The organism is Pseudomonas guariconensis (assembly GCF_900102675.1).
GTDB classification, from domain to species: domain Bacteria; phylum Pseudomonadota; class Gammaproteobacteria; order Pseudomonadales; family Pseudomonadaceae; genus Aquipseudomonas; species Aquipseudomonas guariconensis.
In genome coordinates, this window is record NZ_FMYX01000016.1 from 55,293 (window position 1) to 108,152 (window position 52,860).

Below are 52,860 nucleotides of genomic sequence, written 5' to 3' on the forward strand. Positions count from 1 at the left end.
GGCAGCGTGAACAGCGGCGAGTCGGCCAGCGGCTCTTTCTCGTACACGTCCAGCCCGGCACCGCGAATCGTGCCGCTCTGCAGCGCCTCGACCAGCGCCGCCTCGTCCACCACCGGCCCGCGGGAGACGTTGACCAAAAAGGCGCTGGGCTTCATCAGTTTGAGCTCGCGGGCACCGATCAACTTGCGCGTGGCCTCCGACAACGGCACCACCAGGCACACGAAGTCGGCTTCGGCCAGCAGTTGCTCCAGGCTGCGGTATTGGGCTCCAAGCTCCTGTTCCAGCGCGGGCTTGCGGTTGTTGCCGCTGTACAGCACCTGCATGTTGAAACCGAAGCGGCCGCGCCGGGCGATGGCGGCGCCGATGTTGCCCAGACCGACGATGCCAAGGGTCTTGCCATGCACGTCGCTGCCGAAATGAGCTGGGCCGACGGTGGCTTGCCAGTGGCCGGCCTTGGTCCAGGCGTCGAGCTCGGCGACCCGGCGCGCACAGCCCATGACCAGGGCGAAGGCCAGGTCGGCGGTGCTTTCGGTGAGCACGTCGGGGGTGTTGGTCAGGGCGATGCCGCGCTCGTTGAAATAGTCCAGGTCGTAGTTGTCGTAGCCGACCGAGACGCTGGACACCACCTCCAGCTTGCCTGCGCCCTCGAGCTGCGCCCGACCGAGCTTGCGACCGACGCCGATCAGGCCATGGGCCTGGGGCAGGGCTTCGTTGAACTGGGCGGCGATGTCACCGTGCTTGGGGTTGGGCACGATCACGTTGAAGTCTTGCTGCAGGCGTTCGGCCATGGCCGGGGTGATGCGGCTGAAGGCCAGGACGGTCTTTTTCATCGGGCTACTTCTCATGGCAAAAAATTGAAAGCTACAAGCTTCACGCTTCGAGCGGCAAGAAAAGCCGGGCGGCGTGGGCCTGGTTTTTCTTGCGGCTTGAAACTTGCGGTTAGCGACCGCTCTCGTGGATCTTCAGGTCCGCCTCGTGGGCGGCGAGGATTTCCGGCAGCGAGTTGCGCAGGTATTCGACCCAGGTCTTGATCTTGGCATCCAGGTACTGGCGCGAGGGGTAGATTGCGTAGAGGTTCAGCTCCTGCAGACGGTAGTCGGGCATGATCCGCACGATGCTGCCGTCGCGCAGGCCGTCGATGGCCGAATAGATCGGCAGCACGCCCACGCCCATGCCGCTGCGGATCGCCGTCTTCATGGCGTCGGCCGAATTGACCTGGAACGGCGAGCTGGTGATGTTGACCACCTCCTGGCCTTCCGGACCGTCGAACAGCCACTTCTCCAGCGGGATCACCGGGCTGACCATGCGCAGGCACGAATGCTTGAGCAGGTCGGATGGCTTGTGCGCGGTGCCGTGCTTGGCCACATACTCGGGCGAGGCGCAGACGATGCTGTAGGTGATGCCCAGACGCTGGGAGACGAAGCCGGAATCCGGCAGCTCGCTGGCCAGCACGATGGACACGTCATAGCCCTCGTCGAGCAGGTCCGGTACGCGGTTGGCCATGGTCAGGTCGAAGGTCACGTCCGGGTGCGACTCACGGTAGCGGGCGATGGCATCGACCACGAAGTGCTGGCCGACGCCGGTCATCGAATGCACCTTCAACTGCCCGGCCGGGCGGGCGTGGGCATCGCTGGCTTCGGCCTCGGCTTCTTCGACGAAGGTGAGAATCTGTTCGCAGCGCATCAGGTAACGCTTGCCCGCCTCGGTCAGAGCGATGCGTCGGGTGGTGCGGTTGAGCAGCCGAGTTTGCAGATGGGCTTCCAGGTTGGAGACCGCCCGCGAGACGTTCGCGGTGGTCGTATCCAGTTGCGCCGCGGCGGCAGTGAAGCTACCGAGTTGGGCTACGCAACTGAAAGCACGCATGTTTTGCAGGGTGTCCATGGGTCACTCTCAAGGTAGAGGACAAAATTGTGACATGAAGTAACCGAAACGGTCTTCAGACTAAAGCCGGATTATCACTGTTTTGGTAACAAAGATTCGCAGGAATATGCGCTTATCGCCAGTGCGACCGCCCCCTAGAATTGCCCGGCCTCTTCACCTCATCCTCGGGAAATCGCAGCTGTGCCGCGTCGCATCATCAGAGCGCTGAATGCGCTCAGTGCCTGTGCCCTTAGCCTCACCTTGAGCGGCTGTATCGGAACCTGGGGCATCGCCCCGCAAAGCAAGACGCTGCAAGCCAACACCCTGACCACCGACGACGCGATCCGCGAAGCTGCCACCGACGCCCATTGGCCGGCGCAACAGTGGTGGCGTGCCTATGGCGACCCGCAGTTGGACCGCTGGGTCGAGCTGGCCCAGAGCGGCAGCCCGACCCTGGCCATGGCCGCGGCGCGGGTGCGCCAGGCCAAGTCCATGGCCGGTGTGATCGAGTCGGCGGAAAAGCTCCAGGCCAACGGCCAGGCCACCCTCAAGCGCCACAACTGGCCGGAAGATCAGTTCTATGGCCCTGGCGCGCTGTCCGGGGCCAACACCTGGGACAACAACGCCGCCATCGGTTTGAGCTACGCCCTGGATCTCTGGGGCCGTGAGCGCAATGCCAGCGAGCAGGCCGTGGACCAGGCGCACATGAGCGTTGCCGAAGCCCGCCAGGCCCAACTGGAGCTACAGAACAACGTGGTGCGCGCCTACATCCAGCTGAGTCTGCACTTCGCCCAGCGCGATATCGTCCAGGCCGAGCTGGAGCAGCAGGAGCAGATCCTCGCCCTGGCCAAGCGGCGTCTGGACAGCGGCCTAGGCACGCACTTCGAGGTCAGCCAGGCCGAGGCCCCGTTGCCTGAAACCCATCGTCAGCTCGACAGCCTCAACGAAGAGATCGCCCTGACCCGCAACCAGTTGGCCGCCTTGGCTGGCAAGGGGCCGGGGGAGGGCGCGCAGATCCAACGCCCCACCCTGAGCCTTGGCGCACCGCTGAAGCTGCCGTCGAACCTGCCCGCCGAACTGGTCGGCCAGCGCCCCGATGTGGTCGCCAGCCGCTGGCAGGTGGCGGCCCAGGCTCGTGGCATCGATGTGGCTCACGCGGGCTTCTTCCCCAACGTCGACCTGGTCGGCAGTCTGGGCTTCATGGCCACCGGCGGTGGCCCTCTGGAGTTTCTCACCGGGCGCAAGTTCAACTACAACGTGGGCCCGGCCATCAGCCTGCCGATCTTCGACGGCGGTCGCCTGCGCTCGCAACTGGGCGTGGCATCGGCGGGCTATGACATGGCGGTGGCGCGCTACAACGAAACCGTGGTCGGTGCGCTGAAGAACATCTCCGACCAGCTGATCCGCCGCGAGTCGATGAAAGAGCAGTCGCACTTCGCCGCACAGAGCGTGGCTGCCGCGCAGAAGACCTATGACATCGCCATGGTCGCCTTCCAGCGCGGGCTGACCGATTACCTGAATGTGCTCAACGCCCAGACCCTGCTGTTCCGTCAGCAGCAGATCCAACAGCAGGTCCAGGCCGCGCGCCTGAGCGCCCATGCCGAGCTGGTCACCGCCCTCGGTGGTGGGCTACAGGCCGGCCAGGACGTACCAGACGAGCAACGCCAGGTGGCGCCGAAAACGCCTGCGACCCTGGCCATTTTCGACACGCCGAGCCACGCCGAATGAGCACATCGAGCCTGCCCCTGCGCTGGCTGCAGAGCCTGGAATGGCGCCGGGGCTTCTTTGCCTGGGCGCGCACCGACGGGGTGACCTGGGTCTACATCTTCAAGGTCCTGGCAGCCGCCTTCATCACCTTGTGGCTGGCCATGCGTCTGGAGCTGCCGCAACCGCGCACGGCGATGATCACCGTGTTCATCGTCATGCAGCCACAGAGCGGGCATGTGTTCGCCAAAAGCTTCTACCGGGTGCTCGGCACCCTGGCGGGCTCGGCGATGATGGTCGCGCTGGTCGCGCTCTTTCCGCAGAACACCGAGCTGTTCCTGCCCAGCCTTGCGTTGTGGGTCGGCCTGTGTTCGGCCGGCGCCATGCGCTACCGCACCTTCCAGGCCTATGGTTTCGTGCTGGCCGGGTATACCGCGGCGATGATCGGCCTGCCGGTGTTGCAGCACCCCGACCAAGCGTTCATGGCGGCGGTGTGGCGGGTGCTGGAAATCTCCCTGGGGATCCTGGTGTCGACCTTGGTCAGCGCGGCGATCCTGCCCCAGTCGGCCAGCGCCGCCATGCGCAACGCCCTGTACCAACGCTTTGGCGTGTTCGCCGGGGTGGTGGTCGAGGCCCTGCGTGGCGACAGCCAGCCGGACCGCTACGAAAGCAGCAACGTGCGTTTCATCGCCGAGGCCGTGGGCCTGGAGAGTCTGCGCAACGTCACCGCCTTCGAAGACCCGCACATGCGCAGGCGCTCGGGCCGGCTGGTGCGCATGAACAGCGAGTTCATGGCCATCACCACCCGCTTCAACGCCCTGCACAGTCTGCTGGAGCGCCTGCGCGCCCGTGGGCCGTTGCAGATCGTCGGGGCCATCGAGCCGGGCCTGGCGACCCTTGCCGAATTGCTCGACCCCTATGTGGGCCGCGCCCTGACCGACGCCGATGCGCTGCGCCTGACCCTGGAGCTGGCGGCCTACAAGGAAGGGCTGCAAGCCCAGGTGCGCGGCCTGCGCGCCGACTACCTCGAGACCGAGCCCAGCGAGTCGGACCTGCTCGACTTCCACACCGCCTTCGAGCTGCTTTACCGCTTCGTCGACGAGATGTACAGCTACGCCCAGACCCACGCCTCGCTCGCTGCCCACAGGCACGAGCGCGAACAGTGGGACGAGCCCTACGTGGCCCAGACCAACTGGCTGGTGTCGCTGGCTGCCGGCGTGCGTGCCTCGGCGGTGCTGTTGCTGCTGGGCAGCTACTGGCTACTCAGCGACTGGCCAAGCGGCGCCATGATGACGCTGATCGCGACAGTCACCGTGGGGCTGTCGGCTGCCTCGCCGAACCCCAAACGCATGTCGTTCCAGATGGCGTGCGGCACGATGATCGGCGCCTTCGTCGGCTTCTTCGAGACCTTCTTCGTCTTCCCCTGGATCGATGGTTTCCCATTGCTGTGCATGGTGCTGGCGCCGGTGTTCGTGCTCGGGGCGTTTCTGTCCTCGCGCCCGGCCTATGCTGGCTACGGGATCGGCCTGCTGGTGTTCTTCGCCATCGGCTCGGTGCCGAACAACCTGACGGTGTACGACCCCTACGTGTTCATCAACGATTACATCGGCATGGTCATCGGCATGCTGGTCTGCGCCGCCGCCGGGGCGATCATCCTGCCGCCCAACAGCCGTTGGCTGTGGAGCCGCCTGGAGCAGGACCTGCGTGAGCAAGTGCTATTTGCCATCACCGGTCGCCTGCGCGGACTGGGCTCGGCGTTCGAGAGCCGTACCCGCGACCTGCTCCACCAGGCCTACGGTTTGGCTGCCGGCCGGCCGCAGGTGCAGAGCGAGCTGATGCGCTGGATGTTCACTGTCCTGGAAATCGGCCACGCGATCATCGAGCTGCGCAAGGAACAGGTGCGCGCCCCGATCCACCCGGCCTATGCCGAAAGCCAGCCCTGGCGCCAGGCCATCCGCGTGATGGGCCGGGCCTTGGCGCGGCTGTTCCTGCAGCCCAACGCCAGCAACCACGAACGCGCCCTGGTGGCGGTTGACCATGCCATCAGCCGCGTGCAGGCCACCGACGAACCCTTCGCCCGGCACTTCGACACCTCGGTGTTGCGTCGGGTGCAGAGCTACCTGCATTTCATTCGTACGTCCCTGCTCGACCCCAAGTCGCCCCTGGCTCCGGCCAAAGGATTGCACCATGCCTCGTGAAATCGCCTTCCATGGCGTGTACATGCCCACCATGACCTTGATGTTCCTGTTCGCCGCAGGTCTGGCCTGGGGCCTGGACCGCTTCATCGCAAGCCATGACGGCTACCGCTTCTTCTGGCACCCGGCGCTGCTGCGCCTGTGCCTGTTCATCTGCCTCTTCGGCGCCATGGCGCTGTCTGTCTACTGGTGAGAATCCTTCGATGAAAAAATTCTTCAGCCTGATCGCCACCCTGCTGGTGCTGGCGGGCGCCGTGGTGATCGGTCGCCAGTTGTGGCTGCACTACATGACCACCCCCTGGACCCGTGACGGCCGGGTGCGCGCCGACATCATCAACGTCGCTGCTGACGTGCCGGGCTACGTGGTGGACGTGCCAGTCAAGGACAACCAACGCGTGAAGAAGGGAGACCTGCTGATCCAGATCGACCCCGAGCACTACCAGCTGGCGGTGGACCAAGCCAAGGCCCTGGTCGCCTCGCGCAAGGCCACGTGGGAGATGCGCAAGGTCAACGCCAAGCGCCGCGCCGACCTGGACAACCTGGTGATCTCCAAGGAAAACCGCGACGACGCCAGCAACATCGCAAGCGCCGCGCTGGCCGACTACCAGCAGGCCCAGGCCCAACTGGCGGCCGCCGAACTCAACCTCAAGCGCACGCGGATCATTGCCACGGTCGATGGCTACGTCACCAACCTCAACATCCACAAGGGCGACTACGCCCGCACCGGCGAGGCGGTGATGGCGGTGGTGGATGAGAACTCGTTCTGGGTGTATGGCTTCTTCGAGGAGACCAAGCTGCCCCACGTGAAGGTGGGCGACCAGGCCGAACTGCAGATGATGAGCGGCGAGCGCATCAAGGGGCATGTGGAGAGTATCGCCCGCGGCATCTACGACCGCGACAACCCGCAGAGCCGCGAGCTGATCGCCGACGTGAACCCGACCTTCAACTGGGTGCGTCTGGCCCAGCGGGTGCCGGTGCGCATTCATATCGATCAAGTGCCGGAAGGCTTTTTGCTGGCGGCGGGGACCACCTGCACGGTGGTGGTCAAGCCGAGCGAGGGCTGATCCGAATTCGGCATTGAGGCTCCTGACGCATTCGCGGGTTCACCCGCGAATGCGTCGGTGGCAGCACCGAGCCTGTTGGCTTATCCCGCCGCCCCGACCAACACCGGAACCTGCACCCGGTCGATCACCTTCGCGCTTATCGATGGATCCAGCAGCCGCCCGAGCCGCGACAGATGGCGGTGGCCCATGATGATCAGTTCGCATTCCAGCGCCCTGGCCTTGCCGACGATGGCCTCGACGGGCTCTGCGGCGACCATGCAGCCATGGCTGCTGAAACCTGCCTTGCGCAACGCACGTACCGCCGTGGCCACGGCCTGGTCTGCCAGGTGCTGTTCTTCGCAGGCGGCCGGATACTCCTGCTGTTCCTCTTCGGTGTAGGCCATCGGGTGATCGTGCACGGCGAAGGTCGTGTCGATGGCCAGCAGCACGTGCAGTTCGTGCTCGCCGGGCCGGCAGTGACGCTGGGCGAGGTCGAGCAGGGCGCTGGTGGCAGGGGAGGCGTCGATGGCGATCAGGACCGGGCGGGGCATGGAGGTTCCTTCGGTTCGGTGGTGGCCTTGTTGCGGGTTCACCCGCGAAGCTGTGCGCACCATTCTTGATCGTCCATCGCGTTGGATAAATGGCCCACCACGCACGGGGACATTGCGCCAGACGCAACCATCCGGCCTGATAAGATGTCCTTTCCCACAGCTGTCACGGAAAACGGCCCATGCAATTGCCCGACATGAACCTGCTCGTCGCCCTCGATGCCCTGCTCGATGAGGGCAGTGTGGTCGGCGCGGCGCAGCGCATGAACCTCAGCCCCGCCGCGATGAGCCGCACCCTGGGGCGGATCCGCGATGCCCTGGGCGACCCGATCCTGGTGCGCGCTGGCCGTGGCCTGGTGCCCACGCCCCGAGCCCTGGCCCTGCGCGAGCAGGTCTCGGCCTTGGTCGAGCAGGCCGGGCAGGTGTTTCGCAGTGGCGATGAGGTGGATCTGCCGAACCTGGAGCGGGCCTTCAACATCCGCACCAACGACCTGTTCATCGCCCTGTACGGCGCCCAGTTGTTGCGCATGATGCACGAGCAGGCGCCGCGCACGGTGCTCAGGTTCGTGCCCGAGAGCCCGGGTGGCGATGACGACAGCGTGCTGCGCGACGGGCGCACCGATTTGATCATCAGCTCGACCGTGGAGTTGGGTCCGGAGATCAAGGTGCAGAGCCTGTTTCACACCGAATACATTGGCCTGGCGCGCCGCGACCACCCGATCTTCGACGCCCAGATCACCCCGCAGCGCTTTGCCGCCTACCCGCAGATCAGCGTGTCGCGACGCGGCCGGGCTAACGGGCCGATCGATGTGGAACTGGCCAACTTCAAGGCTCAGCGGCGCGTGGCGCTGATCACCCCGAGCTTTCATTCGGCGATGTTCTCGCTACCGGATTCCGACCTGATCCTGCCGATGCCGGCCAACATCCTCAACAGCGTGAACAAGCTGGGCCTGCCGCTGCGCTCGTTCCAGATCCCGCTGCCGCTGGAGCAGGTGACCGTCATGCAGGCCTGGCACCCGCGCTTTCAGAACGACCCGGCCCATCGTTGGTTGCGTCAGACGCTCAAGGCCTGCTGCAGCGTCGATCCCTGACGGGGCCATTCGCGGATCAATCGGAGCGACGATCACCGCAGATTCATTAGGCGCGGGTTCAGCCGTGACCACGGGCGCAGCCCGTGCCATGCGCCGCGTCGTCTGATTTCGCGGGTAAGCCCGCTCACACAGGGGATATGTGGGCGCGGCGACTCCCCCCTAACAATTGTGTCGATTGCGTCTGGTGCAACATAAAACTGCCAATAAGTCAGTTTTCGTCAGCATTCGACCTTCTTAGACTTCCCTCCTGCCTTGAATTTGTTGCTGGAGATGTCTGTCCATGAGTTCCCTGTCCGCGCCTTCCGCCGTGCCTGTCGCCGCTCCGGCGCCTGCAGCACCGGTGCAGACGGCGTTCGGCCTGCGGGTGGTGGTCGGGCTGTTCGGCGTGTTGTTGGCGGTGCTCTGCGCCGGACTCAATGAGGCGGTGACGAAAATTTCCCTGGCCGACATCCGCGGCGCCATGGGCATCGGCGCCGATGAAGGCGCCTGGCTGCTGGCGGTGTATTCGGCCGCCTCGGTCTCGGCCATGGCCTTCGCGCCTTGGATGGCCGGCACCTTTTCCCTGCGCCGCTTCACGTTATGCGCGACCGGTCTGTTCGCCGTGCTAGGCCTGGTCCAGCCCTTCGCGCCCAATCTGCACAGCCTGATGCTACTGCGCATCGTCCAGGGCCTGGCATCGGGGGCCTTACCGCCGATGCTGATGACCGTGGCGCTGCGCTTTCTGCCCCCGGGTATCAAGATCTATGGCCTGGCCTGCTATGCCCTGACCGCGACCTTCGGCCCCAACCTGGGCACGCCATTGGCGGGCTTGTGGACGGAATATGTCGGTTGGCAGTGGGCGTTCTGGCAGATCATCCTGCCGTCGGGTCTGGCCATGTTCTGCGTGGGCTGGGGCTTGCCCCAGGACCCGCTGCGTCTGGAGCGTTTCAAGCAATTCGACTGGCGGGGCGTGGTGCTCGGCCTGCCGGCCATCAGCTGCATCGTCCTGGGCTTGTCCCTGGGCGATCGTTGGGGCTGGTTCGATTCGCCGCTGATTTGTTGGCTGCTCGGTGGTGGCGTGCTGCTGCTGGTGCTGTTCATGTACAACGAATGGTCCGAGCCACTGCCGTTCTTCCAGCTGCGCCTGCTGACGCGGCGCAACCTGAGCTTTGCCCTGGTGACACTGGCCGGCGTGCTGATCGTGCTCTCGGGCGTGGGCAGCATCCCTTCGGCGTACCTGGCGCAGATCCAGGGCTATCGCCCGGCGCAGACCAGCCCGTTGATGATGCTGGTGGCCATGCCGCAACTGATCGCCCTGCCGCTCACGGCAGCACTGTGCAACATCCGTGCGGTGGACTGCCGCTGGGTGCTGGCGCTGGGCCTGGGGATGCTGGCGGTCTCCTGCGTGGGCAGCAGCCTGCTGACTTCGCAATGGATCCGCGGCGACTTCTACCCCTTCTACCTGCTGCAGGTGTTCGGTCAGCCGATGTCGGTGCTGCCGCTGCTGATGCTCTCCACCAATGGCATGACGCCCCAGGAAGGCCCGTTCGCCTCCAGCTGGTTCAACACCGTCAAGGGGCTGGCCTCGGTGATCGCCACCGGGCTGCTGGACGCCCTGGGCACCGTGCGTCGGCATTTTCATTCCAACCATCTGGTGGACAGCCTGGGCAACGCGCCACTGGTCGATGACCAGGCGGCAGGCCTGGCCCGGCGCCTCCACGAACAAGCCCAAGTGCTGACTTCGGCCGACCTGTACCTGGTCATGGCCGGTGTCGCCGTGGCCCTGATCTGCCTGATTCCTTTCGTGCCTACCCGGATCTACCCACCGCGTGCGGTGGCCTGACGCCTGGATGAATTCGAGACTGTAGAAATGACCAACAACCGCAAGACACTCGTGATCGGCTCGGTGCTCGCCGTGGCCGTGCTGGCTGCCCTGGTGACCCCCTGGATGCTGGGCAGCGACCACCGGCAAAGCACCAACGATGCGTATGTGACCGCCGACTACACCGTAGTCGCGCCGAAGGTGCCAGGTTTCATCAAGGAAGTGCTGGTCGAAGACAACCAACAGGTCAGCGCCGGCCAGTTGCTGGCGACCATCGATGATCGCGACTACCGCGCGGCCCTCGACGCCGCCCAAGCCCAATTGCTGGTGGCCAAGGCGCAGAGCGCCGATGCTCGCGCCACCCTCGAGCGTCAGGCGTCGTTGATCGCCCAGGCCGAAGCGGCGGTGAAGGCCGCCCAGGCCGAAATGGCCTTTGCCGATCATGAAGTGACCCGCTACAGCCGCCTGGCAGAGCAGGGCGCCGGTACCGTGCAGAACGCCCAGCAGGCGCGCAGCCGTGTCGAGCAGGCCCGCGCGCGTCTGGCCAACGCCCAGGCGGCGTTGGTCGCCACGCGCAAGCAGGTGGACATCCTCACGGCCCAGGTGGCGAGCGCCGAGGGCCAGCTCAAGCGTGCCGAGGCTGGCGTTGAGAAAGCCCAATTGGATCTGTCCTACACCCGCATCACCGCGCCGGTGGATGGCATGGTCGGCGAGCGTGCCCTGCGCATCGGTGCGTACGTCAATCCGGGCGCGCGTCTGCTCTCGGTGGTGCCGCTGCAGCAGGCCTACGTGGTGGGCAACTTCCAGGAAACCCAGCTCACTCACGTGCAGCCGGGCCAGCCGGTGAGCATCAGTGTCGATACTTTTTCCGGGGAGAAACTGCACGGCCATGTGCAGAGCATCGCCCCGGCCACCGGCGTCACCTTCGCCGCGGTCAAGCCAGACAATGCCACCGGCAACTTCACCAAGGTGGTGCAGCGTATTCCGGTGAAGATCGTCTTCGATGATGGCCAGCCACTGCTCGAGCGCCTGCGGGTGGGGATGTCGGTGGTGGCGACCATCGACACCGACGGCGACACCCTCGATGGCAAAGCGGTGAGCGCGCGATGAAGGCGGTAACACGCATTAGCCCTCTGCTGCTGGCGGTGATGCTCGCCGGCTGCACCCTCGGGCCGGATTTCAAGCGCCCCGAGAGCCAGGCGCCCCAGGCCTGGGCGCAGCTGCAAGGCGAGGCGGCGGCAAGTCAGCCGACCGCCGAGCCGCTGGAGCTGCGCTGGTGGGACAGCTTCCACGATGCCCGTCTGAGCGCGCTGATCCAGCACGTCGCCGAACGTAACCTTGACCTGCAAATGGCCAGTGCGCGCCTGCTGCAAAGCCGCGCCTTGCGCAGCACCGTGGCGGCCGACGAGGTGCCTTCGGTGGATGTGAACGCCGGCTACAGCCGCGCGCGCAACAGCGCCGAAGGCCTGAACGACCCGTCTGGCAAAGCGGGCAAGTCTGCCTTCAATCTATGGCAGGGCGATCTGGTCGCAGGCTGGGAGCTGGACCTGTGGGGACGGGTACGTCGCCAGGTCGAGGCGGCCGATGCTTCGGTGCAAGTGGCCGAGAACGACCGGCGCGGCGTACTGCTGGCGCTGTTGTCCGAAACGGCAGGTGATTACATCCAGTTGCGCGCGGTGCAGCACACCCTGGAAGTCACCCAGGACAACCTCAAGGTCGCCCGGCACAGCCTCAAGCTGTCCCAGGATCGTCAGGCCGAAGGCGTCGCTACGCGCCTGGACGTGGCCCAGGCCAGCGCCCAGGTGGCGTCGATCGAGGCGCGTTTGCCCACGCTGGAGGCGCGCCGCGACGACCTGATCAACGCCCTGAGCCTGCTCGCCGCGCAACCTCCGCGTAGCCTGCAAAGCGAGTTGCTGGCCCCTGGCGATTTGCCGACACCGCAGCAGCGCTTTGCCATCGGCCTGCCGTCAGCGCTCGCCGAGCGCCGTCCTGATATCCGCCAGGCCGAGGCGCGGCTGCACGCGGCTACCGCCAGCATCGGCGTGGCCAAGGCCGACTTCTACCCGAGCATTCGGCTCTCCGGCAGCGCGGGCTTGCAGGCCATGCAGCTGTCTGACTTCGGTGCGTGGGACGCCCGGCGTTTCGCCTTCGGCCCGCAGTTGTCGTTGCCGATCTTCGAAGGCGGGCGCCTGAAAGGCACGCTCGAGCTGCGTGAGGCGCAGCAGCAGGAGGCGGCGCTCAATTACCGCAAAGTGGTGCTGAGTGCCTGGCATGAGATCGACGATGTGCTGCGGTTGTACAACGCCAGCCAGTTGCGTCGCGATCATCTGGCCGAGGCGGTGAGACAGAACCGCGTCGCGCTGGAGACGGCCCAGCGACAGTACGTGGAAGGGGCGGTGGACTTTCTCAATGTGCTGACCGTGCAGAGCGCGCTGCTGGCCAGCGAGGAGCAGTGGATCGATAGTTCGGCGGCAGTGTCCCAGGCGCTGGTGGGGTTGTACAAAGCCCTGGGCGGTGGCTGGCAGGCGTTCGACGAGAAGGCCTAAGGGGCCGCTATGCGGCCCGTCCCAGGCTTCGCCAGCGCCCACAGGTACTGTGGCTTTCAAGGGCCGCAGGGCACCTGTGGGCGGGGGGTAGCCGCGAAAGGCGCTGCGCCGTATCAGAGTGGGCGCAGCAACCCGAAGCGTTTGCGCAGCACCTTGTCCAGCAACCGCCGGGGCAGCAGCCGGGCCAGCAGCGGCAGGGCCGTGCTGCCATTGCCCAGGCGTACCATGGCAGGCGTCGGGCGCTTACGGGTCGCTGCCAACAGCCCTTGGGCGAACACCGCGGCTGGCGTGGGTTTGTCCTGGGAAGCTCGGGCCCGCGCCTGGATGTAATCGCGCAACGGCCACCACGGCGAATCCGCCGCCAGCACCCCTTCGGCTTCACGTTGAGCGTTGTCGGCGAACTGCGAGGCGATGGCTCCGGGCTGCACTTCCATCACGCGAATGCCGAACGGCGCGAGCTCCAGGCGCAGGGCATCGCTCAGGGCATTCACGGCCGCCTTGGAGGCGCAGTAGGCGCCAGCGAACGGGGTGACCAGTACACCCGACACGCTGCCGATGTTCACCACCAGGCCCCGGTTGCGACGCAGCAGCGGGAACAGCGCGCGGGTGACCCCGACCACGGCAAAGACATTGGTCTCGAACTGCTGGCGCATGGCCTCGACGCCACCGTCGAGCAGGGGCCCCATGGCGCCGTAGCCGGCGTTGTTGATGAGGATGTCCAGACCACCATGGCGGTCCTGCAGCTCGTCGGCCAGACGCGCCAGGTCATCGGGGTGAGTGACATCCAACTGCCGCGCCGCAAAGCCTGCGGCGGCCAGTCGTTCGACATCCTCGGGCTTGCGGGCGGTGGCCCACACGTGGTGGCCGGCATCGCGGAAGGCGTCGGCCAGGGCGCGGCCGATGCCGCTGGAACAACCGGTGATCAGGACGGTGGGCATGGGTTCAGGCCTGTTGGCAGAGGGGATGGGTATGAACTTGTGTCGGCTCCCTCGCGGGTTACTCGCGAACGGCTCGACACCGGCAACACATTAGTTGGCGAATGTACCTTGCAGATGTTCGGCACGAAATTCCAATGTCTGCGGCCGGTACCCACTGCGCAGCGGCGGCAGGGGCAGGCAGTCGGTCCATTCGGCGCCCGGTTGCAGCTCGCCGGGGCCTCGGTAGCGCGGGGCGTTGTAGGTGTTCTCGGCCAGGTTGACGGTGTCACCTGGGGCATAGGCGGCGACGCGCCAGCGCAGTTCGGTGAGGGGCACTGAATTGCCGTTCTTCATGTGCACCTGCAAGGTGCGATCGGCAGGGCACTTGTCGGGGGCGTAGCTCAGGCGCAGGTCCAGGCGCGCCAGCTGCGAGGCTTCGCGACTGTCCTGCCACACCACCCCGAGTGCCACCAACCCGAGGCCGAACACCGCCGCCAGGGAAATCGGCAAGGCCTTGGCCGGGTAGCGCAGCAGCAGAACCAGCCAGGTGAGGATGAGCAGGGCGCCAATGAGCATGTCGTCCAAATTCCGTTTCGAGGATTTGGGTATCTTGGAGTTGCGAGCTTCAAGCTTCAAGCGGCAAGCCACAAGAAAAAAGCAGGGCGGTGGTGAATCCGAATGGTCGGTTCACGCCGCCCTGCTTTTTTCTTGCAGTTTGCCGCTAGCGGCTAGCCGCTCTACTGCGCAATGGTCTTGATCGAGATGCCGCGTTCCACTGGCGTCGAGGTGCGGCCATAGACATCTTCGAAGCGCTCGATGTCATCTTCGCCCAGGTAGCTGCCGGACTGTACTTCGATGATCTCCAACGGGATCTTGCCTGGGTTGCGCAGGCGGTGGACCGAGGCGATGGGGATGTAGGTCGACTGATTCTCGGTGAGCAAGAACACGTTCTCGTCGCAGGTCACCTCGGCGGTGCCGGACACCACGATCCAGTGTTCGGCGCGGTGGTGGTGCATCTGCAGCGACAGGCTCGCGCCCGGCTTGACGGTGATGTGCTTGACCTGGAAGCGTCCGCCCATGTCCACCGAATCGTACGAGCCCCACGGGCGGTATACCTCCAGGTGGTTCTGGGTCTCGCTGCGGCCTTGCTGGTCAAGGGTGTTGACCAGTTGCTTGACGCCTTGGACCTTGTCTTTGTGGGCGATCATCATGGCGTCCTTGGTCTCGACCACCACGATGTTCTCCAGGCCGATCACCGAGACCAGCTTGCCGTTGCCGTGGATCATGCAGTTGTGGCTGTCTTGCACCACCACGTCGCCCTTGGTGACGTTGCCGTTGTCGTCTTTCTCGTGCACTTCCCACAGCGACGACCAACAACCCACGTCGCTCCAGCCGGCCGACAGCGGTACCACGCAGGCACGCTGGGTCTTTTCCATCACCGCGTAGTCGATGGAGTTGTCCGGGCAGCAGGCGAAGGTCGCAGCGTCGATGCTCAGCACGTCGCTTTGTTCGTCGCTGCGCTCCAGGGCCAGAAGGCAGGTGTCGTAGATGTCCGGGTCGTGCTTTTTCAGCTCTTCGAGGAAGCGGCTGGCGCGGAACAGGAACATGCCGCTGTTCCAGAAGTAACCGCCGGCGCGGACGAACTCGTTGGCGCGCTTCTCGTCGGGTTTTTCGACGAACTGCGCCACGCGCGCCACGCCTTCGGGCAGCAGGGCATCCTGGCTGGAGCGGATATAGCCATAGCCGGTTTCAGGCTTGGTCGCTGGCACACCGAACAGCACCATCTCGCCGCGCTCGGCGGCCACGGTGGCCAAGGCCAGGGCGCGTTGCAGGGCCTTCTGGTCCTCGATCACATGGTCGGCCGGCAGCACCAGCATCAGCTCGTCGCGGCCTTCGTTGACCAGCTTCATCGCGGTGATGGCCACCGCAGGCGCGGTGTTGCGACCGAAGGGCTCCATGAGGATGCCCTGGGTCTGCAAGTTGAGTGCGGCCAGTTGCTCCTGGACGATGAACTTGTGGTCCTTGTTGCAGACCACGATCGGGCTGTCCATGCCTTCGAACACCAGGCGCTCCAGGGTTTGCTGGAACAGGGTGTGCTCACCGGTCAGGGCCAGGAACTGCTTGGGGAACTGCTTGCGCGACAGAGGCCACAGACGCGAACCGCTACCACCAGAAAGAATTACCGGAATCATGATGTTTCTCCAAAAGGTCGATAGGGGTTTGAATCAGTTGCTGGCAACGGGACGGGTGACCCAGACCGGCGACAGGTTGCTGCCGGAACCTGTGACATAGAGCACCGCGGCTTCACCACGCTCGAGGGCGACCGGCTTGAGGTCGCTGACTTTCTTGTCGCCTTCGTAGAGGGCCAGGCTGACCTTGACCGGGTTGATCTCGCGCTCGCCACGGCCTTTGGCGGCCACAGGCTTGACCACTTCGGTCTTGCCGTCGGCAGTCTTGAGGGTCAGCGACTGGTCGCTCAGGTTCTGCACGCGCACCAGGGCTTTCTGCTTGTTCTTGAACGGTGGTTCTTCGATCAGTTGCGGGCTGCCGCCAGCGTTGTTGACCAAGGTGTAGTACTTGTCCGCGGCCAGTTTGACCGGGACGCTCTTGCCGCCGACCTGGGCGGTGTAGTCACCTCCGGGCAGGAAGCTGAAGTCGCTGCTGGCCTGGGCGCCGACCGGCTTGATCTGGGTGTTGCCCACCGACGCCGCGGCAGGGCTGGAGGAGGCGTTGTACAGGCGCACGAAGGTCGAGCCTTTTGGCGCGCTCGGGCCATAGAGCGCCGCATCGGCGCCGGCCAGGGCCTGCAGCGAGAGCAGGGACAGGCCCGCAGCGAGGGTGAAGGCTTTAGCGAAGGAAGGTTTGTTGGTCATGTTGATGTCCTCTTCAGTGAACCGTCCGATTGGACGACAGGGCCAGGTTTTCTTCGGTCTTGCGGGTGTTCTTCAGCTGGGCGATCCAGGTCGGATCGAAGGCGCTGAGGTCGTTCTTCATTGGCAGATAACGTTCGGGGAATTCCCACACCACCACTTGCGGGGGAGCGTCCTTGAAGGCGTCGCTCTGCAGGTACTTGAGCATTGGCAGCAGGGGGCCATGGCCGTCTTCGGCGTAGTTGGCCACGTCGCTGCGCAAGGCTTGCTGCAGGGCGCCGAGGAAGTTCCAGTGCGGGTTGGCGCTGTAGCTGGTACCGACCAGCGCCACCGGGATCTGGGTTTCGGCGAACAGCGCGTCGCCTGCTTCACCTTCGGCCTCGACCGGACGGGTGCTGCGTTGCTGCAGGTTGTCCGGTGAGGGCAACAGGTTGCTGAACAGTGGGTCCAGCGGCAGGAAGTTGGTCAGGTCGCCCTTGTAGGGGCTGGTGGCGCCGGCTTCGGTGATGAACGCCTGCGGGTCGCCATTGAGCAGGCTCTGGCGCGACACCGCCTCGGCCAGGGCCTGGGCCGCGACCTCGGCACCCATGGGCGTCCAGTGGGTGTCGGTGCGCAGGAACACCTGGCCACGGGCCTTGGCCTGCTCCAGGGGCGCGAGCAGATCCGGAGCGAAGACACCGGCCTGGCGGGCCTGGGCGTGGAACTGGTTGTACAGGTTCTCGTGCAGGCTGGCCGGTTGGTCCTTGCCCAGGTACTCGGAATAGATCCGCGCCTTGGCCGGGACGATCGCCAGCACCAGCTGCGTGCCCTGGCGCTGCAGGGTGTCGCGCACGCCGCGGATCAGCGCCAGGTTCTCCTGCATCAGCTGCTCGGCGCCGGCAGTGGGCTTGAACTCTTCATCGCTGAACAGCCACTGCTCGCGGCCCAGCACGACGCCCGGGCGGCCTTCGTTGAACAGCTTGTAGTCCAGCGCCGCCCACAGGTTGGTGCCGATGCGTTTGATCGGGAACTGCTCGTCGTAGTGGGTCTCGGCGGCCTTGGCCAGCTTGCCGTTGAGCAGGGTCATCTGCTCGGTGCGGTTGAAGCTTTCAAGGCCGCCCACCGACCAGGCGCCAAGCCCGGTCAGCAGGCCCAGGAACGACAGGGAATAGGTGATGCGTAGTGTCCGGTTCATGGTCCTGTCCTCAGAACTGGAAGTAGAGGAACGGCGAGTAGCTCTGCGCCGAGAGCTTGAGCACCGAGGCAACGAACAGCAGCAGGACCAGGGCGCGGGTCATGACGCGGGTCCAGTCCAGGCCCACGGAGCCGTCGGCGTTGATCTGCACCGGGGTGGCCTTGGGCGTGGGCTTGGCGTTGCGGTAGAAGTCGCGCAGGCCGAACACCGCCAAGGTGACGTAGGCGACCACCAAGGTCGCGACCTGCAGGCCGGTGAGCTGGGCGCGGTTGAGTTCCGACAACTGCCACTCACCGAAGCTGAACATGGCGCCGTACATGCGGCCGGCCACGTGCAGGTTCTCGGCGCGGAAGATCACCCAGCCAACCACCACCAGCAGGAAGGTGAACGCCCACTTGATCGGGTTGAAGCGCTGCGGGTTGGTGTCGATGCCCAGGGCGCGCTCGATGGCCAGCCAGGTGCCATGCCAGGCGCCCCAGATGATGTAGGTGAAGTTGGCGCCGTGCCAAAGCCCGCCCAGCAGCATGGTCAGGAACAGGTTGCGGTAGGTGTTGAAGGTGCCTTTGCGGTTGCCACCCAGGGTGATGTAGAGGTAATCACGCAGCCAGGTCGACAAGCTGATGTGCCAGCGCCGCCAGAACTCGGTGATCGACTGGCTGATGTACGGCTGCTTGAAGTTCTCCATGAAGCGAAAGCCCATCATCAAGCCCAGGCCGATGGCCATGTCGCTGTAGCCGGAGAAATCGAAGTACAGCTGCGCGGTGTAGGCCAGTGCGCCCAGCCAGGCATCGCCCGTGGTCGGGTTCTGCAGGGCGAAGCAGTGGTCGGCGACCACCGCCAGGGTATCGGCGATGAACACTTTCTTGATGAAGCCCTGCATGAAGCGGGTGCAGCCTTCGGAGAACTTGTCCAGGGTGTGGGTGCGGTTGTTGAACTGGTCGACCAGGTCCTTGAAACGCAGCACGGGGCCGGCGATCAGGTGCGGGAAGATCGCCACGAATGCCGCGAAGTCGATCAGGTTGCGCGTGGCCGGGGTGTCGCCGCGGTACACGTCGATGATGTAGCTGATCGACTCGAAGATGTAGAACGAGATACCGATCGGCAACAGCACATGGGTGAGGATGAACGGTTCCAGGCCGAACGACGTGATGATCGCGTTGAGGCTCTCGACGCCGAAGTTGGCGTACTTGAAGTAGCCCAGAATCGCCAGGTCGACTGCCACACCCAGCAGCAGCCAGCGTTGGGCTGGCTTGGTACGCACGCCCGCGGCGCCGACTTTGAGGCCGATCCAGTAGTTCCACAGGGTGACACCGGCGAACAGTGCCAGGAAGTCCACCCGCCACCAGGCATAGAAGATGTAACTGGCGATCAACAGCAGCAGGTTGCGATAGCGTTGCCCGCTCAAGTAATACAGGCCGAGGAAGATCGGCAAGAACAGGAACAGGAACACGTTGGACGAGAAGACCATCCCGGTTCTCCTTTTTTGTTCACAGCATCCGGGGCACAGCGCCCCCCAAACCCCCCACTCGAAAGTGGGAGATACCAAGGCCCTGTGGGAGCGGGTTCACCCGCTTCCCACAGGGTGTCGTGTCACTTCTTGCTCTCTGCGCTCGGGTCGTAGACCCGGGTCAGGTCTCCGCCTAAGCGGAAACTGTTGAACGGCTGCATGCCGCGCTTGCGCTGGAGGGTGTCGCCACTGCACGCATAGAGGCTGCAGTAGGGCTCCATCCACGAATACTTGCTGTCGATCTTCAGGTCGTGCATGTCCTGTTTCTCGCCGTTGCGGGTCTTGAACGCGCTCGGATCCTTCGACCCGCTGAGCACTCGTTGCGCCAAGCGCTGCAAGGCGTTGTTGTTCTCGCCACGCACGTCCACGCCGTTGACCTGGGCAAAGCTTGCGATCATCGCCAGCGGCGGCAGGGCGTAGTTGTGGTAGGCCAGGGCTCGCTGCTTGCGCTTGAGCTCGTTGGGTAAAAAGCCCTGTTCGTCCACCTGGTTGGCGCCGACCTTGTATTCCTTCACCGCCCAGTCGAACAGGTCGCGCCGGTCGGTGGCCACGGCGGTGGCCATCACCGACCAGGCCGCCCAGTAGCTGTGGTTGTTGATCTTCTCCAGCGGCAGGTCGCTCCAGTCGCGCACGGTCTGTTCGGCCAGGCGCGCCAGCCATTTCTCGATCAGCTCGGCCTCGGCCTGGTGCGCGGCCAACGGCTGGGAGTTGGAGAACTTAAGGCGCAGCCACGAGCCGCTCATGCTGCCCAGCGCCCATTTGCGCATCGACTTGCCGGTGTGGTTGTAGTCGGTGGACGCCAGCGCATCGGCCCGCGCCCAGGTACCCAGCCAGGTCAGGGCGCAGTCGAGCTGGGCCGGGCGGCCATCGCGCATGTACTGGCCGACCATCTTGCTGACGCCACGCTCGAGCGTGGTGATGTCCTCGGTGGACTGGCGGAAGGCCTTTTCGGACGCCTTGTTCAGGGTCGCACGGGCACCGTCGGAGCCTTCGTACTTGCTGCGAAACTGCAGGGGGCCGGTGTAGGGCTTGGGCGCCGGTTCGCAGCGGAAGTTGCCGTCGCCTTTCTTGAGCTTCTCGATGCCTGCGTAGTAGCCCTGTGGCGGCACCAGGCTGCCGGCCTGCGCGGCCGGGCCGAACAGGGCCAGGGCGAGCAGGGCAGGTGCGGTGATTGTGCGCAATGGGTTCATGGTCGCCTCACTGGCCGGCCTGCGCGGTGTTCTGCGCATGACCGGCGAAGTTGTTGCGTTTGCACAGCTTGGCCTCGACTTTCTGGGTGCCGGTTTCCGGCCCCTGGATCTCGAGGGCGAGCAGGTTCTGACTGGCCCAGTCCTCGTCTTCGCGCATCTGGAAGACGAAGCGGCCGTCGGTGTCGGAGGTTTCCGGCTTCTCGATCTTGATGTCCTCGTGGCGGCCGTTGAGGTACCAGAGGGTGGCCTGCAGGACCTTTACCGAGGTGTCCTCGAACTTGATGTCCAGCTGGTGATTGCGGTTGATCAGGTCTTTGATCACACCGCCCTTGCCGTTGACCATCAGCTCGTTCTTACCGGGCTTGAGGGTGGCGCTGGCGCTCATCTGGGCCGGACGGTCGTCACAGCCGTCGTCGAGCAAGGCGAGGATCTGGCGCCAGATGGTTTCCTGGTCCAGGCGGTACAGCGGCGAGAACTCCCAGATGAGGATCTTCGGTGGGTTCTTTTTGAACTCTTCACTGCCCAAGTACTGGATCATCGAACCTTCCAGGCCACCACCGGGGAAGGCGACGTTGAGCACGTCGGCACCGATGTACTGCTGCAAGAAGCCCGAGAAGTTGTAGTTCTTGCCGCTGTGGCTGGTGCCGACCAGGGTGATCTTGGCATTGCCTGAATCGCCGAACAGGTCGTCGCCATCGCTCGCACCGCCCTTGGGCTCGGTGGCGAACTGGTCCATGTACTGCACCGCATAGCTGGTGCCGCAAAGTTGCCCGGCGACGTTGTGCAGGGTACCGGTCTTGCCCATGCGGCCGGACTTGTGGGTTTCGAATTCCTTGCGCGGGATGCCTTCGAAGGCTGGCATCTTGTGTACGGTGTCGGCCACGATCTTGGCCGCGCGCTCGGCGCCGTAGGGCGTCCAGTGCTGGTCACCGCGGAAGTAGAAGTCCTTGCCCTGGTCGGCGGCGGCCAATTGCTCGTTGGTCAGCGGCGACAGGTCGGGCACGTTGTAGCCCATGCTGGCGAAGCGCTTGAGCATGGCCTGGTAGTTGCCCAGCGCCTTTTGATAATCGAAGGCGGCTTTCTCGGCGGGGTTGAGCATGTTGCGGTTCACCAGGCCACGGGTTGGCTGGTACACCAGCACCAGTTCCACGCCGCGTTTCTTGAACGCGTCATGTACCTGTTGCAGGCGTTTGTAGCCGGCCGGGGTGGTGTTGAATTCGGTGCGCAGGTCTTCGCGGGTACGGAACAGCCAGTCGCCTTTGGCCTGGACCAGAGTCGTGAAGTTCTGCTGGTAGCGGGTCACGTAACGGCTGGCGTCGTGGGCCTCTGGGCACAGCTGGCAGCAAGGCTCGGCGGTGAAGCTCGGGGCCTGCACCTCGGCGGCGCGCACGCCCTGGCTGATGGCCAGGAGGGCGGCGGACAAGCCGAGCAGTTTCATCAGATGCGGAGTCATGGTCTGGGCTTCCTTAATCGATCATTTCGGTCTGGCGTTCGACCGGGTCGATCAGCACGGCCTTCTGCTGGCGCACCAGCAGGTCGAGGATTTCGTCCTGGCGCTCGCCGAGCACGCCGTTGAGGCTGATGCCGTTGGCCTTGCGCGGGGCGAGCATGGAGACCTTGTAGAGCTCGACCGACAGCGGCGAGTCGATCGACAGGGGACCGGAGCCATTGGCCGCCAGTTCACCGCCGACCACGATCAGCGAGACTTTGGCATCGAAGGGGTCCAGGGCGATGTCGCGGTCGGTGTCGGAGAGGTCCTTGATGTGCCCGTACACGCCCACCAGGCCGTTGGCCATGGCGAGGTTTTCGTACAGGCGGATGTTCACGCTGTTGCGCACGCGGATGCCGTGCCGGCGGTTGTTGAGCAGCTTGTTGCCGTAGATCAGGTTGTCGCCACTTTCGTACAGCGTGATGCCGTCGGTGTGGTTGCGGTAGATCTCGTTGTAGGCCACCAGGTTGTTGACGCTGTTACGGTCCAGGACCACGCCGGAGAGCTTGTTGTCGTAGCTCTTGTTGTTGATGATCCAGCTGTCGTTGACCTCACGCGAGACGATGATCCCGTGCTTTTTCTTGGTGCCGTACACAGTGTTGCCGGCGATGATCAGGCGGTGCGAGCGGTCGTGGGGGTCGATGCCGTAGACGATGTTGTCGCGATAGGTGTTGTCCTTGATCACGAAGTCCTGGGTCTCGTAGCAATAGAAGCCGTACCACATGTCGCTGAATTCGGAGCCGATGATCCAGCCGGTAGGTTCCGGACGGCCCATGCGCTTGGCCATGTTCGGCGTGTACTGGGAGATACTGACGCCATACGACTTGGACTTGGCGTAGCCGAAGCTGGCCATCTTGCTGTTGACGATGTAGGTCTCGGTACCGCCCCAGGACAACAGGAACGGACGGAACTCGTCCGGCTTGCGGAAGGTGGCGGGGCCGTTGTCCTTCTCGCGCCAGGCGGTGACCTGGGTGTCGGTGACGAACAGCTTGCCGTCGTTGATCAGAAATGACCCGCCCTCTTGGGACAGGCGCAGTTCCTTGACCTTGCCATTGATCTCCAGCACGCCCTTGCGCCCGACCACGATCGGCAGGCGTGCCAGGTACACGCCCGGCTCGGTTTCGCGCAGGTACTGCTTGGGCACCTGCTTGCTCAACTGCACCAGGTCCACATGGCCATCATCGATGAAGATCGCCTGGGGAATGCCCTGCTGGCGACGAACCCACTCGGCGCCTTTGTTGTCGCCGCCGATGAACTCCTTGAGCGATTCCTCCTGGAGCATGCGGCGCACGCTGACCTTGCCTTTTTGGCTGCGGTCGAGCTTTTTCTGAACCGCTTCGGCGGTGTAGCCGGAGAGGTCGGGCAGCTTGGGCGGGTCCATCTGCAACGGCTCGATCGGCGCGCTGGAGACCGTGTAGGTCTTGGCCTGCTGCAATTCCTTGACCACCGGCTTGACCGGCTCGGCATAGGCCAGGCCGCTGCTGGCCAACAGCAGGGCACTGGCCAGCAGGCCATGGCGAAAATGCGGGTGAAGGTTCATGAGTGTCCTCTCCCGGGCCTCAATAGCGCCAGATCACGTCGACGAAGGCGCGGTGCATGTAGGAATCAGCTTCGCTGCCGTAGGCATCGCCTGGCTTGAACACGCCGGCACGCAGGCGCACCAGGGCCGACGGCTCGTCGATGGCTTGGCTCATCGAAGCCGGCAGCAGGCCTTGCTTGAAGTACTTGGTGACCACCACGTCCATTTCCTGGCCCAGGTCCTTCTCGCCATTGATCAGCGGACGGTTCACACCGTTGTCCTCGACCACCGCGTTGATGCCGCTGGAACCGATGTTCTGCTGGTCATCGACGCGCCAGAACTTGTGGTAGATGAAGCTTGCGTCATAGTCGTCGCGCAGTTGCCAGGAGGCGAACAGGGTGGCCGCCTGCAGGTTGCCCAGCTCGCCACGGAAGGCTTCGCCGAAGCGGTGCACGCGAGAGCGGGTGCCGGTGAAGTTGGAGCGGTTGCTCTCGAGCCCGGTCTGCTCGTAGTTGCTCGAACCGTCGCTGCCGCCACCGCCGCTGCCACGGGCATAGGCCGCACCGACCTGCCAGTTGGGGTCCAGACGCAGGCGCACACCCAAGTCAGTGGCCCAGGCGTTGACATCGCCGCTCTGCTTGCCGGTGGCGACTTGGTCGTTGCCTACGGTCTGGGTGCTGAGGGTGTCGCGATCGCCGGTCAGCCAGGTGACGCTGCCCCAATAGTTGACGGTGTGGTCGTTGCGCCAGTTGTAGGCGTCGCTGTTGGCCTCCAGGCCCAGCCAGGTCAGATCGCCCGTGCGGGTCTTGTCCAACGGGTCGACGGTTTCGCCGGGGTCTTTCAGGCTGCCGCTGTCACTGGAGTGGTGGGCGCGCACGCCGACCCAGTGCCCAGGTGTCCACTGGGTGGCAACGTTGCCGTACACGTGGGTGCGGTCCTTGTCCTCGGGCGCAAGCTCGGTGAGGTCGGTGCGGTATTCGCTGAAGCGCTGTGCCACACCCAGATCGGCCTTGAGCAGGGTGGTGTCGAAGGTCCAGTTCAACGCTTCGATGTTGGTGTCGCGCCACATGCCGTCGTCGCTGCGCAGGCGTTGGCGGCCCAGGCGCAGCTGTTCGCCTGGGTAGGGCGTGAAGCCGCTGTAGCCGACCCAGAACTCGCGCATGGCCAGGTAGCTCTTGTCCGGCTTGCGGCTGTCATCGGCGTTGTCCACGGTGCTGCCGTCCTCGGACTGGCGCAGCGTGTCGGTCTCGATGATATCGGTGGCGGCTACTGCCTGGCCCATGGCGAAGGCGCTCCAGTTGCCGCGTTCGCCGTAGACCCAAGGGCGCAGGTCAAGGCCCAGGCCGTTGACGTCACCGCCGGAGCGGGTGCCCAGGTCGCGGTCGTCCTCGGACTGGCCGGTGATCTTGATGTCCAGGCCGAAGTTCTTCTCGGCGGTCATGTCCGCCAGGGTCGGGCACGACCACAGCAGGGCGAAGCTCAGGCCAATGCCGGCTTTCACGAAGGGATTGAGCGTCATAGCGAGTCCTCACCGTCTACTTCTTCTTTTGCGTCGTCTTGCAGGGCTTCGAAGGCCAGGGGGTTGGAACCGACCTGGGCCATGCTGCCGCGTGCCTGCTTTTCCTGGTCCAGCAGGCGCTGGGCCTGGTTGCGCTGGTCAGGGCTCAATTGCGTGTCGAGCTTTTGCAGCAGCTCGGTCGATTGCGGCGACGGGTTGGCCTGGGCCAGTTGGGCGAACACCCAGGCGTTGGCCGGAGCAGGGCGAATGCCATGACCTTCGCTGAACAGTTGGGCCAGGGCGTAGTCGGCGCTGTTCTGCCCGCCACGGGCGGCACTGAGCAGGTGGTCGACGGCTTTTTGCGGCTCGACGTGGCCCAGGTAGCCACGGCGGTACAGCTGGCCGAGGTAATAGTGGGCGCTGACCTCGCCGGCGGCGGCGGCGGCCTGCAGGTGTTCTTCGGCTTTGCTGGCGTCGGCCGGGAGCGTCTTGCCTTCGTAGTAGAGGCGGCCGAGCAACAGTTCGGCGCGGGGCTGCTGGGCCTGACGGCCCTTTTCGATGTAGGCGAGCAACTGGTCGTTGTCGCCCAGCTCCGGGAAGTCGTACAACAACTGCGCCAGGCTCACCCAGGAAGCCGGATTGACCGGGGCGACTTGCTCGAGCAGCTCCTTGGCGGTCTTTTCGTCGGTCTGGCCCAGGCTGCGGTCTGCCAGCACGCGGGCGACGCTGTCGACCCGGGTGGCCGGCACGATGCCACGGCCATAGGCGGCCTTGAGCTGCTGGATCAGTGCGGCCTGCTGGTCGGGCTGGGCGCGCTTTTGGTAGACGGTGGCCAGTTCCACATAGCAGATGTCGGTGGTGTCCAGCGCGGCCTTGCAGATTTTTTCGACGTCGCCCAGGTGCTGGTCGTAGGTGCCCTGGGTGCGGTAGAGCAGCACCTGGGCCAGGCCCGCCTCGGGGTTACCGGCGGCGCGCCACTGGTCGATCTGCTGCTGGGCGTTCACCTTGGGGAAGCTTTGCGGGTATTGCAGGTAGAGCATCGCCAGCGGGATCAGGGTGTTGCGCTCGCCTTGCTGGGCGGCGAGCTTGAGCAGGGTTTCGGCCTCCTCGCGCTCGGCCTGGGTAGTGCCAGGCTTGGCCACCAGCAGGCGACCCAGGCGTGCCTGGGCTCGGGGCGAGGTGGCAGCGGCGGCGCGGTAGGTGGCCTCGGCTGCCTTGAGCTTGGCAGGGTCCTGGCTGGCGACCTGGATATCGGCCAGGCCCACTTGGGCATCGCTGTAGCCAAGGTCGGCCAGGGCCTTGTAATTGCGCTCGGCCAGGGCGGTGTCCCCGCGCTTCATGGCCTCGTTGGCCAGGCGCTGGTCGGGCAGGCCCGAGCAGCCGGCCAGGGCGACGGCCAAGGCCAGGCCGCACCAGGCCAGCGGGCGAATGCTGCGCGCAGGGCTCGATTCGATCCCTATGGGAGCGGGTTTACCCGCGAACAAGGCCCCGGCCGCTTGCAGCGGTGTCATACGGTTCGAAGGGTTCATGGTCCGATCCCTCTTACAGCCCGCGGGCTACGGCTTTGTCGATCAGCCAGTCCAGGGACGGGCCACGATCGGCGTTGACGGCCGCCGGGCGACCGGCCAGTTCTGCCGGCAGGCCACTGTCAGGCTTGATCTGCACGCGGATATCCGAGGCCAGGTCTTCGCTGTTGAGGCTGGCGCTGCTGACGATCTTGCCGGTGCGCATCTCGTCTTCGCCGGCCACCTGGAACTGCACGCGGGTGCCTGGCTTGACCTGGTCGAACTGGCGATAGCTGAAGCGCGCCTCGACCATCGGGTTGGTGGTGCGTGGCACCAGTTGGAAGATCGGCTGGCCCTTGCTGGCGTACTGGCCGTCATCCACCAGCTGGCGGGCGACGACGCAGTCGCATGGGCTGGTGAGCGTGCCGGAGAGCTGCTTGCCGAACAGCTCCTCGACCTTGGCGGGCTCGAGCTGCGAGTCGTCCAGATGGCCTTTGAGCAAATCGAGCATGCTGGTGCTGAAGCTTGCCAGCGGCGCGCCCTTGACCACATGGGCGCCGTTTTCCACTAGGCTCTGCACACTGCCGTCGCGCGGCATGGTGACGTTGGTGGTGGGCACCGAGACCACACCGGCCTCGGCGTGGCTGACGAAGTACATGCCGTACAGCGACTTGGCGATGAAGCCGAACGCGGCCACGCCGACCACGAACACGCCCAGGCTGACGGTCACCGCGCGCAGGCGACCGAAGGCCGAGAGCCCCGAGCCGCTGTCTTTCTGCTTGCGTGCCTTGGTGAAGTTGTCGCGTTGCAGGGTGCTGAGCACGCCGCCGACGTTGATCATCTCGCCGGACAGGAAAGTGGTGATGATATGGCGCAGGGTGGCCACGTCGCGCGGTTCGAGGTTCTGAAACTGCACGCCGGTGCGACCGGTGCTCTGGTAGGAGCGCACCTGGAACTCGACGTCCATGGACAGGCCCAGGTTGTCGACCGTGAACTGCAGGCGACCGCGCAGCACATCGCCGACGTTCAAGGGTTTGCTGGTATGGAAGGACAGGCCCCCGGCGGAGAGATCGTCCACCTTCACATCGTGCGGTTCGCGATTGCGGTCCAGGTAGCGCAGCTTGGCAGGGATACGTACCCGGACATGCTGGCGCTGGGCTTCGGACTCATGCACGACATTGGCGTTCACGGCGGTATTCATGGCGATTTCGTTCCTGTTAGATCCGTTCCGGGGGGCTCACACGACCATGAACAGCACAGCGACGAAGATGCTGGCTGCCGAGAAGGTCATGGTCCGTGAAGACCAGGTGTTGAACCATTGTTGAAAGCTTTCGAGGTCACGCTTGAGGGCAGTCGGCTGGCGGGTCCAGGACTGCTTGTCGAGGCGGAAGAACACGTAGATCTTCATCAGCGCGCCGACGATCTGGTTGTAATAGAGAATCAGCGGGTAGGCCGGCCCCACGTTATGGCCCGAGCACAGCAGCATGATGGTGAGGATCAGGCGGGTGATGCCGATCCACAGCAGGTACACGAGCAAGAAGCCCATGCCGAACTTGAGGCTGGCGATCACCGCCACCGTCAGGCCCAGCAGGCTGGTCCACATGGACACGCGCTGGTCGAGCAGGACGATGCAGGTGAACAGGCCCAGGCGCTTGAGGCCCAGCCCCAGGGCGCGGGAGTTCTGCCGCAGGTTGTTGCCGTACCAGCGGTACATCAGCTTGCGGCTGGCCTTGATGAAGCTCTTCTCCGGTGGGTGCTCGACCGTGTTGATCGCAGCGTCCGGCACGTAGAAGGTGTCGTAGCCCAGGCGCATCAGGCTGAACCAGCTGGACTTGTCGTCCCCAGTGAGGAACTTGAAGCGGCCCAGGCGCCAGTGGTGCAGCGAGTCGCTTTCCACGTCGGCGATGAACTCAGGATCGGTCACCACGCTTGCGCGGAACATCGACATGCGCCCGGTCATGGTCAGCACGCGCTTGGACAGGGCCATCGAGCACATGTTGATGTGGCGCTGGGCGAAGCGCAGCTTGTGCCACTCGCTCATGATGTAGCCGCCGCGCACTTCGCAGAATTCGTTGGTGGTCAGGCCACCGACATTGGGGAACAGCTTGAACCACGGCACGGTCTTGCGGACCACGCCTTCACCGAGCACGGTATCGCCGTCGATCACCGCCACCACGGCATGCTCGTCCGGCATCATCCGCGAGATGGCCCGGAAGCCATAGGCCAGGCCATCGCGCTTGCCGGTACCGGCGATGCGCACGAAGTCCAGGTTGACGTGGGCGGGCGGGTTGTACTTGGCCCACAGGCTCTTGACCAGCAGCTCATCGGACATCTCCACCAGCGAGCAGACCACGGTGGTGGGGAAGCCGCATTCGATGGCCTCGCGGATCACCGAGCTGTACACCTGCGCGGTGGTCAGGGCATCGATGCGAAAACTGGTGACCATCAGGTACACGTGGGACGGGTCGGCAGCTTTGCCCAGCTTGCGTACCTTGCGGCGCAGGTAGGGGTAGACGCCGTAGAGGAACACCATGCCACGGATGAAGTGGGTGGCGCCCATGGAGTAGCGCCAGATGCCTACCGCGCCGACCAGGAAGATGAAGTGCTTCGACTGCGAGTCGAAGATGTCGCTGGGCAAGGCCAAGGCGATCAACATGAGCAGGCTCATGTAGAGCAGCCATCCGGCGCACTGCAGCAGCACTGTCTGGAGTCTTTGCATGTTCAGCATCCGTCGCGCGAATCAGGGGGAAGGGCAGCGGTCGCCCGCTGCCCGGCCGGGGGTTACCAGCAGATGCCTTCGGTGCGGCTGGTGGTGCAGGTCGGCTTGGTCATGAAGCCGACCAGGTCGATCACTTGCTTGCCTTCCGGTGCCTGCTGAGCGAGGGCGCGGAACTTCTCGTCGCGGTTGCCCAGGACGATCACGTCGGCGTTGTCGATGACGTGTTGAAGATCGTCATTGAGCAGCGAGGACACGTGGGGGATCTTCGACTCGATGTATTCCTTGTTGGCGCCGTGGACACGGGCGTACTGGACGTTCTGGTCGTAGATGTTCAGCTCGTAGCCTTTGCCGATCAGGCGCTCGGCCAGTTCCACCAGCGGGCTTTCGCGCAGGTCGTCGGTGCCAGCTTTGAAAGACAGGCCGAGCAAAGCGACCTTGCGTTTGTCGTGGCTTTCGATGATGTCGAAGGCGTTCTGCACCTGGGACTCGTTGCTGCGCATCAGCGAGTCGAGCAGCGGAGCTTTCACGTCGAGGCTGGAGGCGCGGTAGGTCAGGGCACGCACGTCCTTGGGCAGGCACGAGCCGCCGAAGGCGAAGCCTGGGCGCATGTAGTACTGCGACAGGTTCAGGACTTTGTCCTGGCAAACCACGTCCATCACGTCGCGACCATCGACACCCACCGCCTTGGCGATGTTGCCGATTTCGTTGGCGAAGGTGACCTTGGTGGCGTGCCAGACGTTGCAGGTGTACTTGATCATTTCGGCCACTTCGACCGGCTTGCGGATGATCGGTGCGTCCAGTTCCTCGTAGATGGCCTGGAGCACGTCGCCGCTGGCCTTGTCCAGCTCGCCGATGACAGTCATCGGTGGGCGGTCGTAGTCGGCGATGGCGGTGCTTTCACGCAGGAACTCCGGGTTGACCGCGACACCGAAGTCGACGCCGGCTTTCTTACCGGAGCAGTCCTCGAGGATCGGGATGACCACGTTCTTGACGGTCCCCGGCAGCACGGTGCTGCGCACCACGATGGTGTGGCGACGCTCGGTGTCGCGCAGCACGTAGCCGATCTCGCGGCACACCGACTCGATGTACTCAAGGCCCAGGTCGCCGTTCTTCTTGCTGGGAGTGCCGACGCAGATCATCGACACATCGCTGGCGCGGATGGCTTCGGCGAAATCGGTGGTGCCACGCAGGCGGCCGTTGGCGATGCCTTGCTGCAGGAGCTGTTCCAGACCCGGCTCGACGATGGGCGACTTGCCCTGGTTGATCAGGTCGATTTTGGTCTTGGACACGTCCACGCCAATCACTTCGTGACCCCGTGCCGACAGGCAACCTGCACAGACCGCACCCACATAACCCAAACCAAAGATGCTGATACGCATCGTATTCACCTCGTGTGTTTATCACGTCGGCTCCTTCGCAAAAGAGCCGGACCGGGTTGATTAACCAGCAGTTTTCGGGCGCACGGTGCCATGGCGATTGCACATATCACCGAACGCAGGCATGAATAAATCCAGAGCGCGCAAAGTTGTGCACTCAAAGTTGGCAGTTAAATGGCCAGTATTAAAAGGCGTGCCCTGAAATGCAGCCGTCTTTATTGCAGTGTGCTATTACGCCTACTGCTGTGCTTGCTCTTTCAATTGGAAAAATCCTATGAAATCAACCACTAGGACGATTAGTAGGGGCGCGTCTCTCCTTCGTGGACAGGGCTTTCGGTTGATACCGTTGCGTCTGTCGAAGTTATCGGAGCCGGTAGTGGATACCGGCCGGTTGTCATCTGTAAGTCATCTCTCACGACACCCGCAAGAAAATCGTTACGGGTCCTATGAGCGATTGCCGGTAGCAGAAGTTCCAAGGTGGGTTCTGCAGGTATGAAAGATTTCTAAATATTTTTTCAGTGGAAAATACTTTCAATCTGATAGCACGTATCAGTTTCACCCCTATATATAAAGGGCGAAAACGACGTGGGATGGTTATATGCCAGCATGCGAAAATTTTTTTCAAAATTCGTCAAAAAACTACGAACGGTCTTATGGCGTTTTGCAATAACGGCTGGGTGGTGGTTTTTTTGACGTCGAAATTATGACGAGATGGCCATTTGAAGCCTGCCCCATTGCAGGGCTGCCGGATGCGGTGACATGACCAGTAGCAGCAGCAGTCTTGTTCAGTGGTGGCCTCTGCGCGGGTTTACCCGCGAAGAGGCCGGTGCAAGCAACGCAAGACTGTTGCTCCCACTGTTAATGCGCAGGACCTGAAGGTCTTACTCGCCAGGGTGGTCGCGCAGGAACACCAGGTGGTCTGGCTTGGACTGTTCGGCACTGTAGTAATAGCCCTGCACATCGAAGCGCTTGAGCTGTTCGGGGTCGTTGATGCGCTCCTGGATCACGAAGCGGCTCATCATTCCGCGGGCTTTCTTGGCGTAGAAGCTGATGATTTTGTACTGCCCGTTCTTCCAGTCTTTGAAGTCGACATCGATCACCCGTGCCTTCAGGGTGCTGCGCTTGACTGCGCTGAAGTACTCGTTGCTGGCCAGGTTCAGCAGGATGTCATCGCCTTGATCGGCCAGGGCCTGATTCAGCCATTCACTGATGCGCGTGCCCCAGAAGGCATAGAGGTCTTTGCCGCGGACGTTGGCCAGCTTGGTGCCCATTTCCAGGCGGTAGGGCTGCATCAGATCCAGCGGGCGCAGCAGGCCGTAAAGGCCCGACAGCATGCGCAGGTGGTCCTGGGCGTAGCTGAAGTCGTCCTCGCCGAGGCTTTCGGCGTCCAGGCCTGTGTACACGTCACCCTTGAACGCCAGCAGCGCCTGCTTGGCGTTGGCCGGGGTGAAATCCGGGGTCCAGCTGCCGAAGCGGGCGGCGTTGAGGCCGGCGAGCTTGTCGGAAAGGTGCATCAGTTCACTGATTTGTGCGGGTGTGAATTCGCGCAGTTGGGTGATCAACACCTGGGAGTCGTCCAGGTACTGGGGCAGGGTGAACCGCTGGGTCACCGGCGGGGTGTCGTAGTCGAGAGTCTTGGCGGGGGAAATCACCGTCAGCATCGGGTCGGCTCCTGGAATCGTCGAGGCGGATTCTACGGGCTGGGGCCGGCAAGACCAAACTATCGCGACGATAGTCACGGACCATCGCCCAACGCCACGTTATAGTGCGCGTCATGTTGCTGCGGAGAGCTTGATTCGTGCGTATTGCCTTCGTCCTGCTGGCCGGCCTGCTGAGCCTTGCCGCCCAGGCTGCCCCTTCGCCCCAGGCCACCCTGGACCGCACGCTGTGGCCTGAACAACTGGACAGCCCGGCGTTGTTCGATGTCGCTTCGCGGGCCGAAATCCTGTCGTTCGCCCAGGTGCTGCAGGAGAGTGAAATGCTCGACGAGCCGGCTCTGGCGGCGCGCCTGCAACTGCGCCAGATCAACCTGGCGGTGATACGTGCGGTGCGCGCGCGCATGTGGCAGCGGCTATGGGAAAACTATCAACAGGCCCAGCGCAGTTGCGAGCAGGATGCGTCCTTCTGCTATCCGCTGGAGTCCATGGCCGAACTGCGGACCCTGGCCGCCACTTTCACCTCCGGCGTGGGCGAGTTCTATACCGGCTGGCTCGAGCCCAGCCGGGCATTCCACACCCGTTACCTGGATGAACAACTGCGCAAGGCGGCGTTGTTCCCTCAGACCAGCAGCGAGGTCGAGCGCCTGTCGGACAGCGAGCGCACAGGCGATGAACTCAACGACCGGGTGTTCCTGCTGACATTCGTCGGTGGCCCCACTCCCGCGGGCGGTGCCACCGACGAGCTGGCCGATTATCTGCGCCGGCAAAAGCTCGGCGGCCTGTTCTTCGTGCTCGGTAACCGCTTGCAGCTGCGCGCCCCTGTGGGGGCGCTCTATACCGGGCAATGCGTGGGCATCCAGGGCTGGGAGTACCGCTCCCATGCCCAATGGCTGGACTGGCAGGATTCGCTGCGCCGGGCCCAGGCCCGGGTCCAGTCCGACCTGCCGGCGCAGTATGTGCCGTTGTTCCGCCCGCCGTACGGGCAGCGTCGTGCCGATGGCGAGGCATTCATGGCCAGCCAGAGGCTTCAGGTTTCGCTGTGGGAGATCGACGCCCAGGATGACAGTGCGCTCAGCGCCGAGGCCTCGGCACATCGGGTGCTGACCTTGATGCTGTTGTGGCGCAAAGGGGTGATCCAGTTCCACGACAACCTGCCCAAGGCGCAAACGGCGCTGGATTGGCTGTTGCGCAACACGGCGCAGAGTGGAATCGGCTGGGAAGATTGCCGGGATTATGGGCAGCGTGATGGGGCTTGATCTTTGACTCTAGTCCCGCTCACGGCTCAAGCCAAGTCCTGAACGTCAATCGGAAAAATAAAGTTCAAAGGAACGTAAAAAGACTTTTTTTGGTCATCATTAATGCGGTATGTAGGTACCAGACAGCCGAATCCTGCAGCACAGGTGGCGTCATCCAGGCCCTCCTTGCCAGGTGCGCTCCCCGCCCGTAACGACGCGGATACGGGGAGAACGGCGGTCACTCTGCGGCGCAGCATTACGCGTCGTGTGGCTTTCACATAAGGTGACCGAGTATGGATGACCAAGGACGCAATTCTTCCTCCACCCAGCCAATCCTGTATGTGCTCGATACCAATGTCCTGATCCACGATCCAAACGCTTTGCTCAACTTCGAGGAGCACCATGTCGCCATTCCGATGACGGTGCTGGAGGAACTCGACAAGCTCAAGACCGGCAAACACACCATCGCCGCCGAATGCCGCCAGGCCATCCGCCTCATCGACCAGACCCTTGGCGATGCCTCGCCCAGCGACGTCGAGCAGGGCGTGCCGATCCAGCGTGGCAAGAGCGGGCCCAAAGGGTTCCTGTCGATCCTGATGAGCCCACGCAACGAGCCAAACCGGCTGCTGCCCGAAACCCTCAACGACAACATCATCATCAACCAACTTCTGGAGTTGCGTGCCCGCCGCTGCGATCTGGACGTGGTGCTGGTGACCAAGGACATCAACATGCGCCTGAAGGCGCGTGCCTGCGGCATCGCCGCGGAGGACTACAGCACCGACCAGTTGGTCGATGACGTCTCCTTGCTGTCCAAGGGCTACCACTCGGTGACCGGCTCGTTCTGGGATCGCGTCAGCAAGGTCGAAACCCGGCAGGAGCGTGGTCGCACCTGGCATCGGGTACAACTGACCGACAACCTGCCGGCGGTGCACGTCAATGAGTTCATCATCGACGAGCAAGGCTTCGTCGGCTGGATCAAAGGCATCCGTGAAGACGAACTGCTGCTGCTCGACCTGCACCAGGAGCCGTTGCTGCACCAGGAAGCCTGGGGGCTGAAACCCCGCGACATCCATCAGAGCCTGGCGTTGTTCGCCTTGCTCGACCCAGATATCCACCTGGTCAACCTGACCGGCGCCGCCGGCTCCGGCAAGACCATCCTGGCGCTTGCCGCCGCCATCGAGCAGACCATGGTCAGCAAGCGCTACCGGCGCATCATCGCCACCCGCAGCGTGCAGGGGCTGGACCAGGAGATCGGCTTCCTGCCGGGGACCGAGGCCGAGAAGATGGAGCCTTGGCTGGGCGCCATCACCGACAACCTCGAAGCCCTGCACATGGATGACGAGAGTACCCACGGTAGCGTCGAGTACATCCTCGAGCGGGTCCCGTTGCAGTTCAAGTCGCTGAACTACATCCGTGGGCGCAGCTTCCAGCAGAGCCTGATCCTGATCGACGAGTGCCAGAACCTCACCCCACACCAGATGAAGACCATCATCACCCGTGCCGGGGCAGGGTCCAAGGTGGTGTGCCTGGGTAACCTGGCGCAGATCGATACCCCTTACCTGTCGGCCACCAGCTCCGGGCTGACTTATCTCACCGAACGCTTCAAGGACTTCCCTCACGGCGTTCATATCACCTTGCAGGGCGTGCCACGCTCGGTGCTGGCCGAGTACGCCGAGTCCCACCTGTAAACCCCAGTCTGCCGGGCGGTTCGCCGCCCGGCTTCTGTGATGTCCTCTACGCGGATTAACCCGCTCCCATGGCGGCCAGCGGGATTTGGCCTGCCCGCGACACAACCACTGCTCAAAGCTGACCTGCGGGTTTACACTCTTTGTTCCCTTCACAGGAGCAATGCAGTGCTGACTCATCTCGATTCCCAGGGGCGCGCCAACATGGTCGACGTCACCGAAAAGGCCGTGACCGCGCGTGAGGCGGTGGCCGAAGCGCGGGTGCGCATGTTGCCGCAGACGTTGCAGATGATCGTCGACGGCGAGCATCCCAAGGGCGATGTGTTCGCCGTGGCGCGCATCGCCGGGATCCAGGCGGCGAAGAAGACCAGCGACCTGATCCCGCTGTGCCACCCGCTGATGCTCACCAGCGTCAAGGTCGAGCTCAACGCCGAAGGTTCTGATGCGGTGCGCATCGTCGCCCGTTGCAAGCTGGCCGGGCAGACCGGTGTGGAAATGGAAGCGCTGACTGCCGCCAGCGTTGCGGCGCTGACGATCTATGACATGTGCAAGGCCGTCGACAAAGGCATGGTGATCGAGCAAGTGCGCCTGCTGGAGAAGCTCGGCGGCAAGAGCGGCCATTACCAGGTGGAGGCGTGATGAAGGTTCAGGTGGTGTATTTCGCCCGTTATCGTGAATTGCTAGGGGTCGATGGCGAGCCGCTCGAAGGTGCCTTCGCGACCCTGGACGACGTGCGCCAGGCCTTGGTGGCCAAGGGCGGGCAATACGAGGTGCTGGCCGAGCAGAACGTGATGTGCGCACGCAATCAGGATCTGAGCAAGCTGGCCGAGCCGGTGGAGGAGGGCGACGAAGTGGCGTTCTTCCCGCCGGTCACGGGAGGTTGAGCATGGGCGTTCGAGTACAGGAGCAGGCCTTCGATCCAGGCCTTGAGGTCAATGCGATGCACGCGGCCAACGTCGGCGTGGGCGCAGTGGTAGGGTTCGTTGGCTATGTGCGGGATTTCAACGATGGCCGTGAAGTGGCGGGGATGTTCCTCGAGCATTACCCAGGCATGACCGAGAAAGCGTTGGCCAAGATCGTCGTCGAGGCCGAGCAGCGCTGGCCACTGCTCAAGGTCGAGGTGCTGCACCGCATCGGCGCGCTGGAGCCGGGCGAACCGATCGTCTTTGTCGGCGTGGCCAGCGCTCACCGTCAGGCGGCGTTCGATGCCTGCAATTTCATCATGGACTACCTCAAGACCCGGGCGCCGTTCTGGAAGAAAGAGAACACCCAGGATGGGCCGCGTTGGGTCGAAGGTCGGCAAAGCGACCAGGATGCCGCCGGTCGCTGGTGAACCTGGCGGGGCACGGGCGGGCCGGATGCGTCTGCCCTTGCCGCACGTTGTGGTTGGTAGTTGAGTTTCTATACAAAAAAGTCCAGTATGGAATCATAAGTACAAAATGATTCCAGGCAGCCTTGCGCCTGTCACTTTTCCTCTGTCTTGCACCACACCTCCAATAACGAGCGAGAGAGATCCCCCCATGAAAAAGCTCATCCTGATCAGCGGTCTGGCCCTGGGCCTGTTGGCCGGTAGCAACCTGTACGCTGCCGAGAACGTCCTGCGCATCGGTATCGAGGCCGCCTACCCGCCGTTTGCCTCGAAAAACGACAAGGGCGAAATCGTGGGCTTCGATTACGAGATCGGCAATGCCCTGTGCGCGCAGATGAAGGTCAAATGTGTCTGGAACGAGGTCGAGTTCGACGGGCTGATCCCCTCGTTGAAGGTCAGGAAGATCGATGCGGCCCTGTCGTCGATGACCATTACCAAAGAGCGCAAGCAATCGGTGGACTTCACCCACAAGTACTACTTCACGTCATCGCGCCTGGTGATGAAGAAGGGGGCGGTGGTCGATGACCAGTACCAGAGCCTCAAAGGCAAGACCATCGGCGTGCAGCGTGCCACCACCACCGACCGCTACGCCACCGAAGTGCTCGAGCCCATGGGTGTGAAGGTCAACCGCTACAGCAACAACGAAGAGATCTACATGGACCTGGCGTCCGGGCGTGTGGATGCCATTTTTGCCGATACCATTCCCCTGGAGGACTTCCTGTCGATGCCTCGTGGCGCCGACTTTGCCTTCGTAGGGCCGGAGCTGAAGGACCCCAAGTACGTCGGTGAAGGTGCCGGGATCGCGGTGCGCAAAGGCAACACCGAATTGGTGAGCCAGCTCAATAGCGCCATCGATGCCATTCGTGCCAACGGCGAATACCAGAAGATCCAGGCCAAGTACTTCAAATCGGATATCTACGGCGACTGAAACACTGCGCTGGGGGCGCCTTGCGCCCCTTTTCCGACCGCTGTGTAGTCCCGGCAATCGTCAAGGGACCTCTGCAGCACTCAGGCCTTGAGTTCCTTCAAGTGCTTGTACACCGTCGCCCGTCCCATTCCCAGCACGTTGGCCACGTAGTTGGCCGCACTCTTGCCCTTGAAGGCGCCCTCGGCATGCAGGGCCAGGACCAGCTCGCGCTTGTGATCGCGGGTCAGCAGGTTAAGGCTCAACTGACGCTGGCGCAGCCAGCCGTTGAGGAAGGTGTTGATACGTTCCTGCCAGTCATCGCGAAACAGCGCGTCGGGTTGGGGAATCAATCGGCTGGGCGAAAGGAACAGATCCAGCGCCGCCTTGGCGTTCTCGAACAGCGAGATATTCAGATTGATGCACAGCATGGCCAGGGGTGTGCCTGCGGCATCGCGCAACACGGTGCTCAACGAGCGGATCTTCTGCCCGTCCCAGTTGAGTTTTTCGTAGGGGCCGATGTTGGTTTCATCGGTACCGTGCTCGAGCATGTCTTCCAGGGCCGCATCGTCGCCGATCTCGCGTTTGGACAGGTTGTTGGCGATGTAGTCGATCTTCTGGGTGCGCAGGTCGTGCAGCACCACTTCGGCGTGGGGGAAGAACAGGGTGGCGATGGCATCGGCGATGGCCCGGTAGTTGTCCAGGGTCGGGTCAGGGCGAGGGGATGGCATTGAGGCAGGCTCCAGGCTGTGTCAGCGCCCTGCGGCGAGGGCGCTGCGAGTGTGCCGCAATCGCGGCGGCGCGTCATCCCGACAGGCGTGCCGGGGATAGCATGGCGGCCGTCAGGCCAAAGCCATGCAGGTGATCCGGCAGCGCCTCGCCACGCACCAGGGCGGCGCTGGCCTGGCCCATGGCGGGTGAGGTCTGGATGCCGTAGCCGCCTTGGCCCGCGACCCAGAACAGCCCAGGCACCTGCGGGTCGAAGCCGGCGACCAGGTCGCCGTCAGCAACGAAACTGCGCAGCCCGGCCCAGGTGCGGGTAGGACGGCGGATGCGCAGGGTGGTGACTTCCTCGATCTGATAGATGCCTAAGGCGATGTCGAGCTCTTCGGGTTGTACATCGTGCGGCTCCACCGGGTCGGCATTGGCGGGAGAGCCCAGGAGCATGCCGGCATCCGGCTTCATGTAGAAGGATTCATCAAGGCTGACCAGCATCGGCCAGTGGTGGCAGTCGACGCCCTCGGGGGCGGCGAAGATGAAGGCAGCGCGGCGCTTGGGTTGCAGGCCGAGGGGACGAGCGCCGGCCAGTACCCCGATGTGGTCCGCCCAGGCGCCCGCGGCGTTGATCAGCACGGGGGCGCTGAAACTGCCCTGGTTGGTATGCACCTGCCACAGCCCTTGGGCGTCACGCTCCACCCGTTGCACCTCGCAATCGCTGCGCACTTCGCCCTGTTGCCGGCGAATGCCGCGCAGGTAGCCTTGGTGCAGGGCATCAGTGTCGATGTCGCTGGCGCTCGGGTCGTAGAGGGCGCCATGGACTTTGTCCCGACACAGCACCGGCAGGCGGGCGCAGGCCTGGTCGGCATCGAGCAGCTCGAATTCGGGCACGCAGGCCTTGGCGCTGAGGTACTGGCGTTGCAGTTCGGCCGGATCGCCGTTGAAGTCCACGGTCATCTCACCGCGCGGGGTGAGCAGAGGATGCTCGGCGAAACCACTGGGCGGATGATCGAAAAAAGCACGGCTGGCGAGGGTCAGGGCGCGTACCTGTGGCGTGCCGTAGGCGGCGGTGTAGAGCGCCGCCGAACGGCCGGTGGAGTGATAGCCAGGCTGGGATTCGCGCTCGAGCACTAGCACGCGGCCATGGGCGGCGAGCCAGTAGCCGGTGGAGGCGCCGGCGATACCGGCGCCGACGATGATGTAGTCGGCAGTCTGCATGCTGTTCTCCTCAGGCTTCGCGCAGCAGCTGATACAGGGCATTGGCCAGGGCAATGTCCTCCAGGCCCAGTCCGATGGAGCGGAAGAAGGCATGGCGCTGGTAGGCCGGCGCGGCGGCGTCGCCACTGAGCAGTTGCGGCAGGTCGCCGACGATCGCGTCTGCCTGCCACCCCAACTGCTCGGCGGCGATGCGCATTTCGCCTGCGCTTGCGGGGGTGGTTACCCGGTAATCGCAGTAGACATCCATCTCGGCCAGGCAGGCTGGCGGGATTTCATGGGCGCGTACGGCATTGGTGCTGATCGAGGTGATCAGCGCAGGTTTGCTCAGCGTGCGTGGGTCGATGACTGGCACGGCCGAGGAAGTGCAGAGCATGATCACGTCGGCATCGTCCAGGGCCTGCTCGAGGTTTTCCATCAATTGCAGGCGGCTGTCGAGGCCGGCCAGGTGTTCGCGTTGCCCTGCGCTCTGTTGGCCCAGGCTGGGGGAATACAGGCGAATGTCCTGCCAGTCGCGCAGGCCGCGCACATAGTGCAGGTGAGCGCGGGCGATCGGGCCGCTGCCGATCACCGTCAGGCGGCGGGCATGGCCTGGGGCCAGCGCGTCGATGGCCACGGCAGTGGTAGCGGCGGTGCGGGCGGTGGTCAGTTCGCCGGCGTCGCAGAGCATCAGAGGTTGACCGCTGTCCATGGACATCAGCAGGGTCCAGGCGGTGACCAGGGGGCCTTGGTCACGGACGATGTAGGGCGAGGTTTTTACCCCATAGACCCGCTCCGTGGCCAACACGCCGCCATAGTTGATGAAGTCGCCCCGGCCAGCCGGAAACTCCACCAGTTGTTGGGGCGGCTGTACCGCCTGGCCACGGGCCAGGTCACGGAACAGGTTGCGCAGGATGTGCGGGACATCCACCTGGGCGAGCAATTGGCGGGCGTGTTGTTGATCGACGACGAGGGGCGCGGTCATACGAAGCTCCAGATAAACTATTTTTTCCATTATGGACTTTTTGTTTATTTGGACAATATCGCAGGCGCAAAAAGGTTGCGGCGCAATTCGGCGCCAGAAAGGGAGGGGTAGAGAAAGCAGGGGTGGGGCTTGGCCCGCAGAACAGGCCCTGCGGCTCGGAGCAGGGCCTGTGGGAGCGGTCTTGCCGGGGCGCCGGACCGCTCGGGAAGGGGGAAAAGGTGCCCCAAGGTACACGGCTCAGTGATGCTTTCGCGGTATCGACTTCAGCAGTTCGTCCGGTGGCATCTCGCACTTGATCTTGCGCCCCAGCAGCTCTTCGATAGCCGGAAGCTGGTAGGCATCGTCCTCGCCGGCGAAGCTGATCGATACGCCGCTGGTCCCGGCACGGCCGGTACGGCCGATGCGGTGTACGTAGTCGTCCGGGTCTTCCGGCAGGGTGAAGTTGATCACGTGGCTGATGCCGTCGATGTGAATGCCACGGCCGGCCACGTCGGTGGCCACCAGCACCGCGATGCGACCTTCGCGGAAGTTCTCCAGGGTGCGGATGCGCTTGTGCTGCGGCACGTCGCCCGACAACTGGGCGGCGTTGATGCCGTCACGCACCAGGCGCTCTTCGATGCGGCGCACTTCATCCTTGCGGTTGGCGAAGACCATCACCCGTTCCCACTTGTTCTGCGTGACCAGGTTGTACAGCAGCTTGTACTTGTCGCTGCTGGCCACTGCATAGACGTGCTGTTCGACCGTTTCGCTGGCCACGTTCTCCGGCTCGATCTCGACGATGGCCGGGTTGGTGGTCCACTGCTTGGCCAGGTTCATCACGTCATCGGTGAAGGTGGCGGAGAACAGCAGGGTCTGACGCTCGCTCTTGGGCGGGGTCTGGCGGATGATCTGCCGGACCTGGGGGATGAAGCCCATGTCGAGCATGCGGTCGGCTTCATCGAGCACCAGCACCTCGACCATGTCCAGATGCACTTCGCCGCGCTGGTGGAAGTCCAGCAGGCGGCCTGGCGTGGCTACGAGGATGTCGCAGTGACGCGCTTCTAGGGCCTTGAGCTGCTTGTCGAAGTCCATGCCGCCGACGAACGTCATGACGTTCAGGCCGCTGTACTTGGTCAGGGCCATGGCGTCCTTGGCGATCTGCACCACCAGCTCGCGGGTCGGCGCGATGATCAGCGCGCGCGGCTCGCCCATGTAGCGTTCCTTGGGCGGCGGTACCTGCTGCAGCTGGGAAATGATCGAGATCAGGAACGCGGCGGTCTTGCCGGTGCCGGTCTGGGCCCGGCCGATGGCGTCCTTGCCGCGCAGGGTATGACCCAGCACCTGGGCCTGGATCGGCGTGCAGTACGGGAAGCCCAGGTCATGGATGGCATGCATCAGCTCGTTGGAAAGCTTGAAGTCATGGAAGCGGGTCTTGCCCTCCTGGGGCTCGACCACGAAATCTTCCGGCTTCCACAGGCTGGCCTGGGGCTTGGGTTTGCGTTCGCGACGTGGCTTGTCCTTGGCGGGCTTGTCGTCGCGAGTGGGGGACGTGGCCTCGGGCGTATTGACCGGCGAGGCTGGGGGCGCCGGCGGTTCGACCGCAGGTGCAGGTGGGGGCGTCATCACGCCGGCTGCAGGCACGTTGGCCTGGGGTGCGGCGTCGCCCTTGGCGAAAATTTTCTTGAGTGCCTTGAGCACGATCGTCTCGTCAACTGGTTAAGGAATGTACGCCCGGCAGTGTAATGCAAGAACCGGGCAGGGCGTAGTGCGGTGCGCCTACAACTACAGCAGATTGCACCGCTAGCGCAGGTGGCGCACCAGCCAGTTGTAGATATCGTTGATTTCCTGGGGCACTACTTCGTGTTCCATCGGGTATTCCTCCCAGGCCACTTCGACGCCCCACTGCTTGAGGTGCTCATAGGCCGTGCGGCCCATGGACGGGATCACCACCGGGTCGTGCACGCCGTGCAGGCAGAGGGCCGGAGTGCGCTGCTGGCAGGCGCTCAGCTGATGGTTTTCATTGAAAGTGGGCGCGTAGGTGGACAACGCCAGTACACCGCCCAGGGCTTCCTGCCACTTTATATAGGCCGTGTGCAGCACCACCGCGCCACCCTGGGAGAACCCCGCCAGGAAGATTCGCGTCAGGTCGATGCCCTTGGCTCGCTCGGCTTCGATCAACGCCACCACCTGATCGGCGGACGCTTCCAGCTGCGCTTCGTCGATAGCGCGCGCAGGCGTCATGGCCTTGATGTCGTACCAGCTGGGCATGGCGTAGCCGCCGTTAATCGTTACCGCGCGTGTCGGCGCCTGGGGCATAACGAAGCGGGTGCTGAGCAGGTGTTCCTGCAACGCTTCGGCCACCGGTAGGAAGTCGTAACGGTCGGCCCCCAGGCCGTGCAACCAGATAACACAGGCGTCTGCGGTGTTCTGGGGTTCGAGGATCAACGGGTTGGTCATGACTGCTCCGAAAGTGTGCGCACGCGCCTGATCGAGTGCATGAAATAAAGGCGTGCATGGGTAATGCCACAAGAAGATGTCGCAACTCTACAACTTTTCCTGCTTGACGACCCCTTAAACGCTTGAGCCCGAGACTGTGGTACGCCCTTTGCTATGAATCAACCGATGCGAGGGGATGGCCGGAGACGGTAACACCCCTCGTGCGGATAGAAGGCTGTCACCAGAACGGCCCATTGCGCCAATTGACCCGATAACAAGCCAACAAGGGGTCGGATGCGCCTCATAAGGGTGCGGTGCAATTCCGGCTCGATACAACAAGAGCGATTGGAGGTTGTGAATGAAGATGTTGAAAACCACCCTGGCAGTCCTGACCGCTGCCGCTGCGCTGGGCGCCACCAGCTTCGCCCACGCTGGCGCTACGCTAGATGCGGTAAAGAAGAAGGGCTTCGTCCAGTGTGGCGTGAGTGACGGCCTGCCGGGCTTCTCGGTACCGGACAGCACCGGCAAGATCGTCGGTATCGATGCCGATGTGTGCCGCGCCGTGGCCGCCGCCGTCTTCGGCGACGCGACCAAGGTCAAGTTCAGCCAGCTCAACGCCAAAGAACGCTTCACTGCGCTGCAATCGGGTGAAGTCGATGTCCTGTCGCGCAACACCACCTGGACCAGTTCGCGTGATGCCGGGATGGGCCTGGTATTCGCCGGCGTGACTTACTACGACGGCGTCGGTTTCCTGGTCAACAAAAAGCTGGGCGTCTCCAGTGCCAAGGAGCTCGATGGCGCGACCATCTGCATCCAGGCCGGTACCACCACTGAGTTGAACGTCTCTGACTTCTTCCGTGCCAACGGCTTGAAGTACACCCCGATCACCTTCGACACTTCCGATGAAAGCGCCAAGTCGCTGGAATCCGGTCGTTGCGATGTGCTGACCTCCGACAAATCGCAGCTGTTCGCCCAGCGCTCCAAGCTGGCGGCGCCAAGCGAGTATGTAGTACTGCCGGAAACCATCTCCAAGGAACCTCTGGGCCCGGTCGTGCGCAAAGGGGACGAGGAGTGGTTCAGCATCGTCAAGTGGACCCTCTTCGCCATGCTCAACGCCGAAGAGGCAGGCATCACCTCGAAGAACGTCGAGGCCGAGGCCAAGTCCACCAAGAACCCCGACGTCGCTCGCCTGCTCGGTGCCGATGGCGAGTACGGCAAGGACCTGAAGCTGCCCAAGGACTGGGTGGTGCAGATCGTCAAGCAGGTGGGTAACTATGGCGAAGTGTTCGAGAAGAACCTGGGCCAGAGCACTGACCTTAAGATCGATCGTGGCATGAACGCCCTGTGGAACAACGGCGGCATCCAGTACGCGCCACCAGTGCGCTGATGGTTGCACCTGCGGCGGCACCGCGCCGCCGCAGGTTGTTCGATCCCATCCTTTCGGGGCATTACATGCAAAATCAAATTGGCGCGCAGAAGGGGTTTTCCCTGAGCGATCCACGTGTGCGCGCGTGGCTGTTCCAGATCGTCACGGTGGTCTTCGTGGTCGGCCTGGGCTGGTACCTGTTCCACAACACGCAAACCAACTTGCAACACCGGGGCATCACCTCGGGTTTCGACTTTCTCGAGCGCAGCGCAGGCTTCGGCATCGCCCAGCACCTGATTCCCTACGTGGAGTCGGACAGCTACGCCCGGGTGTTTCTCATCGGCCTGCTCAACACCCTGCTGGTTACCTTCATCGGCATCATCCTGGCAACGCTGTTGGGCTTCATCATCGGTGTGGCGCGGCTGTCGCCGAACTGGATGATCAACAAGCTGGCAACAGTCTATGTCGAGACGTTCCGCAACATTCCGCCGTTGTTGCAAATCCTGTTCTGGTACTTCGCGGTGTTCCTGACGCTACCGGGGCCGCGGGGCAGCATCAACCTGCAGGACACTTTCTTCATCAGCAACCGTGGCGTGAACATGCCCGGTGCCTCCATGGCCGAGGGCTTCTGGCCATTCGTGGGCGCCGTGGTGCTGGCGATCGTCGCCATCGCGCTGATGGTGCGTCTTGCCAACAAACGCTTCGATGAAACCGGCGAGCCGTTCCACAAGTTCTGGGTGGGGCTGCTCATGTTAGTTGGCATCCCAGGCGTGTGCGTGCTGCTGTTCGGCAATCCGTTGAGCTGGGAAGTGCCGCAGCTCAAGGGCTTCAACTTCGTCGGTGGCTGGGTGCTGATCCCTGAGCTGCTGGCCCTGACCTTGGCGCTGACCATCTATACCGCAGCGTTCATCGCCGAGATCGTGCGTTCGGGCATCCGTTCGGTCAGCCATGGCCAGACCGAGGCTGCGCGCTCTCTTGGCCTGCGCGAGGGGCCGACCCTGCGCAAGGTGATCATCCCCCAGGCTTTGCGAGTGATCGTGCCGCCGCTGACCAGCCAGTACCTGAACCTGGCGAAGAACTCGTCCCTGGCGGCCGGCATCGGCTACCCGGAAATGGTCTCGCTGTTCGCCGGTACCGTGCTCAATCAGACCGGTCAGGCCATCGAGGTGATCGCCATCACCATGAGTGTCTATCTGGCCATCAGCATCAGCATTTCGCTGCTGATGAACTGGTACAACAAGCGCATCGCGCTGATCGAGCGGTGAGGATACGCCAGTGACTGCCCATGTTTTCAAACCTGACATGCCGCCACCGGTCAAGACCGTCGGCGTGCTCGCATGGATGCGTGCGAACCTGTTCTCCAGCTGGCTGAACACCCTGTTGACGCTGTTCGCCCTGTACCTGGTGTGGCTGATCGTGCCGCCTTTGGTGCAATGGGCGTTCATCGATGCCAACTGGGTCGGCACCACCCGTGCCGATTGCACCAAGGAAGGCGCCTGCTGGGTGTTCATCCAGCAACGCTTCGGCCAGTTCATGTACGGCTACTACCCGGTGGAGTTGCGCTGGCGGGTCGACCTGACTGTCTGGCTCGCCGTGCTGGGCGCCGCGCCGTTGTTCATCAAGCGTTTCCCGCGCAAGGTGGCCTATGGCTTGGGCTTTCTGGTGCTGTACCCGATCATCGCCTACACCTTGCTGCACGGTGGCTACCTGGGGCTGAGCACGGTGCCGACCAGCCAGTGGGGCGGCCTGATGCTGACCTTGGTGATCGCCACCGTCGGCATCGTCGGTGCCTTGCCCCTGGGCATCCTGCTGGCGCTGGGACGGCGTTCCAACATGCCGGCGGTGAAGGTGGTCTGCGTGACCTTCATCGAGTTCTGGCGTGGCGTGCCACTGATCACTGTGCTGTTCATGTCCTCGGTGATGTTGCCGTTGTTCCTGCCTGAGGGTATGAGCTTCGACAAGCTGCTGCGGGCGATGATCGGGGTGATCCTGTTCCAGTCGGCCTATATCGCCGAGGTGGTCCGCGGTGGGTTGCAGGCCATCCCCAAGGGCCAGTACGAGGCGGCTGCGGCCATGGGCCTGGGCTACTGGCGGTCGATGGGGCTGGTGATCCTGCCTCAGGCGCTCAAGCTGGTGATCCCCGGCATCGTCAACACCTTCATTGCCCTGTTCAAGGACACGAGCCTGGTGATCATCATCGGCCTGTTCGACCTGCTCAACAGCGTCAAGCAGGCTGCGGCCGACCCGACCTGGCTGGGCATGGCGACCGAGGGCTATGTGTTCGCCGCCTTGGTGTTCTGGATTTTCTGTTTCGGTATGTCCCGCTACTCCATGCACCTGGAGCGCAAGCTGGACACTGGCCACAAGCGTTAGGAGTCTCGAAATGAGTGAAGCGATCAAGCAGCCTGTCGGCCCCGAAGGCATCATCCAGATGCAGGGTGTGAACAAGTGGTACGGGCAGTTCCACGTACTGAAGGACATCAACCTCAATGTGCGTCAGGGCGAGCGCATCGTGCTGTGCGGGCCGTCCGGCTCGGGCAAGTCCACCACCATCCGTTGCCTCAATCGCCTGGAGGAACACCAGCAGGGGCGCATCGTCGTCGATGGCGTGGAACTGACCAACGACCTCAAGCAGATCGAAGCGATCCGCCGCGAGGTGGGCATGGTGTTCCAGCACTTCAACCTGTTCCCGCACTTGAGCATTCTGGAAAACTGCACCCTGGCACCGATGTGGGTGCGCAAGATGCCCCGGCGCAAAGCCGAGGAAATTGCCATGCACTATCTGGAGCGGGTGCGCATTCCCGAGCAGGCGCACAAGTATCCGGGGCAACTGTCCGGTGGCCAGCAGCAGCGGGTGGCGATCGCCCGCGCCCTGTGCATGAAGCCCAAGATCATGCTCTTCGACGAACCGACCTCGGCGCTGGACCCGGAGATGGTCAAGGAAGTGCTCGATACCATGGTGGGGCTCGCCGAGGACGGCATGACCATGCTCTGCGTGACCCACGAGATGGGCTTTGCCCGGACCGTGGCGAACCGGGTGATCTTCATGGACAAGGGTGAGATCGTCGAACAGGCTGCACCGGATGATTTCTTCGACCGGCCGCGCAGTGATCGGACCAAGCTGTTCCTGAGCCAGATCCTGCATTGATGTGACGGGGGCCGCGGCGCGGCCCTTTCGCAGGCTTCGCCGGTTCACCGCTTTGGGAGGGGGGCAAGCCTGCACCAGGGCTGCAAAGCAGCCCTTTTTGTTACTTTTCTTCTTGGGCGGCGACCGGCGCAGGTGGCGGTCGCAGCCCCACCTCGGCGATCAGCTTGAGCTGTTGCCCGTTGCGCATCACTTCGATGGTGATCTTCTCGTTGGGCTTGATCCGCGCCACCTGGTTCATCGACTTGCGACCATCGCCGGCAGGTTCGCCGTTGATGCTCATGATCACGTCGCCCAGTTGCAGGCCGGCACGTTGGGCCGGGCCATCGCGGAAGATGCCCGCCACGACGATGCCTGGACGACCCTGCATGCCATAGGACTCGGCCAGCTCCTGGCTCAGCGGCTGCACCTCGATGCCCAGCCAGCCACGAATGACCTGGCCATGCTCGACGATCGATTTCATCACCTCCAGCGCCAGCTTGACCGGGATGGCGAAGCCGATGCCTTGGGAGCCGCCGGACTTGGAGAAGATCGCGGTGTTGATGCCGATCAGGTTGCCGTTGGCGTCGATCAGGGCGCCGCCGGAGTTGCCGGGGTTGATCGCCGCGTCGGTCTGGATGAAGTCTTCGTAGTTGTTCAGGCCCAGCTGGTTGCGGCCGGTGGCGCTGATGATGCCCATGGTCACGGTCTGGCCGACGCCGAAGGGGTTGCCGATGGCCAGGGACACGTCGCCGATATGGATATTGTCGGAGCGACCGATGGTGATCGCAGGCAGTTTCTTCAGGTCGATCTTCAACACCGCGAGGTCGGTTTCCGGGTCGCTGCCGATGACCCGGGCCAGGGTCTCGCGACCGTCTTTGAGCGCCACCACGATCTGGTCGGCACCGCTGGTCACGTGGTTGTTGGTCAGCAGATAGCCTTCGGGGCTCATGATCACTGCCGAACCCAGGCTGGACTCCCAACGCCGCTGCTTGGGCAGGTTGTCGCCGAAGAAGCGGCGGAATTGCGGGTCTTCGAATAGCGGATGGGCACTCTTATTGACCACCTTGGTGGTGTACAGGTTGGCCACTGCCGGCGCGGCCAGCGTCACGGCATCGGCATAGGACACCGGGCCCTGCACGATCCGCGAGGTCTGCGGAGCCTGCTGCAGGTTGACGTCCTGGCTGGGCAGGCCGACCCACTGGGGAAAGCGCTGGATGATCAGCAGGGCGACCAGCACACCGGTAAGCAGGGGCCAGCCAAAGTAACGCAGAGCCTTGAGCATCGAATGAATCCTGGGAGTAGGGCAGGGGCCAGTGGCTACGCAGCAAGGGTGCGAGCGCGCGCGATCATACACGTGAAAGCGTTGATCAGGCGACGGTCTTGAACGTGGTGCAGCGTCCGCGGGTTTACTCGCGGATGAGCGTGCCACGAGCTGATCCCCAGGCGGGTTGCAGCCGGTTTCCCCGAAGCCGGCGACGGCCCATAATGGCGGCCATTATACGGGCGTTGTGCCCGCCGAACGTGCAGATTTCGAGGAGATTTTCCATGGCCGTCGCCCTGAACACTCTGGTCGAGGAAGCCGAGCGCTACCTGGGCAGCGCGAAGATCCAAGACTACTGCCCCAACGGCCTGCAGGTCGAAGGCCGTCCGCAGGTCAGCCGGATCGTCAGCGGCGTCACTGCCAGCCAGGCATTGCTGGATGCGGCAGTTGAGGCCGAGGCCGATCTGGTGCTGGTGCACCATGGTTACTTCTGGAAAGGCGAGAACCCGTGCATCACGGGCATGAAGCAGCGCCGGATCAAAACCCTGCTCAAGCATGACATCAGTCTGCTCGCCTACCACCTGCCGCTGGACGTACACCCTGAGGTGGGCAACAACGTGCAGTTGGCCCGTCAACTGGGCATCACCGTCGAGGGGCCGCTGGACCCGCAGAACCCCAAAGTAGTCGGTCTGGTGGGCTCTCTGGCCGAGCCGATGTCGGCACGCGATTTTGCCCGCCGGGTGCAGGAAGTGATGGGGCGTGAGCCGTTGGTGATCGAGGGCGAACAATTGGTGCGCCGGGTCGGTTGGTGCACAGGTGGCGGTCAGGGCTACATCGACACCGCCATCGCTGCCGGCGTGGATCTGTTCCTCAGTGGCGAGGCGTCCGAGCAGACCTTCCACAGCGCCCGGGAGAACGGCGTCAGTTTCATCGCGGCCGGGCACCATGCCACCGAGCGTTACGGCGTGCAGGCGCTGGGCGACTACCTGGCACGGCGCTTTGCGGTGGAGCACCTGTTCATCGACTGCCCCAACCCCATCTGATCTCGGCCATTTCAAAGGTGAACCCGCTCCCGCAGAGGATTGGCTGTGGCAGCGGGTTTTGCCGCGAAGGCGCGCTCCACGTCCCCAAACCCGCAGTCATATCGTTAGATTCTTTCGGTCTAGTCAGCCTCCTAAATAGAATCAGGCGCTGTGATACAGTTCCTCGCTCGAACACGGCCCGCAGGCCGTCCATAAGATCGTTTTTCGTGAGTAGCCATGGTCGACAAACTGACGCACTTGAAACAGCTGGAGGCGGAGAGCATCCACATCATCCGCGAGGTGGCCGCCGAGTTCGACAACCCGGTGATGCTGTACTCGATCGGCAAGGACTCCGCCGTGATGCTGCACCTGGCGCGCAAGGCCTTCTTCCCAGGCAAGCTGCCGTTCCCGGTGATGCACGTCGACACCCAGTGGAAATTCCAGGAGATGTACCGCTTCCGCGACAAGATGGTCGAGGAGATGGGCCTGGAGTTGATCACCCACGTCAACCCTGAAGGTGTGGCGCAGGGCATCAACCCGTTCACCCATGGCAGCTCCAAGCACACCGACATCATGAAGACCCAGGGCCTGAAGCAGGCGCTGGACAAGCATGGCTTCGACGCCGCGTTCGGCGGCGCCCGCCGCGACGAGGAGAAGTCCCGCGCCAAGGAGCGTGTGTATTCGTTCCGCGACAGCAAGCACCGCTGGGACCCGAAGAACCAGCGCCCGGAGCTGTGGAACATCTACAACGGCAAGGTCAACAAGGGCGAGTCGATCCGCGTCTTCCCCCTGTCGAACTGGACCGAGCTGGACATCTGGCAGTACATCTACCTCGAAGGTATCCCGATCGTGCCGCTGTACTTCGCTGCCGAGCGTGAAGTCATCGAGAAGAACGGCACCCTGATCATGATCGACGACGAGCGCATCCTCGAGCATCTGACCGATGAAGAGAAAGCGCGCATCGTCAAGAAGAAGGTGCGTTTCCGTACCCTGGGCTGCTACCCGTTGACGGGTGCTGTCGAGTCGGAAGCCGAGACCCTGACGGACATCATTCAGGAAATGCTCCTGACCCGTACGTCCGAGCGCCAGGGCCGCGTCATCGACCACGATGGCGCCGGTTCCATGGAAGACAAGAAACGCCAAGGCTACTTCTAATTTCAGGGTTACTCCATGTCGCACCAATCTGATCTGATCAGCGAGGACATCCTCGCCTACCTGGCCCAGCACGAGCGCAAGGAACTGCTGCGCTTTTTGACCTGCGGCAACGTCGACGACGGCAAGAGCACCCTGATCGGGCGCCTGCTGCATGACTCGAAGATGATCTACGAGGACCACCTCGAGGCCATCACCCGCGACTCGAAAAAGGTCGGCACCACCGGCGAGGAAGTGGATCTGGCGCTGCTGGTCGACGGTCTGCAGGCCGAGCGCGAGCAGGGCATCACCATCGATGTCGCCTACCGCTATTTCTCCACCGCCAAGCGCAAGTTCATCATCGCCGACACTCCGGGCCACGAGCAGTACACCCGCAACATGGCCACCGGCGCCTCGACCTGCGACCTGGCGATCATCCTGGTCGATGCGCGCTATGGCGTGCAGACCCAGACCCGTCGCCACAGCTACATCGCCTCGTTGCTCGGCATCAAGCACATCGTCGTCGCGGTCAACAAGATGGACCTGAAGAACTTCGACGAACAGGTCTTCGAATCGATCAAGGCCGACTATCTTAAGTTCGCCGAAGGCATCAACCTCAAGCCGTCGAGCCTGCACTTCGTGCCGATGTCGGCGCTCAAGGGCGACAACGTGGTCAACCGCAGCGAGCGTTCGCCGTGGTACACCGGCCCTGCGCTGATGGAAATCCTCGAAACCGTGGAAGTGGCGGCCGACCGCAACTTCACCGACCTGCGCTTCCCGGTGCAGTACGTGAACCGTCCGAACCTGAACTTCCGCGGCTTTGCCGGCACCATCGCCAGCGGTGTCGTGCACAAGGGGGACGAAGTGGTCGTGCTGCCGTCGGGCAAGAGCAGCCGGGTCAAGTCCATCGTCACCTTCGAAGGTGAGCTGGAAAACGCAGGCCCAGGCCAGGCCGTGACCCTGACCATGGAAGACGAGATCGACATCTCCCGTGGCGATTTGCTGGTGCATGCCGACAACGTTCCGCCGGTCACTGACCAGTTCGACGCCATGCTGGTATGGATGTCCGAGGAGCCGATGCTCCCAGGCAAGAAGTACGACATCAAGCGCGCCACCAGCTACGTGCCGGGCTCGATCGCCAGCATCACCCACAAGGTCGATGTGAACACTCTGGAGCAGGGCGCTGCCAGTGCCCTGCAACTGAACGAGATCGGTCGCGTCAAGGTCAGCCTGGATGCCGCCATCGCCCTGGACGGCTACGACAGCAACCGCACTACCGGCGCGTTCATCGTCATCGACCGCCTGACCAACGGTACCGTCGGCGCCGGCATGATCATCGCCCCGCCAGTCCTGCCGCACGGCAGCACCGGCCATCATGGCAAGCTGGCCCACGTCTCCACCGAAGAGCGTGCCCTGCGCTTCGGCCAGCAGCCAGCCACCGTGCTGTTCAGCGGCCTCTCCGGTGCCGGCAAGAGCACCTTGGCCTATGCCGTGGAGCGCAAGCTGTTCGACATGGGCCGTGCGGTCTATGTACTCGACGGTCAGAACCTGCGCCACGACCTGAACAAGGGCCTGCCACAGGACCGCGCCGGTCGTACCGAAAACTGGCGTCGCGCCGCCCACGTGGCGCGCCAGTTCAACGAAGCCGGCATGCTGACCCTGGCCGCCTTCGTGGCCCCGGACGCCGAAGGTCGCGAGCAGGCCAAAGCGCTGATCGGCAAGGAGCGCCTGGTCACTGTCTACGTCCAGGCCTCGCCGATCGCCTGCCGCGAACGCGACCCTCAAGGCCTGTACGCTGCTGGTGGCGACAACATCCCAGGCGAAAGCTTCCCGTACGATGTGCCGCTGGACGCGGACCTGGTGATCGATACCCAGACCACCAGCGTTGAAGAGGGCGTCAAGCAGGTGCTGGATGTGCTGCGTCAGCGCGGCGCGATCTGATCCGCTTGCCATAAACAGAAAACCCCGCTTCGGCGGGGTTTTTTGTTTATGGCACCTGACTAGTTGCGCAACAGGCGCCGGGTCTGTTTTTCGGTCCTGATCATTTCCAGGTGCCGGTCATAATCGCTGTGTTGCGCGCACGCTGGGCTGTAGGGGGACATGTCGCAGTTGAAGTGTTGATCTGGGTTGTCTGGCCCGAGGTAGGGGCCGCCGGCGCTACAGGCTGATAGGAGCAGGAGGCCGGTGAGCGCTGACGTTTCATAAGGGGCCTTGACTGGCCCAATTTTATGAAGCTCTG

45 protein-coding genes (1 of these 45 cut by a window edge) are annotated in these 52,860 nt (G+C 63.6%); 21 read left to right on the plus strand and 24 right to left on the minus strand.

The genetic code is table 11. The features are described 5' to 3' along the window. A protein-coding gene (locus tag BLS27_RS21820; protein ID WP_043207386.1) for a 2-hydroxyacid dehydrogenase crosses the window boundary here: on the minus strand, positions 1–830 show its 5' portion. It extends 145 nt beyond the left edge of the window; only the first 830 of its 975 coding nucleotides appear in the window; it begins with the start codon at positions 828–830; its stop codon lies beyond the left edge, outside the window. 109 nt (positions 831–939) lie between these two features. Further along, entirely contained in the window at positions 940–1,881 is a 942-nt protein-coding gene (locus BLS27_RS21825) for a LysR family transcriptional regulator (RefSeq protein ID WP_043207389.1), read from the minus strand. A gap of 180 nt (positions 1,882–2,061) precedes the next feature. On the opposite strand from BLS27_RS21825, the gene BLS27_RS21830 reads away from it, so the two are divergent. The 4 genes from BLS27_RS21830 to BLS27_RS21845 are packed head-to-tail and all read left to right on the plus strand — an operon-like array spanning position 2,062 to position 6,823. After that, the gene (locus BLS27_RS21830; RefSeq protein WP_090346832.1) at positions 2,062–3,588 is read left to right on the plus strand and encodes an efflux transporter outer membrane subunit; all 1,527 of its coding nucleotides are present in this window, start codon (positions 2,062–2,064) and stop codon (positions 3,586–3,588) included. Then, positions 3,585–5,762 (plus strand): FUSC family protein, encoded by a 2,178-nt coding sequence (locus tag BLS27_RS21835; protein WP_043207393.1) that lies wholly within the window; start codon positions 3,585–3,587, stop codon positions 5,760–5,762. The genes BLS27_RS21830 and BLS27_RS21835 overlap by 4 nt, the downstream gene beginning before the upstream one ends. Further along, on the plus strand, positions 5,752–5,952 hold the full coding sequence (locus tag BLS27_RS21840; RefSeq protein ID WP_043207396.1) for a DUF1656 domain-containing protein: 201 nt from the start codon (positions 5,752–5,754) through the stop codon (positions 5,950–5,952). Before BLS27_RS21835 ends, BLS27_RS21840 begins: the two co-directional genes overlap by 11 nt. A gap of 10 nt (positions 5,953–5,962) precedes the next feature. Then, positions 5,963–6,823 (plus strand): efflux RND transporter periplasmic adaptor subunit, encoded by an 861-nt coding sequence (locus BLS27_RS21845; protein WP_043207398.1) that lies wholly within the window; start codon positions 5,963–5,965, stop codon positions 6,821–6,823. An 80-nt stretch (positions 6,824–6,903) separates the two neighbouring features. Here the strand turns inward: BLS27_RS21845 and BLS27_RS21850 are convergent, their stop codons facing one another. After that, on the minus strand, positions 6,904–7,353 hold the full coding sequence (locus BLS27_RS21850) for a universal stress protein (protein WP_090346833.1): 450 nt from the start codon (positions 7,351–7,353) through the stop codon (positions 6,904–6,906). 179 nt (positions 7,354–7,532) lie between these two features. Between BLS27_RS21850 and BLS27_RS21855 the strand changes: the two genes are divergently transcribed. From BLS27_RS21855 to BLS27_RS21870, 4 genes are all read left to right on the plus strand, one after another. Next, positions 7,533–8,441 carry a LysR family transcriptional regulator gene (locus BLS27_RS21855; protein WP_043207404.1) on the plus strand — a complete coding sequence of 303 codons (909 nt, stop codon included), beginning with the start codon at positions 7,533–7,535 and terminating at the stop codon, positions 8,439–8,441. Positions 8,442–8,721: 280 nt separating this feature from the next. After that, positions 8,722–10,263, plus strand: coding sequence for an MFS transporter (locus BLS27_RS21860; RefSeq protein WP_043207406.1), 1,542 nt, complete (start codon positions 8,722–8,724; stop codon positions 10,261–10,263). Between the two features lie 27 nt (positions 10,264–10,290). Beyond that, on the plus strand, positions 10,291–11,352 hold the full coding sequence (locus BLS27_RS21865) for an HlyD family secretion protein (RefSeq protein ID WP_043207407.1): 1,062 nt from the start codon (positions 10,291–10,293) through the stop codon (positions 11,350–11,352). Then, entirely contained in the window at positions 11,349–12,788 is a 1,440-nt protein-coding gene (locus BLS27_RS21870) for an efflux transporter outer membrane subunit (RefSeq protein ID WP_090346834.1), read from the plus strand. Before BLS27_RS21865 ends, BLS27_RS21870 begins: the two co-directional genes overlap by 4 nt. Positions 12,789–12,901: 113 nt before the next feature. Here BLS27_RS21870 and BLS27_RS21875 read toward each other — a convergent pair whose 3' ends face one another. The 15 genes from BLS27_RS21875 to yaaA all read right to left on the minus strand — a co-directional run bounded on the left by BLS27_RS21875 (position 12,902) and on the right by yaaA (position 32,213). Then, complete coding sequence (locus tag BLS27_RS21875) at positions 12,902–13,726, minus strand: SDR family oxidoreductase (RefSeq protein WP_090346835.1); 825 nt, start codon at positions 13,724–13,726, stop codon at positions 12,902–12,904. A 90-nt stretch (positions 13,727–13,816) separates the two neighbouring features. Beyond that, positions 13,817–14,281: a hypothetical protein gene (locus BLS27_RS21880; RefSeq protein ID WP_043207411.1), complete on the minus strand. Its 465-nt coding sequence runs from the start codon at positions 14,279–14,281 to the stop codon at positions 13,817–13,819. 161 nt (positions 14,282–14,442) lie between these two features. Further along, on the minus strand, positions 14,443–15,897 hold the full coding sequence (locus tag BLS27_RS21885) for a mannose-1-phosphate guanylyltransferase/mannose-6-phosphate isomerase (protein ID WP_043207412.1): 1,455 nt from the start codon (positions 15,895–15,897) through the stop codon (positions 14,443–14,445). Positions 15,898–15,930: 33 nt separating this feature from the next. Continuing rightward, positions 15,931–16,578, minus strand: coding sequence for an alginate O-acetyltransferase AlgF (locus BLS27_RS21890; RefSeq protein ID WP_043207413.1), 648 nt, complete (start codon positions 16,576–16,578; stop codon positions 15,931–15,933). 13 nt (positions 16,579–16,591) lie between these two features. Continuing rightward, positions 16,592–17,749 carry an alginate O-acetyltransferase gene (locus BLS27_RS21895; protein ID WP_090346836.1) on the minus strand — a complete coding sequence of 386 codons (1,158 nt, stop codon included), beginning with the start codon at positions 17,747–17,749 and terminating at the stop codon, positions 16,592–16,594. A 10-nt stretch (positions 17,750–17,759) separates the two neighbouring features. Next, positions 17,760–19,217, minus strand: coding sequence for an MBOAT family O-acyltransferase (locus BLS27_RS21900; RefSeq protein WP_070576265.1), 1,458 nt, complete (start codon positions 19,215–19,217; stop codon positions 17,760–17,762). 122 nt (positions 19,218–19,339) lie between these two features. Further along, positions 19,340–20,446, minus strand: coding sequence for a mannuronate-specific alginate lyase (locus BLS27_RS21905; protein WP_043207417.1), 1,107 nt, complete (start codon positions 20,444–20,446; stop codon positions 19,340–19,342). Between the two features lie 7 nt (positions 20,447–20,453). Further along, entirely contained in the window at positions 20,454–21,899 is a 1,446-nt protein-coding gene (locus tag BLS27_RS21910; protein ID WP_090346837.1) for an alginate O-acetyltransferase, read from the minus strand. A gap of 13 nt (positions 21,900–21,912) precedes the next feature. Continuing rightward, complete coding sequence (gene algG, locus BLS27_RS21915; protein WP_090346838.1) at positions 21,913–23,475, minus strand: mannuronan 5-epimerase AlgG; 1,563 nt, start codon at positions 23,473–23,475, stop codon at positions 21,913–21,915. Positions 23,476–23,494: 19 nt separating this feature from the next. Continuing rightward, positions 23,495–24,973 (minus strand): alginate export family protein, encoded by a 1,479-nt coding sequence (locus tag BLS27_RS21920; RefSeq protein ID WP_043207420.1) that lies wholly within the window; start codon positions 24,971–24,973, stop codon positions 23,495–23,497. Then, positions 24,970–26,481 (minus strand): alginate biosynthesis TPR repeat lipoprotein AlgK, encoded by a 1,512-nt coding sequence (gene algK / locus BLS27_RS21925; protein ID WP_244155260.1) that lies wholly within the window; start codon positions 26,479–26,481, stop codon positions 24,970–24,972. Before algK ends, BLS27_RS21920 begins: the two co-directional genes overlap by 4 nt. A gap of 13 nt (positions 26,482–26,494) precedes the next feature. Then, positions 26,495–27,658, minus strand: coding sequence for an alginate biosynthesis protein Alg44 (locus BLS27_RS21930; RefSeq protein ID WP_090346839.1), 1,164 nt, complete (start codon positions 27,656–27,658; stop codon positions 26,495–26,497). A 36-nt stretch (positions 27,659–27,694) separates the two neighbouring features. Then, complete coding sequence (locus BLS27_RS21940) at positions 27,695–29,176, minus strand: glycosyltransferase family 2 protein (protein WP_043207422.1); 1,482 nt, start codon at positions 29,174–29,176, stop codon at positions 27,695–27,697. 62 nt (positions 29,177–29,238) lie between these two features. Next, positions 29,239–30,555 carry a nucleotide sugar dehydrogenase gene (locus BLS27_RS21945; protein ID WP_043207423.1) on the minus strand — a complete coding sequence of 439 codons (1,317 nt, stop codon included), beginning with the start codon at positions 30,553–30,555 and terminating at the stop codon, positions 29,239–29,241. Positions 30,556–31,433: 878 nt separating this feature from the next. Continuing rightward, the gene (gene yaaA, locus BLS27_RS21950) at positions 31,434–32,213 is read right to left on the minus strand and encodes a peroxide stress protein YaaA (protein WP_090346840.1); all 780 of its coding nucleotides are present in this window, start codon (positions 32,211–32,213) and stop codon (positions 31,434–31,436) included. 137 nt (positions 32,214–32,350) lie between these two features. Between yaaA and BLS27_RS21955 the strand changes: the two genes are divergently transcribed. The 6 genes from BLS27_RS21955 (at position 32,351) to BLS27_RS21980 (ending at position 37,427) form a co-directional block, all read left to right on the plus strand. After that, positions 32,351–33,466, plus strand: coding sequence for a polysaccharide deacetylase family protein (locus BLS27_RS21955; protein ID WP_090346841.1), 1,116 nt, complete (start codon positions 32,351–32,353; stop codon positions 33,464–33,466). Between the two features lie 272 nt (positions 33,467–33,738). After that, entirely contained in the window at positions 33,739–35,133 is a 1,395-nt protein-coding gene (locus BLS27_RS21960; protein WP_043207427.1) for a PhoH family protein, read from the plus strand. A gap of 165 nt (positions 35,134–35,298) precedes the next feature. Next, a complete protein-coding gene (gene moaC / locus BLS27_RS21965; protein WP_043207428.1) occupies positions 35,299–35,769 on the plus strand; it encodes a cyclic pyranopterin monophosphate synthase MoaC in 471 nt (156 codons plus the stop codon). Next, entirely contained in the window at positions 35,769–36,014 is a 246-nt protein-coding gene (locus BLS27_RS21970) for a MoaD/ThiS family protein (protein WP_043207429.1), read from the plus strand. Before moaC ends, BLS27_RS21970 begins: the two co-directional genes overlap by 1 nt. Positions 36,015–36,016: 2 nt before the next feature. Beyond that, on the plus strand, positions 36,017–36,463 hold the full coding sequence (moaE, locus tag BLS27_RS21975; RefSeq protein WP_043207430.1) for a molybdopterin synthase catalytic subunit MoaE: 447 nt from the start codon (positions 36,017–36,019) through the stop codon (positions 36,461–36,463). A 187-nt stretch (positions 36,464–36,650) separates the two neighbouring features. Continuing rightward, entirely contained in the window at positions 36,651–37,427 is a 777-nt protein-coding gene (locus tag BLS27_RS21980) for an ABC transporter substrate-binding protein (protein WP_090346842.1), read from the plus strand. A gap of 80 nt (positions 37,428–37,507) precedes the next feature. Here the strand turns inward: BLS27_RS21980 and BLS27_RS21985 are convergent, their stop codons facing one another. The 5 genes from BLS27_RS21985 to BLS27_RS22005 all read right to left on the minus strand — a co-directional run bounded on the left by BLS27_RS21985 (position 37,508) and on the right by BLS27_RS22005 (position 42,735). Continuing rightward, a complete protein-coding gene (locus tag BLS27_RS21985; protein WP_090346843.1) occupies positions 37,508–38,134 on the minus strand; it encodes a helix-turn-helix transcriptional regulator in 627 nt (208 codons plus the stop codon). Positions 38,135–38,207: 73 nt separating this feature from the next. Continuing rightward, positions 38,208–39,338: an NAD(P)/FAD-dependent oxidoreductase gene (locus BLS27_RS21990; protein ID WP_090346844.1), complete on the minus strand. Its 1,131-nt coding sequence runs from the start codon at positions 39,336–39,338 to the stop codon at positions 38,208–38,210. 10 nt (positions 39,339–39,348) lie between these two features. Further along, on the minus strand, positions 39,349–40,299 hold the full coding sequence (locus tag BLS27_RS21995; protein WP_043207434.1) for an ornithine cyclodeaminase family protein: 951 nt from the start codon (positions 40,297–40,299) through the stop codon (positions 39,349–39,351). A 237-nt stretch (positions 40,300–40,536) separates the two neighbouring features. Beyond that, on the minus strand, positions 40,537–41,976 hold the full coding sequence (gene rhlB, locus BLS27_RS22000) for an ATP-dependent RNA helicase RhlB (RefSeq protein WP_043207436.1): 1,440 nt from the start codon (positions 41,974–41,976) through the stop codon (positions 40,537–40,539). Between the two features lie 102 nt (positions 41,977–42,078). After that, entirely contained in the window at positions 42,079–42,735 is a 657-nt protein-coding gene (locus BLS27_RS22005; RefSeq protein WP_043207438.1) for an alpha/beta hydrolase, read from the minus strand. A 337-nt stretch (positions 42,736–43,072) separates the two neighbouring features. Between BLS27_RS22005 and BLS27_RS22010 the strand changes: the two genes are divergently transcribed. The 4 genes from BLS27_RS22010 to BLS27_RS22025 all read left to right on the plus strand — a co-directional run bounded on the left by BLS27_RS22010 (position 43,073) and on the right by BLS27_RS22025 (position 47,228). Next, positions 43,073–44,101 (plus strand): amino acid ABC transporter substrate-binding protein, encoded by a 1,029-nt coding sequence (locus tag BLS27_RS22010; protein ID WP_043207439.1) that lies wholly within the window; start codon positions 43,073–43,075, stop codon positions 44,099–44,101. 65 nt (positions 44,102–44,166) lie between these two features. Then, positions 44,167–45,345 carry an amino acid ABC transporter permease gene (locus BLS27_RS22015; protein WP_090346849.1) on the plus strand — a complete coding sequence of 393 codons (1,179 nt, stop codon included), beginning with the start codon at positions 44,167–44,169 and terminating at the stop codon, positions 45,343–45,345. A 10-nt stretch (positions 45,346–45,355) separates the two neighbouring features. Next, positions 45,356–46,453 (plus strand): amino acid ABC transporter permease, encoded by a 1,098-nt coding sequence (locus BLS27_RS22020; protein WP_070576229.1) that lies wholly within the window; start codon positions 45,356–45,358, stop codon positions 46,451–46,453. 10 nt (positions 46,454–46,463) lie between these two features. Then, entirely contained in the window at positions 46,464–47,228 is a 765-nt protein-coding gene (locus BLS27_RS22025) for an amino acid ABC transporter ATP-binding protein (protein WP_043207442.1), read from the plus strand. 100 nt (positions 47,229–47,328) lie between these two features. On the opposite strand, the gene algW is transcribed toward BLS27_RS22025, so the two are convergent. After that, the gene (gene algW / locus BLS27_RS22030) at positions 47,329–48,489 is read right to left on the minus strand and encodes a Do family serine endopeptidase AlgW (protein WP_090346845.1); all 1,161 of its coding nucleotides are present in this window, start codon (positions 48,487–48,489) and stop codon (positions 47,329–47,331) included. Between the two features lie 263 nt (positions 48,490–48,752). Here algW and BLS27_RS22035 point away from each other — a divergent pair, with 263 nt between their 5' ends. The 3 genes from BLS27_RS22035 (at position 48,753) to cysN (ending at position 52,562) form a co-directional block, all read left to right on the plus strand. Further along, positions 48,753–49,511 (plus strand): Nif3-like dinuclear metal center hexameric protein, encoded by a 759-nt coding sequence (locus BLS27_RS22035; RefSeq protein ID WP_090346846.1) that lies wholly within the window; start codon positions 48,753–48,755, stop codon positions 49,509–49,511. Between the two features lie 216 nt (positions 49,512–49,727). Further along, positions 49,728–50,645 (plus strand): sulfate adenylyltransferase subunit CysD, encoded by a 918-nt coding sequence (gene cysD / locus BLS27_RS22040; protein WP_043207446.1) that lies wholly within the window; start codon positions 49,728–49,730, stop codon positions 50,643–50,645. A 15-nt stretch (positions 50,646–50,660) separates the two neighbouring features. Continuing rightward, a complete protein-coding gene (gene cysN / locus BLS27_RS22045; RefSeq protein ID WP_043207448.1) occupies positions 50,661–52,562 on the plus strand; it encodes a sulfate adenylyltransferase subunit CysN in 1,902 nt (633 codons plus the stop codon). The last annotated feature ends 298 nt before the right edge of the window (positions 52,563–52,860 follow it).

Bases quoted from the DNA above. Each gene is read 5' to 3' on its own strand.
- BLS27_RS22035 (WP_090346846.1), top strand. From the start codon at position 48,753: ATGGCCGTCGCCCTGAACACTCTGGTCGAGGAAGCCGAGCGCTACCTG.
- cysD (WP_043207446.1), top strand. From the start codon at position 49,728: ATGGTCGACAAACTGACGCACTTGAAACAGCTGGAGGCGGAGAGCATC.
- BLS27_RS21980 (WP_090346842.1), top strand. From the start codon at position 36,651: ATGAAAAAGCTCATCCTGATCAGCGGTCTGGCCCTGGGCCTGTTGGCC.
- algW (WP_090346845.1), bottom strand. From the start codon at position 48,489: ATGCTCAAGGCTCTGCGTTACTTTGGCTGGCCCCTGCTTACCGGTGTG.
- BLS27_RS22025 (WP_043207442.1), top strand. From the start codon at position 46,464: ATGAGTGAAGCGATCAAGCAGCCTGTCGGCCCCGAAGGCATCATCCAG.
- BLS27_RS22015 (WP_090346849.1), top strand. From the start codon at position 44,167: ATGCAAAATCAAATTGGCGCGCAGAAGGGGTTTTCCCTGAGCGATCCA.
- BLS27_RS21990 (WP_090346844.1), bottom strand. From the start codon at position 39,338: ATGCAGACTGCCGACTACATCATCGTCGGCGCCGGTATCGCCGGCGCC.
- BLS27_RS21845 (WP_043207398.1), top strand. From the start codon at position 5,963: ATGAAAAAATTCTTCAGCCTGATCGCCACCCTGCTGGTGCTGGCGGGC.
- BLS27_RS21885 (WP_043207412.1), bottom strand. From the start codon at position 15,897: ATGATTCCGGTAATTCTTTCTGGTGGTAGCGGTTCGCGTCTGTGGCCT.
- BLS27_RS21835 (WP_043207393.1), top strand. From the start codon at position 3,585: ATGAGCACATCGAGCCTGCCCCTGCGCTGGCTGCAGAGCCTGGAATGG.
- algK (WP_244155260.1), bottom strand. From the start codon at position 26,481: ATGAACCCTTCGAACCGTATGACACCGCTGCAAGCGGCCGGGGCCTTG.
- BLS27_RS21910 (WP_090346837.1), bottom strand. From the start codon at position 21,899: ATGACTCCGCATCTGATGAAACTGCTCGGCTTGTCCGCCGCCCTCCTG.
- moaE (WP_043207430.1), top strand. From the start codon at position 36,017: ATGGGCGTTCGAGTACAGGAGCAGGCCTTCGATCCAGGCCTTGAGGTC.
- BLS27_RS22005 (WP_043207438.1), bottom strand. From the start codon at position 42,735: ATGACCAACCCGTTGATCCTCGAACCCCAGAACACCGCAGACGCCTGT.
- yaaA (WP_090346840.1), bottom strand. From the start codon at position 32,213: ATGCTGACGGTGATTTCCCCCGCCAAGACTCTCGACTACGACACCCCG.
- BLS27_RS21985 (WP_090346843.1), bottom strand. From the start codon at position 38,134: ATGCCATCCCCTCGCCCTGACCCGACCCTGGACAACTACCGGGCCATC.
- BLS27_RS21825 (WP_043207389.1), bottom strand. From the start codon at position 1,881: ATGGACACCCTGCAAAACATGCGTGCTTTCAGTTGCGTAGCCCAACTC.
- BLS27_RS21960 (WP_043207427.1), top strand. From the start codon at position 33,739: ATGGATGACCAAGGACGCAATTCTTCCTCCACCCAGCCAATCCTGTAT.
- cysN (WP_043207448.1), top strand. From the start codon at position 50,661: ATGTCGCACCAATCTGATCTGATCAGCGAGGACATCCTCGCCTACCTG.
- BLS27_RS22010 (WP_043207439.1), top strand. From the start codon at position 43,073: ATGAAGATGTTGAAAACCACCCTGGCAGTCCTGACCGCTGCCGCTGCG.
- BLS27_RS21860 (WP_043207406.1), top strand. From the start codon at position 8,722: ATGAGTTCCCTGTCCGCGCCTTCCGCCGTGCCTGTCGCCGCTCCGGCG.
- BLS27_RS21880 (WP_043207411.1), bottom strand. From the start codon at position 14,281: ATGCTCATTGGCGCCCTGCTCATCCTCACCTGGCTGGTTCTGCTGCTG.
- BLS27_RS21875 (WP_090346835.1), bottom strand. From the start codon at position 13,726: ATGCCCACCGTCCTGATCACCGGTTGTTCCAGCGGCATCGGCCGCGCC.
- BLS27_RS21865 (WP_043207407.1), top strand. From the start codon at position 10,291: ATGACCAACAACCGCAAGACACTCGTGATCGGCTCGGTGCTCGCCGTG.
- BLS27_RS21840 (WP_043207396.1), top strand. From the start codon at position 5,752: ATGCCTCGTGAAATCGCCTTCCATGGCGTGTACATGCCCACCATGACC.
- BLS27_RS21920 (WP_043207420.1), bottom strand. From the start codon at position 24,973: ATGACGCTCAATCCCTTCGTGAAAGCCGGCATTGGCCTGAGCTTCGCC.
- BLS27_RS21905 (WP_043207417.1), bottom strand. From the start codon at position 20,446: ATGAACCCATTGCGCACAATCACCGCACCTGCCCTGCTCGCCCTGGCC.
- BLS27_RS21890 (WP_043207413.1), bottom strand. From the start codon at position 16,578: ATGACCAACAAACCTTCCTTCGCTAAAGCCTTCACCCTCGCTGCGGGC.
- BLS27_RS21855 (WP_043207404.1), top strand. From the start codon at position 7,533: ATGCAATTGCCCGACATGAACCTGCTCGTCGCCCTCGATGCCCTGCTC.
- algG (WP_090346838.1), bottom strand. From the start codon at position 23,475: ATGAACCTTCACCCGCATTTTCGCCATGGCCTGCTGGCCAGTGCCCTG.
- BLS27_RS21870 (WP_090346834.1), top strand. From the start codon at position 11,349: ATGAAGGCGGTAACACGCATTAGCCCTCTGCTGCTGGCGGTGATGCTC.
- BLS27_RS21850 (WP_090346833.1), bottom strand. From the start codon at position 7,353: ATGCCCCGCCCGGTCCTGATCGCCATCGACGCCTCCCCTGCCACCAGC.
- BLS27_RS21895 (WP_090346836.1), bottom strand. From the start codon at position 17,749: ATGAACCGGACACTACGCATCACCTATTCCCTGTCGTTCCTGGGCCTG.
- BLS27_RS21970 (WP_043207429.1), top strand. From the start codon at position 35,769: ATGAAGGTTCAGGTGGTGTATTTCGCCCGTTATCGTGAATTGCTAGGG.
- BLS27_RS21930 (WP_090346839.1), bottom strand. From the start codon at position 27,658: ATGAATACCGCCGTGAACGCCAATGTCGTGCATGAGTCCGAAGCCCAG.
- BLS27_RS21995 (WP_043207434.1), bottom strand. From the start codon at position 40,299: ATGACCGCGCCCCTCGTCGTCGATCAACAACACGCCCGCCAATTGCTC.
- BLS27_RS21900 (WP_070576265.1), bottom strand. From the start codon at position 19,217: ATGGTCTTCTCGTCCAACGTGTTCCTGTTCCTGTTCTTGCCGATCTTC.
- BLS27_RS21945 (WP_043207423.1), bottom strand. From the start codon at position 30,555: ATGCGTATCAGCATCTTTGGTTTGGGTTATGTGGGTGCGGTCTGTGCA.
- BLS27_RS21940 (WP_043207422.1), bottom strand. From the start codon at position 29,176: ATGCAAAGACTCCAGACAGTGCTGCTGCAGTGCGCCGGATGGCTGCTC.